Raw genomic sequence first — 55981 nt, forward strand, 5'->3', positions numbered from 1 at the left:
GTCCTCCTCGATGGGTACTGGGACACCAAGCCCGCTCATCCCACCAGGGAGGACGTTCCTTGATCTCAAGCCCCTAATCCTTCGAGGTCTTTCTACGCGTCCGCCTGCCTGCCCACCGGGCCGGAGGCCGGGAACGGCCCGGTGTTGCAGGTAGCCGGTCCGCTGCGGCGGGGACTGCGGTTTGTGCGGTTGGGGCGTTGCTCGCCTCGTACGTCCGCATGGTTTTGGTCGTTGAGCGGAGGGGAGCGTGGTAGAGAGGGGGACGCGATGCGGGTCGGGGTCGCGCTGGGAGTGCTGCTCATGATCGGTGGGTGTGGCCAGGTGGGGGACAAGGTCGACGAGCCGGGGCTGACCGGGGAGTGGAGCACGGCCGGGTGTGCGGTGCCGCGGACGCCGGCCGGGCTGGATGCGGTGATCGACCGGATCGAGGCCACCGGGAAGAGTGAGTTTGCCGCGAGCTTTGCCGGGATCGAGATCGATCAGGCGCGGGTACGGGCGATCGTCTACCGGGTGCCGTCGGCGGCGTTCGACGACTTCGTGCGGAACGCGGCCGAGGACGCGTGCGTGGTGGTCCGGGACGCCGCTCACTCCACCGAGGACCTCGCGGCCTGGCACGACCGGGTGCTGGCCGATCTGCCGTTTTGGACGCATCGCGGGGTGCGGATCGTGAGCATCGGCGCCCGGCACGACGGCACGGGGGTCGAGATCGGCGTGCGCGAGGTCGAGGTGGCGCGGCGCGAACTGCTGGCCCGCTACGGCGACCGGGCGCCGCTGATCTTCGTGCCGTCCGATCCGGTACGGCCGCTGCCCGTTCCGACCAGCCGGATCGCGCCGCCGCCCCGGGGAGCCTGACGAGTCCGGCGGTGCGCCACATGGGTGCGATGTTTGCCCCGGCCGACGGAAGGGGGAAGGATCGCGCCATGGTCTTCGACGCCCGCTCAGCAAGCGGAAGCCGTTCCCGGCGCGACGCCACCCGACCCGCCGCCGGTCGCCGCCCTCGTACCGGTGCGGCCGATGCCGCTTCCGCTTCGTCCGACGAGGAGCCGGTCGAGGCGTCCGAACCCGGGGAGGCGCCCGTGACGCTTCGTCTCGACGGCAAGGTCGCGCTGGTCACCGGGGCGGGCAGCCCCGACGGCATCGGCTATGCGACCGCCCGCCGGCTCCGCGACCTCGGCGCCCGGGTCGCGATCGTCTCCACCACGCGGCGCATCCACGATCGGGCCGCCGAGCTGGGTGTCACCGGCTTCGTCGCGGACCTGACCGACGAGGCCGAGGTGGGCGCCCTCGCCGACGCGATCACCGACCAGCTCGGCGACGTCGAGGTGCTGGTCAACAACGCCGGCCTGGCGAGCCGGGCGAGTCCCGAGGTGCTGCGGCCGGTCGCCCAGCTCACCTACGACGAGTGGAAAGCCGAGATCGACCGCAATTTGAGTACGGCGTTCCTGTGCAGCCGGGCGTTCCAGGGTGCGATGGCCGAGCGCGGCTGGGGCCGGATCGTGAATCTCGCGGCCACCGCCGGCCCGGTGAACGCGCTGCCCACCGAGGCGGCCTACGCGGCGGCCAAGGCCGGTGTGGTGGGGCTGACCAGGGCGCTGGCGATGGAGCTGGTCGCCGACGGCGTGAACGTCAACTGCGTGGCGCCCGGGACGATCTACACGGCCGCGTCCACGGTCACCGAGATCAAGCAGGGCCTGGGTACGCCGATCGGACGGCCGGGCACGCCGGACGAGGTGGCGGCGGCGATCGCGTTCCTCTGCTCGCCGGCGGCGTCCTACATCACCGGCCAGATGTTGGTCGTGGACGGTGGCAACAGCGTGCGGGAGGCCGAGTTCCGCTGAGTCTCAGGGCCGGCCGGCCGGCGGCTGGTCCGGCCGGCCCCTGATCACTACGTGCCTGTGTGCGTCGCGGCGCCACCGACGACGGCGATCACCACGATCAGGTAGATGGCGCAGGCCACCAGGCCGAGGCCGGTGAGGATGTAGCCCAGCACCAGGCCGGCGGTGGCCAGGCCCTCGCCCTGCTCGCCGCTCTGCCGGATCTGCTTCTTGGCGATGTGGCCCATCACGATCGCGGCCGGCGCGAAGACGAACGCGAACACCAGCGCCAGGATCGCGAGGGTGTTGGTGGCGGCCACCGGCGCGTAGCCGAGGGCGCCGTAGCCCGCAGCCCCGTAGCCGGGGGTGCCGTAGCCGGGGGCGCTGTAGCCATAGCCCTGCGGCTGCTGCTGGTAGGCCGCCGGCTGGTCGTAGGGCTGCCCGGTGGTCGGCTGCCCATACGGCTGGCCGCTCGCCGGGGGCTGACCGTAGGGCTGCCCGCTGGACGGCGCGTTCGGGTCGTAGGGCTGACCGTACGGCTGCTGCGGCTGATATGGGTCCGGCGTGCCGCCGGGGGGCGGATAAGTCATCAGGTCCTCCTCGTTCCCCGGCACCGTACCGGCAGCCGGCGAGGCGCGGACACGTCCGGCGCGCACATCCCGGGAAGCGACGCCTATCGGACTCCCGGTCAGGGCAGTTTTGTCAGGCCGCCGACCGCTCGCTCGACGGCGAGGCAGCGGTCCTCGACGTAGTCGATGCCGGCCTCCTCGGCGAGCCGCCGCGCCTCGGCCGACACGATGCCGCTCTGCAGCCACACTGCTGGCGCCTTGATCGCGATCGCCTGCCGCACCACCTCGACCGCGTCACGGGCCGGCCGGAAGATGTCGACCAGGTCGACCGGCTCCCCGATGTCGGCCAGCGTCGGCACCGTCTTGACGCCGAAGACCTCGTCGACGAACGGGTTGACCGGGATGATCCGCCAGCCGTGCCGCAGCATCTGCTGCGGGACGGTATGCGCGGGCTTGAACGGGTCACGCGAAGCCCCGACCACGGCGATGACGTTGGCCTCCGACAGGATCTGCTGTGCACTTCTCATGTCATCGACTGTAGTTATCGACCGTAGTTACCGGCTCCTCTCACAGCAGCGTCAGTTGCTTGGGCTCGGGCTGGTCGCTCCCGCGTGCCGGGCCGACATCGCGGGCCTGGACCGGGTCGGGGCGGTGCAGACCGTGCCGGCGCGCCGCCATCCGCACCCGGGCGCCGATCTCGGCCTGGTAGGTCTCGGGCAGGTAGGAGCCGTCGCCGTAGAGCTCGCGGTAGCGCGGGGCCAGCGCCGGGTGGGTGCGGGTGAGCCAGGCCGCATACCACTCCCGGGCGCCGCGCCGCAGGTGCAGCGGGATCGGGCTGACCCCGGCGGCGCCCGCCGCGGCGATGGCGGCCACCGTCTCGTCGATCGACTCGTCGGTGTCGGTGAGGCCGGGCAGGACCGGCGCCATCAGCACGCTCACCGCGAAGCCGGCGTCGGTCAGCCGGCGCACCACCTCGAGCCGCCGGCGCGGGCTGGGGGTACCCGACTCGACCGAGCGCCAGATCGACTCGTCGACGAAGCCGACCGAGACCGCCAGCCCGACCCGGGTCACCTCGGCGGCCTGCTTGAGCAGGTCGAGGTCGCGCAGGATCAGCGTGCCCTTGGTCAGGATCGAGAACGGGTTGGCGTGGTCGCGCAGCGCGGCCAGGATTTCCGGCATCAAGCGATACCGGCCCTCGGCGCGCTGGTAGACATCCACATTCGTGCCCATCGCGATCGGGGCGCCGGACCAGCGCGGCGCGGCCAGCTCCCGGCGGATCAGCTCGCCCGCGTTGACCTTGACGACGATCTTGGTGTCGAAGTCGTGGCCGGCGTCGAGATCGAGATACGTATGGGTGTGCCGGGCGAAGCAGTTGTGGCTGACCACCCCGTCGGCGATGAAGTCGCTGGTGCCGGTGGTGATGTCGTAGAGCGGGAGGGTGAGCCCGAGATCCTCGATGTCGGCCACCGCGAGCTCGCGGCTGCTGCGCACGCCCACGCCGGAGGCATCGAGCCGGGCGCCGTCGACGCCGGTGAGGTGCCGGAAGCGCAGGGCGGCCCACAGGTCACGGTCGATCTCGACGGTGCCGGCGGCGCCCGGCCGGGTGGTGACCGGCGCCCGGCTCGGCAGGCCGAGCCGGGTGAGCGCGTCGGTGACCCGGCGGAGGAACATCTGGTCGGCGCAGGTGAAGGTGACGGCGAGCCGGTCGGCCCGGCCGGTCGAGCCGAACGCGCCGGCCAGGAAGCCGCGATACCACCCCGGGGTGGGCTGCTCGGGCCAGCGCAGGGCCTCGTGCAGCGGGAGGTCTTCCAGATAGCCGTCGGCGCGGACCCATGCGTCGCCCTCACGGCCGCTGTGGCCACCCATAGCCGCGTCGCCGCGGATCAGGCCGCAGAGGAAGCCGGCCTGATATTCCGGCGTCTCCTTGGGCGGCTCGGCGAAGTGGCCGACGCCGAACATCAGGTCGCCGACCGCTAGCGCGGGCTGGTGTGGCTCGGCCGGGCTGACATGCCGCCAGCCGCGGTCGGTCAGGAAGCGGTGATCGCCGCTGGCGACCAGCCGGGTGCCGTCGGCCAGGGTGACGCGGAAGGCGGGTTTCCGCGTCGTCCAGTGGTCGAGGACGGTGGTCGGCACATACCGCCGGCAGGCGCCGGCGCCCATCGTGCCCATGATGGCGTCGCCCGGGCGCAGCTCGGCGAGGGGGCGGGTGGTGCCGTCAGCCATCAGGATCGGGGTGTCGCCGGCCAGGCAATACGAGCAGGCGTGCGAACAGCCGCGATAGGGATTGACGGTCCACTCGAAGGGGACCCGGGACTGGCCCGGCACCCGGTTGATCAGGCTTTTCGCCCGGATCTCGTAGAACGTCATGCCGGCGAAGCCGGGAGTCTCGAAGGTGCGGACCGTGGCGCCGGGCAGCGCCAGCGGCAGGGGTGGAGCCGCCGGCGCTGCCCTGTCCAGGAGCGAGTCGCCGTCGTGGGGAGCCGACAGGTTGGACCATCGCATGGCGATGATTCGAACACATGTTCGATCTCGTTGTCCACTCGGTTGCGGCGTGTCGCCCGAGATGGCGAAACGGCCCGCGGACCGGGCCGGTCCGCGGGCCTGGGGCTATGCCCGGGTCAGTGGCTGTGCGCCGCGAGCTGCTTGCGGACGTCGTCCATGTCGAGCTTCTCGACCTGCTCGATCAGGTTCTCCAGCGCCGACTCGGGGAGCGCGCCGGGCTGCGAGAAGACGATGACGCCGTCCCGGATCGCCATGATGGTCGGGATCGAGCGGATGTCGAACTTGGCCGCGATCGCCTGCTCGGCCTCGGTGTCGACCTTGCCGAAGGTGATCTCGGTGTGCTTCTCCGAGGAGCGCTCGTAGGTCGGCGCGAAGCGCACACACGGGCCGCACCAGCTTGCCCAGAAGTCGACCAGGACGATGCCGTCCCTGTTGGTGACCTCGTCGAAGTTCTCAGCGGTCAACGCAACCGTCGCCATGATGTCTCCAGTCCGCGGGAAAATTGGCTTGCGTGCCTTGAAACCTCTCGTCCCCCTTCGCCATTCCCGTTCCCGGGCGGCGAACACGTGTCCTGCGGCACGATTTCGGAACGCGGTGTGGGCCTCAGGCCACCCATCGTAACGATAAGTAGGGAGAGCGCTCTCATTTCCGGAGCACGTTGTGACCCCGGTTTTGCAGCGAGAATCACTCCCCGTTTCCGGCGCACCGGCGCTGGCCTGCGTCACCGGCCGTACCAGTGAAAATAGTTAATAAACCTAAATGTGACTTGCCTCACATCTGAAAGACCTTCACATAGATACGGACGGTAAGGCAGACTGGCGGACATCAGAGCGTGGGCGGCGGGTGCCGGGGAGGGCCCCGCCGCTCATTGCGTCTCCACCCGTCTGGGTAGCGTATCCGCACATGATTGCCGGTGAGGACGAGTCGCTGCAGGTGGGCGTCGGGCCCTGGGTGGGAGCGTGGCCATCCGATCCGCGGTACGACCCGGAATTGCTCGCGCAGGGTGACCGCCGCAATGTCGTGGACCGTTACCGGTATTGGCGCCGCGAGGCCGTCGTCGCCGATCTGGACACCCGCCGGCACGACTTCCACGTCGCGATCGAGAACTGGCAGCACGACCTCAACATCGGGACCGTGGTGCGCAACGCCAACGCGTTCCTCGCCGCCGAGGTGCACATCGTCGGGCTGCGCAAGTGGAACCGGCGCGGCGCCATGGTCACCGATCGCTACCAGCACGTCCGGCACCACCCGACCATCGACGAGTTCGTGGCCTGGGCGGCCGGTCTCGATCTCCCGGTGATCGGGATCGACAACCTGCCCGGCTCGCGCCCGATGGAGACCGTCACCCTGCCCCGCCGGTGCGTGCTGCTCTTCGGTCAGGAGGGCCCGGGGCTCTCGGCCACCGCCCGCGCCGCGTGCAGCCAATTGTTCTCGATCGCCCAGTATGGGTCGACCCGGTCGATCAACGCGGGCGTGGCCAGCGGCATCGCGATGCACGCCTGGGTTCGCGCGCACGCCGGACCCCCGCCGGAGTGATTCCCCGGGTTCTGCGGATCCGCTTGACGAGGGCTCCCCCGACCCGCACGGTTATGTGTGTGGGTGTCACGGTGAGTTGCCCCAGGTGCGGTGCGCACGTCCGGAAGCCGGATCTGATGCACAGCGACTGGCGCTGTGACAACTGCGGCGACGTTCCGCCCTTCCATGTGGCCGAGCACATCAGCGCCGAGATCGTCGAGAGCATGCTGCGCCAGCGCACCCCGCGGTCGGAGAAGGTGCCGTTCTGGTGCCCGTGGCCGCTGCCGGCCGGCTGGATGGTGACCGGTGTCGGCTGGGCGGGTGACGACCGGATGGGTGTCCGCGCGAGCGCGCTCTCCTGCAGCGGCCCGGAGCCCCTCGGCGGCGGACCGGCCGATGTGGTCCTGATCGCCGAACTTCCGGGCGTCGGCCTGGGCACCCGTTTTGCCGGAATTCCCGGCATCGACCCCGGCTATTTGATCAGCGAGGCGCTCGCCGAACCCCACGGACATGCCGGCCCGCATGCCAAGATCAAAGCGGCCGGTCACCCCACTCCACTGTGGTGCGTCAAGTCCCCGGAGGATCGAAGCGCTTACGTGAGTGAGGCAAAAGGAATGTGGCTCTATGCGGTAGCGTGGCCGGCAAGCGCGGGCTACTTCCTCGCGGAGCATGTCGTCCTGCACGACCTCTCCGAGGGGGTGCCGCCCGAGCTTGTGTACGGAGCGCCGTCGCCGTACCTGCACGGCCGTGCCTGAAAATTGAGGCCTGACCTGCGGATACGGTATAGGCTTTTCGGTCACATTGTTCACACCGAGCGACGAAGCTGATACCGTCAGTACTGCCGCGGCGCTGACCGTCACCCGCACCCACAGGAGAAGGCCCCGCCATGATCAAGAAGGTTCTCACCTGGCTTGGTGTCGCGTTTTTGATCTTTTTCATCGCCTTCAACCCGAACTCGGCGGCGGATGTCTTCGCCTCCCTCGGAGGGACGATCGCCGATATTGCTCGGGGATTCGGCCAGTTCTTCACGAACCTCGTCGCTTAGCATCTGTACATGGGTGGTCCTACTGAGCCGCACGAGCCTCGAGGCGAGGGTGCCGGGCGCCCTCGGGATGACGACCCGAGCTTCGGCTACGAAGATTCGGCGTACGAGGATCCCGACGCCCCGCGCCGGCGGCGGCCCTATTCGGAGGGTCCCGGGTTCTCGCCCGACGCCGGCTTCAGCCCCGACGCCGGCTACGACGGTGACGTGGGCTACGCGACCGACGCCGGTGAGTATGAGGCGCCGAATTTCACCCCCGAGGAGCTCGCCGGTCTAGGCCCCGAGGGCGGTGGCGGCGGCCCGCGCCGGGTGCTGCCGCTCGAGGACGAGCCGACCACCCTGGTCGCGCGCTATCTCTTCCCGACCGAGCGCTACCGCGGCGAGTGGAAACGGCACTGGATCCACCTCTCCACCCCGCTGCTGATCGGCGCCGGCGCCACCCTGCTGCTCGGCTACCTGGCCGGCTTCCTCACCCGGCAGCACATCGACGGCCTGGTCACGGTCGCGGTGCTGATCTGGCTCGGTGTGGTCGGCTGGGTCGCGTGGCGGGTCTTCGACTGGTATTTCGACCGGTTCATCCTGACCAACAAGCGGGTGATGGTGGTCAACGGCATCGTCACCCGGCGGGTGGCGATGATGCCACTCCTGCGGGTGACCGACATGAAGTACGAGCAGTCCGCGCTGGGCCGCATGCTCAGCTACGGCACGTTCGTGCTCGAGTCGGCCGGGCAGGACCAGGCGCTCCGCGAGGTCAAGCACCTGCCCAACCCGAACGAGCTGTACCTGCGGGTGGTCGAGGAGATGTACGAGCCGCAGGCGGTCGAGGCCCGGCTGGGCAAGGACGGCGACGGCGACGACGCCTGACCGGGCGGTCCGCCTGTGATGCTGGGCCGGCCTGTGACGCCGGGCCGGCCTGTGACGCCGGGCCGGCCTGTGACGCCGGGCCGGCCTGTGACGCCGGGCCGGCCTGTGACGCCGAGCCGGCCTGTGACGCCGGGCCGGCCTGTGACGCCGGGCCGGCCTGTGACGCCGGGCCGGCCTGTGATGAAGGGATCTCGCATCCGTGCGGTCGAGCGTTGTACCCGGTAGGTAGCGTTTTCGGGTGACCAGAATCGACCTGCACTGCCATTCGACCGCCAGCGACGGCACCCTCACCCCCGCGCAACTGGTCACCGCGGGCGGGCAGATAGGTCTCGACGTCATGGCGATCACCGACCACGACACCACCGGCGGGTGGGCCGAGGCCGCGGCGGCGCGGCCGGAGGGCCTGCGCCTGGTGCGCGGGGCCGAGCTGTCCTGCCGCTGGTTCGGCGGCGAACAGTGGCCGATCGCGCTGCACCTGCTGGCGTACCTCTTCGACCCGGCCGAGCCGCGGCTGGCCGCCGACCTGAGCGCCCTGCGCCGCGACCGCGAGCAGCGCGCCGAGAAGATCGTGAACAAGCTGCGGGCCGATGGGGTGCCGATCAGCTGGGACGAGGTGTGGGGCTATGCGGCCGGGGGTTCGGTCGGGCGGCCGCACATCGCGCAGGCGCTGATCCGGGCGGGCCTGGTGCGTACCACCGATGAGGCCTTCGCGTCGCGCTGGCTGGGCTCGCGATACTTCGTACCGAAAGCTGATCTTGATGTTTTCGAAGCCGTTCGATCGGTACGAGCGGCGGGCGGGGTGCCGGTCTTCGCGCACCCCCGAGCGACGGTACGCGGACGGGTCGTGCCCGACCGGCTGATCGCCGATCTCGCCGACGCCGGCCTCTTCGGACTCGAGGCCGACCACGAGGACCACACGCCCGAGGAACGGGCGCACGTGCGGGCGCTTGCCGAGGGGCTCGGGCTGGTCGTCACCGGCTCGTCGGACTTCCACGGCACCCACAAGAAGGTCCAGCTAGGAGCGTTCACCACCGCTCCCGAGGCGTACGAGAAGATCGTCTCGGCGGCGACCGGAGTGCCGGTGCTGGGGTGACGCCGTCTGCACCTACCTTGATCGGGTGAATCTCAAGCTGCTCGGCGAGGTCTACGTGACCTTGCTGGTCATTGTCGACCCGCCCGGCATGGTGCCGGTGTTCCTGGCGCTCACCGGCACGATGCCGGCCCGGGCCCGGATGAAGGCGGGCACCCAGGCGGTGCTGCTCGCCCTCGGGGTCATCGTCGGCTTCGCGGTCGCGGGGCAGACCCTGCTCGACTACCTGCACGTCCAGCTGCCCGCGCTGCGGGCGGCCGGCGGCCTGCTGCTCGTGCTGGTCGCGTTGCAGCTGCTCACCGGCAAGACCGACGAGCCGGCCGAGCAGGGCGGCACCAGCAACGTGGCGCTCGTGCCGATCGGCACGCCGCTGCTGGCCGGGCCGGGCGCGATCGTCACCACCATGCTGTTCGTCCGGCGGGCGCATGGGCCCACCGATTATCTCGTGATCGGGGTCGGCATCCTGCTCGTGATGCTCACCGTCTGGGTGGTTCTGCGGTTCTCCGACGTGATCGTCAAACTGCTCCGCCCGGCCGGCATCGAGGTGCTGACCCGCATCGCCGGCCTGCTGCTGGCCGCGATCGCGGTCCAGCTGATCGCCGACGCGATCAACGAGTTCGTACGGGGGTACACCGCCGCCTGAGTTTTTTGTCGGAGGGTGCTGGCAGGATTACCGCGTGGCCTTCACCAGATCCGCCCGCGCGGTCCCCGAGCAGCTCGGCTTCGACGGCATGCCCGAGCGGCTGTTCGTCTGCACCCCGAGCAAGCTGGGCACGTTCATCGACTGTCCAAGGCGGTATCGGTATTCCTACGTCGACCGTCCGACCCCGCCCAAGGGGCCGCCATGGGCGCACAATTCGCTGGGCGCGAGCGTCCATACCGCGCTGAAGAATTGGTATGCGCTGCCGGCCGGCCGACGCACGCCGGTGGCGCTGGCCGGCCTGCTGCGGCCGACCTGGGTGCGCGAGGGCTATCGCGACGTCGACCAGGAGCGGGCCGCCTATCAGACGGCGCAGGGCTGGCTGGAGTCCTATGCGGCCTCGCTCGACCCGGCTGAGGAGCCGCTCGGCGTCGAGCGGGTGGTGGCGACGAAGACGTCGGTGCTCGCCTTCAACGGGCGCGCCGACCGCATCGACGACCGCGGCGGCGAGGCGGTGATCGTCGACTACAAGACCGGGCGCACCGGGCTCGACGCCGACGACGCGCGGGGGTCGCAGGCGCTCGCGCTGTATGCGTGGGCCGCCCAGCGGGTGTTCCGCCGGCCGTGTCACCGGGTCGAGCTGCACCATCTGCCGACCGGGACGGTGGCGGCGCACGAGCACACCGACGAGTCGCTGGCCCGGCAGGTGCGCCGGGCGGAGGAGACGGCGCGGGACATCATGGTCGCGGAAAAGGCGGTGGCCGGCGGCGCCGACGCGGATGCGGAGTTCCCGACCAATCCGGGCTCGCTGTGCGGGTGGTGCGACTTCCGGAAGGCGTGCCCGGCCGGCCAGGAGCTCCCGGCCAAGGAGTCATGGGCGGCGGTGGAGCATTTGGGCAGCTGACCTCGCCGGGCCGTCAGCCGGCAGCCGCTGAGCCGGCTTGAAGCCCGGTCGCCCGCCGCGGCTTGGGTTGGGGCGGCCCGCTCAGGCTGGGGCGGCCCGCTCAGGCTTGGGCGGCCCGCTCGGGCTCGGGCGGCGGCGGCGCGTGCTCGGGCTCGGGCGGCGGCGCGTGCTCGGGCTCGGGCGGCGGCGCGTGCTCGGGCTCGGGCGGCGGCGCGTGCTCGGGCTCGGGCGGCGGCGCGTGCTCGGGCTAGGCTCGCGCGGCGGCGGCGCGCTCAGGCTCGCGCGGCGGCGGCTCGGGCCAGGGCTGCTTCGCGCATCGGGGCGACGCGCAGGCTTCGGGGGATCGTGGCGAGCACCGAGGAGAGGAGCAGGCGCAGGCCTCGGGCGGACAGGTCGGCGGTCAGGTCGGTGGTGGGCCAGCCGAGGCCGCCGTACATGCGGCGCGCCCAGGGCGGGAGCATCGCGACGGCGGTGGCGGCGATGCCGAAGTAGGCCCAGCGGGTCGGGCCCAGCGTGAGCCCGAGCCGGAAGGCGCGGCTGCCCCAGCTCTGCGGCACCGGGGGCACGGTCAGGAACATCGCCGTCTCGATGCCGTCCCGGGTCAGGCTCAGCCGGGACTGCATCTCCTCGTAGTAGGCGCTCACCTCGGCCGCCGTCGCCGGCACGGTCGCCGGGTCGACGCCCATCAGCTCGGCCGCCTTCAGCTGCTCGGAGTAGTAGCGGTCGACCTCCGCCGGGCTCAGCCGTACGCCGGCGCGGGTCGCCGTGGTGAGGAACGACTCGACCTCGGCCACGTGCACCCAGCGCAGCAGCTCCGGCTCGTCGATGCGGAACCGCTCGCCGGTGCGCGGGTCGACGGCGGTCATCCGCGAGTGCCGGCGGCGCACCCGGCTCGCGGCCCGTTCCGCCTCCTCGGTGGTGCCGTAGATCACGGTGCCGACATACGCCGACGTACGGGTCAGGCGGCCCCACGGGTCGTTGCGGTACCCCGAATTCTGCGTGACACCGGCGACCGCCTTGGGGTGCAGGGCCTGCAGATAGAGCGAGCGCAGCCCGCCGAGCATCAGAATCGGCTCGCTGTGCAGCCGCCAGGTGACGGAGTCCGGCCCGAACAGCCCCAAGTCCCCACTCATGCGGTCAAGGTTGCCACGGAAACGGGGAAACTTGAACTTGTTCAGAAACGGCGACCCGCTCGGGTCTAGAGTGCCGCCTCGGCCAGCCGGCGCGCCTGGCAATCGGGGCAGAGACCCCAGAAGGTGACCTCGGCCTCGTCCAGCACGAAGCCCTGAGCATCATTCGGGCTCAGGCAGGGGCGCTCGCCGACCGCGCAGTCGACATCGGCGATCGCGCCGCAGCCCCGGCAGACGATGTGGTGATGGTTGTCACCGACCCGGGACTCGTAGCGGGCGGGGCTGCCGGCCGGCTCGATCCGGCGGGCCAGCCCGGCCCGGCTGAGCGCGCCCAGCACGTCATAGACGGCCTGCGTGGACACCGAGTCGAGGCGGGTGCGAGCCTTCTGGGCGATGTCTTCGACCTCGAGGTGGCCCCCCTCGGTGAGCACCTCGAGCACGGCGAGGCGCGGCCGGGTGACCCGGAGGCCGTGCGCGCGCAGCAGATCTTCGCCGGTGGACATCCGTCCATGAGAGCACGGCCAAGAGCGAAACCCCAACCCATGATCTTGCCGTACGCCCCATTCTGGTGGGACATCACAAGATCGGCCGATCGGTGAACCGGATCGGACCGCCGGGCGTAGGCGGGTACAGCGGATGTTTGCGCCGTCAGACACTTCTAAGCTGACGGTCCCCACATGATCGAGGAGGCGTCTTGTTCGACCAGATCAACGGCCTGCCCGTGCACGCGCTTGTCGTGCACACGGCGGTCGTCTTCGTCCCGCTCCTGGCCTTGGGCGCCATCGTGTACGCGCTCGTCGGCCCCTGGCGGCCGAGGATCGGCTGGGCCGTCCTGCTCCTCGGGATCATCGCGCCGATCTGCACCTTCGTGGCCAAGGAGTCCGGCGAGAAGCTGTACGACCGGCTCGCACCGAACATGCCGGCGGCCGGCCGGAAGCTGCTCGACGAGCACTCCAACTTCGCCAGCAGCACTTTCCTCTGGACGTTCGGGCTGGGCGTGGTCACCATCGTGACGGTCGTCCTGACCAGCCGCGGCAAGAGCTCCCTGCCCAAGATCGGACAGTGGGTCCTGTCGGCGGCCATGGTCGTGCTGGCCGTGATCGCGGGCTACTACGTCTACCGCACGGGCGACTCGGGCGCGAAGGCCGTGTGGGGCTCGAACTGAGAATCAACGCCGGGCCGGCCGCGGCGGGTCGGCCGGCCCGGTAACTCAGACAAGGGACGGCGTCGTCTGGGCGGCGCCGGGCTGATTGGGCGCGCTGTCGAACGGGCGCATTGCTTGGCAAGCGCGCTGCTCAACGGGCGGTGCCGCTCGACACGACGCTGGCCCGGCGCGGTGTTGCGGGCGGGGCGTGGTGTTGCGGGCGGGGCGTGGTGTTGCGGGCGGGGCGTGGTGTTGCGGGCGGGGCGCGGTGTTGCGGGCGGGGCGCGGTGTTGCGGGCGGGGCACGGTGTTGCGGGCAGGGCTTGGTTATTGCGGCACGGCTAGGTGCTGCGGGCTGGGCGGGCTCAGAAGATCGCGCGGGCGCAGAGCAGGCAGATCAGGATCAGCGCGATCGCGCCGGCGACCAGGCCGACGCCGTACGTGACGGTGCGGGCCGAGCCCTCGGCGTCGTCGAGCGCATCCATATCCTGTGGGGGCAGCGCGCGCGGCGGCGGGGGCTGGGAGATCGTCGGCGGCCGCCAGTCGGGCGGGGGCGGGTCGGTGCGTGGCGGGCCCTGATAGCCGGGGGCTCGGGCGGGCGGCGTGACCGGCGGCGGGGCGGGCGGGGTGAATGCCGGATCGGGGCGCTGCCAGTACGCGTCGTCCGGGACGCCGGTGGGGGAACTCACGTTCACCGACGGTACAGCCGAAGGGGGAAGACGGCCGCAGCGGCGCGGCCTACCCTCGAAGCCGTGGACATCCTGGATGAGCCTGAGCGCGACAACGACGCCGAACGCGAGGTCGACTTCGAGTCCGAGGAGGCGGTGGTGCTGCCCGACCAGACCCGTGACGACACCGAGCGGGGTTGGGGCGAGCGCGGCGACACCAACGACGAGCGGCTCTGGGAGGACCGCCCGCCGCACTGGTGATCGGCTCACCCGCCCGGCACACGGCTGGGCGGGCGAAACCCGCTACACGCGGCCGGAGGAGCCCGGCCGAGGCGCGCGGAGCGAGGCCCGACGGTGGCGCGGCGGAGCGAGGCCCGACGGTGGCGCGGCGGAGCGAGGCCCGACGGTGGCGCGGCGGAGCGAGGCCGGGCCGGATCAGGATGGCGAAGCCGTGAGCGGGCTGGGCCACGGCGCGCTGGGCTTCGGTGGGGGACACGGCCAGCAGTAGACCGCCGGCTGTTGGGTCGCCGGCGCCGGTGACGCGTAGGACCAGGGCGGATGCCGCGACGGCGGTGGAGGCACCGGTCTCGTCGAGGCGTAGCAGGTCGACTCGGTTCCCTGGGTGGACCAGGCTCAGAGCGGTCGGATCGGCCAACCGGACAGGCACGCCGACACTGCCCGGCGGCACTACGCCGGTGGTCGCCGGCGAGGAAGCTGCCGACATGGCGGCCGCGGACGAAAAGGGCGCCACGACAGCGAAGGAAGCTGACGCTGTGCCGGAGGGCGCCCTGGCGCCGCACTTGTTGGTGGGGGACCACGACTTTGTGGGAGACCACGACGTCACGGCGGCGGTAGCCAGCAGTGCCCCGGCCGCTGACAGGCGCAGCAGCGTGCCGCGGGACGGCCGGCGACGGCGCACGGGATCGAGGCGCCGATCGCCGCGGGGGCGGCGTGCGGTCTCGCGAGCCGCGGGTGGGGGCGACCCGAAGTAGGGGTCGTCGGGCCTGCCCATGATCCGGTCCCTCCGTCTGCCGTGACGCCGTGGTCGTGGCGCCGGCGGTGACGTTAGGCCGGTTCGGAGATCGTTCGCTCGCGCCCTGTGGATGACCGCGAGCTGTGGATAACCCGCCGGGACGGCGACGACTGTGCTAGGGCCACAAAGACGCGCTAGGGCCACAAAGGACGCGCTAGGGCCACAAAGACGCCTTAGGGCCACGAAGAACGCGCTAGGGCCACGAAGACGCGCGTCAGGCCGTGGGCCTGACGCGCGCGAGGAGCCGAAGGATCAGGAAGCGGCGGCAGCCGGCGTCGACGACGAAGACGACGAAGACGACGAAGAGGTCGACGACGAAGCGGACGACGAGGTCGAAGAGGTCGACGACGAGGAGTCCGACGACGAAGAGGACGAGGTCGATTCGGACTTCTTGGTGTCCGCGCCGTTCGGCTTTTCCGCGTTCACACCGCCCGAACGGGAGTCGTTGCGGTAGAAGCCGGAGCCCTTGAAGACGATGCCGACCGAGTTGAAGACCTTGCGCAGCTTGCCGTGGCAGTTCGGGCACTCGGTGAGCGCCGCGTCGGAGAACGACTGGACCGCCTCGAGCTGGTGACCGCACTCGGTGCAGGCGTACTGGTAGGTGGGCACGGCTCCTCCGGATCTGGTCGGCTGCTGGCACTCGCCAACTCCGAGTGCCAATGTTGCGTCATCGGAGGTCATTTCGTCCACTCGGCTGCGCGGTTGAGAGTCGAGCGGTTGAGAGTCGAGCGGTTGAGAGTCGAGCGGTTGAGAGTCGAGCGGCTGAGAGTCGAGCGGCTGAGAGTCGAGCGGCTGAGAGTCGAGCGGCTGAGAGTCGAGCGGCTGAGAGTCAAGCGGTAAGAGTCACGCCACCACGAGGCGTGATCACCCCGTGCACCGGGCGGTCGTGCGGCTCGGCCGGCACCGTCTCGAGCAACTCACCCTCGTGCAGCAGCGCGAGCACCAGCGGCGGCGGCCCGGCCGGCAAGCGGGCGAGCGCCCGATCGTAGGAGCCGCCGCCTCGGCCCATCCGGATGCCGGCGGAAGAGGCGGCCAGCGCGGGCACCAGCACCAGGTCGGCGGTGGCCAGCGCGTCGACACCGAGCCGCGGGCCGGTCGGCTCTTGCAGGCCACGCGGGGCGGGCGCCAGTGAGCCGGTGAACAGGGCCCAGTCGAGATCCAGGGACGGGAGCAGGACCGGGAGCAGGACTCGGGCGTGGGCGGCCAGGACCGTGGGCAGGTCGGGGCCGCCGGGCTCGGGGCCGACCGGAACATAGGCGGCGATAACGGACGGGTGCTCACGACGTACGAACGCAAGAATTTGATCTTGAAGCTGGACGGCAAGCGTGGACCGGTCACTGGGAGTGAGCGCCCGGCGTGCGGTAATCAGGTGACTGCGCAGCGCGATCTTGGCTGCTCGTGATCCTTCTTCGTCACCGGTTAAATCGGACATGCAACACCCCCTTTCAAAAAGCGGCAAACGGCGCACACTATGTCAGCATCGCTCCAAAGAGGGCCACTTCCGGGAGGATGCGTGACGCTACGTGGCCGCCTGACCACCGCGTTCCTGGTAGTCGTTCTCGGTCCGGTCCTGCTCGGGTCCATCTTCGTCGCCCTGACCGTCGCCACGGTGAGCAGCAACCGGACGGCCGATCGGCTCGATCATGCCGCGACCACCGTGCGGACTGGAATATCTGCCATCTGCCGCCAGCTGCAGGCCACCGCGGACGCCGTCGCGGTGGTGCCGGCCGGCGAACGATCCGCGGTCGCCGACCAACTCGTCGCCCGCGGGCTGGCCACCGACATCCGGATCGTCCCGGAGCTGCCGATCGCGGCCGGCAACCGATCGAAACCCGCCGTCGACACGGAGAGCTGGCAGGACTGCGCGTCGCCCACCGGCGGTCCGGTGGGCGCGATCGCCGCCACCGCCATGATCGACACGCACGCGATCACCGCGGCGCAGACGGTCGACGCCGCCTTCCTCGAGCGCCTCGGGGCGGCCAGCGGCGCGCGCGTCACCCTCGGCGAGCAAGCCGTGCCGGGTGCACGCGAGCTGAGCGCGGGGCCGGGCGAGCCGCTGCGACTCACGCTCACCGTTCCGCATCATCAACCCACTTTCCTGTACGCCGTTCTGCTCGCCGTCGTGCTGGCCGCCGGGGCTGCCGCCATCGTCGTGGCGCGCTGGCTGGCGCACTCGACCACCCGGCCGCTGGGCGATCTGGCCTGGGCCGCCGATCAGGTGGCCGGCGGCGACCTGGACACCCGGGTGCCGATCGTGCGCCCGGACGAGCTGGGCCGGCTGGCCGCGACCTTCAATCGGATGACCCGAGAGCTCAAGGCGTACGTGCGGGCCCTCACCGCCAGCCGCGACCAGCTCCGCGGGCATCTCGCGATCCTCGGCGAGACACTCTCCAGCACCCACGACGTCGACCGGATCCTGCAGGTGATCCTGCGGACCGCGCTGGCCGCGACCGGCGCCCGGGCCGGGCTGGTGCTGCTGCTCGACCCGGCCGGCGGCCACCTGGTGGCGCACACCGCGATCGGCCTGACCGGCGCCTGGGACCTGCCCGAGGCCGAGCTCGGCACGATGCGGCTGCCGGTCGGCTCGGGCGTGCTCGGCGAGGTGGCGGCGGGCGGCGAGCCCCGGCGCGGGCACGGCACGATCGCCGAGGCCGAGCCGCCCTGCCGCACCTACCTGGCGGTGCCGATCCAGGCACCCTCCGGGCCCGACGATCCGCTGCTGCCGGGCGAGAGCGGGCCGGCCACGCTCGGGGTGCTCGCCCTCTACGACCGGGTCGGCGGGGACGACTTCGACGAGGCCGACCTGCACACCCTGCGCACCTTCGCCGGCCAGGCCGGGGTGGCCGTGCACAACGTGCGGGTGCACGAGGAGGCGCAGCGACTTTCGCTCACCGACCCGCTCACCGGCCTGTGGAATTACCGTTATCTCCGGGAATCGTTGCGCCGGGAGGTGGAGCGGGCGAGCCGCTTCGGCCGGATGCTGGCCGTGCTGGTGCTCGATCTGGACCACTTCAAGGAGGTCAACGACACGTACGGGCACGCGGCCGGGGATGCGGTGCTGGGCGAGTTCGCCCGGCGTATCCGGATCGGGCTGCGCGAGGTGGATGTGGCGTTCCGCCAGGGCGGGGAGGAGTTCGTGGTGCTGCTGCCGGAGACCGACGCGTACGGCGGGATCATCGTCGCCGAGCGGCTCGGGGCGGCGGTGCGCGATCGCCCGGTCTCGATCGAGGAACGCGGCAGCATCCCGGTGACCGTGTCGATCGGGGTGGCGGTCTACCCCGAGCACGGCACGACGGTCCAGGAGGTGCTGCGGGCCGCCGACGACGCGCTGTACGCGGCCAAGAACGCCGGGCGGGACACCTACCGTCTCGCCGATGGAACGAAGCGCCTACCCAAAGTGAATTTTGATCCGGCCGCCGGTCCCAGCGGTGGGCCGCCACCGCCGCGGCAGGCGCGCGGCCGATAGTCTCGCGGAATATCCGGGCACGATCTGAGCGAAGGTGCGGTGAACCTCGATGTCCCAGAACGCGCATGCAACCGGCCGCCGGGCGGTCAAGGCCGTCATTCCCGCGGCCGGCCTGGCCACCCGGTTCCTGCCGGCCACCAAGGCAGTGCCCAAGGAGCTGCTGCCGGTCGTCGACCGGCCGGTCCTGCAATACATCGTCGAGGAGGCGGCCGCCGCCGGGATCACCGACGTGCTGCTGGTGACCGGTCGCGGCAAGACCTCCATGGTGGATCACTTCGACCGCCGGCCCGACGTCGAGCAGCGGCTCGAGGAGAAGGGCGACCTCGAGCGGCTCGCCGCGGTGCGCCGCACCAGCGAGCTGGCCGACATCTACACCTGCCGGCAGGGTGAGCCGCTCGGCCTCGGCCACGCGGTCGGCGTCGCCGCCTCGCACATCGGCGACAACCCGTTCGCGGTGCTGCTCGGCGACGAGTTCGTCGAGGAGGACAAGCCGCTGCTGCCGGACATGCTCGACCTGCAGGCCCGTACCGGCGGCATCGTGCTGGCCTTCATGGAGGTCAAGCCCTCGGAGACTGCCCGGTACGGCATCGCCTCGGTGGCGCCCTCCGACCTCGGCGAGGACATCGTCGAGGTCACCGGTCTGGTCGAGAAGCCGTCGCCGGAGGAGGCGCCGAGCAACCTGGCCGTGCTCGGCCGGTACATCCTGCCCGCGTCGATCTTCGAGGCGATCGACAACACCAAGCCGGGCAGCGGCGGCGAGATCCAGCTGACCGACGCGATGGCCCAGCTGCTGGCGGACGGCGTGCCGGTGCACGGCATCGTCTACCGCGGCTTCCGTTACGACACCGGCATGCCGCTGGGCTACCTTCAAGCCGTGGTGATGTTGGCGAGCCAGCGCGCCGACCTCGGCGAGGAGTTCCGTGAGTGGCTCGCCGAGTTCGTCGCCGGCGGTGCGAAGGGATGACGGCCACGGCCGATGCCGAGGCGGCCGCCAACGAGCTGATGCCTCTCGCCGAGTACCTGGGCAGCGTGCTGCGCAGGCTCCGCGCGCTGCCTCCGCTCGACCTCGACCTCACCCAGGCGCACGGCAACGTGCTGGCCGGGGACGTGCTCGCGCCACACCCGTACCCCGCCTTCGACCAGGCCGCGATCGACGGCTACGCGGCCCGGTGGGAGGATCTCGCGTCGGCCGGCCGGGTCGGCTCGCACCCGTCCTTCGGCAAGTTCGAGGGCGGCCCGCGGCCGGTCCGGCTCAACGTCGTCGGCGACCTCGGCGCGGCCAGCTGGCGGCCGGTGCGGCTCACCCCGGGCACCTGCTTCTCGGTGGCGGCCGGCGCGCCGCTGCCGATCGGCGCCGACGTGGTCGTCCCGGTGCACTGGACCGACCAGGGCATGGCGGCCGTGGAGATCCTGCACGCGCCGAAACGAGGGTCCGGAGTTCGCCGTACGGGCGAGGAGCTGGCCGCCGGTCAGCTCCTCGCCTCGGCCGGCTCCTACGTGACCCCGGCCATGGTGGCCACCTTCGCCGCATCCGGCATCGGGCACGTGATCGTGCGGCCCAGCCCCCGGGTCGTGGTGGTGGCCACCGGCGACGAGCTGGTCGACGTGGGCCGGCCCAGCCAGCCCGGGCAGGTGGTCGACGCGAACTCGCACGCGCTCACCGCGGCCGCGGTCGAGGCGGGCGCGCTGGCGTACCGGATCGGGATCTGCGACGACGACCCGGAAGGCCTGCGCGGCCTGCTGGAGGACCAGACGCTGCGGGCCGACCTGATCATCACCACCGGCGGCACCGGCACCGGGCCCGGCGACATGCTGCGCCGGGTGCTGTCCCGCCGCGACCCCGGCCGGGGCGCGGTCGAGTTCACCGGCGTGACACTCTCCCCGGGCGCGACCCTGGGCTTCGGCACCGTCGGCGGCGAGGAGGTGCCGGTCGTCTGCCTGCCCGGCGAGCCCGGCTCCGCGCTGATCGGCTTCGAGGTGCTGGCCCGCCCGGTCATCCAGCTGCTGGCCGGGGCCGAGCCGGTGTTCCGCCCCAGCGTCAAGGCGCACCTGCTGGAGACGGTCTCGTCGCCCGGCGGGCTGCGCGAGTTCCGCCCGGCGCACGTGGCCGAGCGGCGCGGCGGCGGCTACACGGTGCAGCCGCTCGCCGGTGGGCCGTACACTCTCTCCGGCCTGGCCGAGGCCAACGGACTGCTGGTGCTCGGCGAGCGGGTCACCACGGCGGCCGCCGGCTCGACCGTGGATGTGTTGCTGCTCGACCGGAGGCGATGATGCTGGGGTCCACGCCCGGATGGCCTGCCGTCCTGGCCGACGGCCTCGTGCTGCTGCGCCCCTACAAGCGGGGCGACGCCCGGGCCTGGTCCGAGGTGCGCATCGCCAACCAGAAGTGGCTCGCGCCGTGGGAGTCGTCGCCGCCCGGCCCGTGGTCGGAGATGAACTCGACCCGCGCCTACGGCTACGTCTACCAGGACATGAAGCGCTCGGCCCGGCGCGGCGAGAGCATGCCGTTCGCGGTATGCCTGCGCGAGGACGGCCATGAGCGGCTGGTCGGGCACATCAACCTCGGCAACATCGTGCGGCGGGCGTTCAGTTCGGCGTACGCGGGCTACTGGGTGGACGCCCGGGTGGCCGGCCGCGGGGTGATCCCGACGGCGCTGGCGCTCGCCGTCGACCACGCCTTCGGCCCCGGTGGGCTGCACCGGATCGAGGTCAACATCCGTCCGGAGAACCGCCCGTCCCGCCGCGTGGTGGAGAAGCTCGGCTTCCGCGAGGAGGCCTACCACCAGCGCTACATGCACATCGACGGCGCCTGGCGAGACCACCTTGGATACGCCCTGACCAGCGAGGAGGTGGCCGCCGAGGGCGGTCTGCTGGCCCGCTGGCGACGCGTACGCGCGTGAAAGTTTGATCATCGCAGCGTGACGCGCCCGGCGCGGCGCGCGTATTTCCGCAGCTCGCGCCCGTAGCCTCGGGGAGATTGAGTCTTGCGGTCCGCCATAGTAACCGGTCGAGCGGGCCGCCCGTAGCTGACGGGAGGGGTGAGGGTGCCGACCTCGGTGCTCCTCGCCGTCCTCGCCGCGGCCGGACTGCTCGCCCTCGCGCCCGCGCTCGTGCGCCGGTACGACGCCACCGAGCGGCTCGCCGCGGAGCGGGCGTCGTCGACGGCGCGGGTGCTGCAGCGCCGCCGCCGTCGCCGCACCGTGCCCGGACGCCGACCGATCAACCCCGGACGGGCGGTCACGGTTACGGTCCCGGCTCTTCGCGATTCCCCGCCGCAGCGCCGGCTGCGCCTGGTCACGGCCCGGCCGGCCCGTCGGATCCCGCGCCGGCGGCACACGCCGGCGGTGGTGCGGCGCCGCCGGGTGTTCGCGGCGCTGCTGCTGCTCAACGTCATCGAGCTGATCGGCGTGCTGACGGTCGGGCCGGGGTTCTGGATCGGCTTCGCGGTCACCGGGTCGCTGCTGGCGCTGTACCTGGTGCACCTGCGGAACCGGGCGCTGGCGGATCGCCGGCGCCGGCGGATCGAGGCCCGGGAGGCGGCCTGGCTGGCCGCGCGGCAGGCGGAGGTACGGCGCGAGCAGGCCCGGCGAGCGGCGGCCCGGCGGGAGGCGCAGCGTCGGCTGGCGGCCCAGCGCGAGTCGGTACGGCGGGCGGCGATGGGGCTGGACCGGGACCCGTCGGAGCTGCCGGCGGCGGCGTCGGTCTCGTATCGGCGTGTCGGTGGGCTGCGGGGGCGGGCGTACGAGGCGGGGGGCCGACACCACACGGCGTGAGTCGGGGGTCGGTTCGCGGCTGGCGGCGGTTACCTGTTAGCCTTTCTCCGTTCGGCAGGCAGGGTCTGCCGAGGGGCTGTGGCGCAGACTGGTAGCGCACCTCGTTCGCATCGAGGGGGTCAGGGGTTCAAATCCCCTCAGCTCCACGAGTGTTTGGGTGGCCTCTGTCCGCGGAAAGCGCGGACCGGGGCCACTCGTCATATCTGCTCCGGGGGCCGAGCCCCCGGAAACCCCGCGAGGGTGGTTGCGCTCGCGAAGTGTGGTTGCGCTTGCGTTGTTGGTTGTGGTTGCGCTTGCGTTGTTGGTTGTGGTTGCGCTTGCGTTGTTGGTTGTGGTTGCGCTTGCGTTGTTGGCTCGCATCGTCGGTTGTGTTGGGCGTTGGGTGCGGTCGCTGGCCGGCGGCCCCGTTGTAGCCGGCGTGCGGGGAATTTGGGGGCGTTCGTGGGTTGCGGGCTGGTGGACTTCATACGATCATCCAGTTTCTCTTGACGATCATCCGAGTCTCTGGTCGGACTCTCGACGGGGATCGTTTTGGAGGCCAGGCTGTGAGCGCCCCCACACCCATCGTGCAAGGATGCTCGATGTCTTACGCGAATCCGCCGCAGGATTATCCGTCGTCGCCTGATCGATGGCCCCCGGCCGGTGGTCAACCGCCGGCCTACCCCCAGCAGCAACAGCCGCCCTACGGTGGTCAGGCGCCGTACGGCGGGGCGCAGCCGGGCTGGGCGCCCGAGCCCCGGCCGCTGCCGACCGGGCCGGGCTGGGGGCCACCCGCGCAGCAGCAGGCTCTGCCCACGGGGACGGGCGAGGGCTGGCAGCCGACGCATCACACGGCGCACGGGGAGTCGCGGTATCAGCCGCCGCCGGTGCAGCGGTCCGGGTCGGGCGGCAAGTGGGCGCTCGTCGTCGTGGCCGTCGCGGTGGTCGGTGTCCTGGCGTATTTCTTCTGGCCCTCGTCGGGCAGCGGCTTCGACGTCAAGGTGACCAAGTGTCAGTCGACCGGCAGTGTCGCCACGGTCGGGCTCTCGGTGCACAACAAGGGGTCCGACACGCAGACGGCGACCATCCGGGTCGAGTACCACGACAAGGCCGGCAAGATTGTCGACTCGGACACCGTGCTGGCGCATGACGTCGGCGCCGGCGACACGCAGCCCGTCGAGCAGAGCACGATCCTCGACGCCGACGGCGGGGCGGTGACCTGCCACGTGACCGCGGTCGCCTAGCCGGCGTCGCGGTGCAGGTCGAGGGCGGCGCGGGCGCCGGCAGGATGGTGAGTTACCAGGCGGTCCAGCCGCCGTCGACCACCACGTTGGCGCCGGTGACGTAGCTGCTGCGGGGCGAGGCCAGGTAGAGGACCGAGGTGGCGATCTCCAGGGGATCGCCCACCCGGCCCAGCGGGGTCTGCCGGCCGAGCCGCGCGAGCAGGTCCGGATCGCCGCCACCGCCCGGGAAGGCGCCGGGGGTGACGCAATTGACCCGTACGCCGGCGGGGCCCAGTTCGACCGCGGCGTACCGGGCGAGCTGGATCAGGCCGGCCTTGACCGCGCCGTAGTACGGCGGGTTGCCGCCCTCGGGGGTGGCGTACAGGTGCGGTTTGGGGCTGACCACGCCGTACATGGAAGCCACCGCGATCACCGCAGGGGAGCTGTCGGCGGCCGCGGCGACCAGGAGGTCACGGGTCGCGTCGAGCAGCCGTTGGAAGGCGGCCAGGGCCAGGTCGGCCGCCGCCAGATAGTCGGCCGGCCGGGCCGAGCGCAGCGACCCGCCCCGGCCGACGTGCGCGTTGTGCACCAGCACGTCGAGCCGGCCGCCCTCGCGCCGCAGGGTCTCGCCGAGCGCCGCCACGTCGTCGTCGACGGTCACGTCACAGCGGGCGGCGCGGCAATCCAGCTTCGCCGCGAGCGCGTCCAGCTTGGACTGGTCGCGGCCGACCAGCCACACCGTGGCCCCGGCGCCGGTCAGGGCCTCGGCCATCACCTGACCGAGCCGCCCGGTCGCGCCGGTGACCACCGCGACCTTGCCGCGCAGGCCGAAGAGCTCGTCGGGGGTCATCACCGCGACCACCGGCTCGGGTCGAGCAGCTCCACCGGCATCTCGGGCAGCACACCGAGCACGTGCTCGCGCTCGGCCTCGGTCAGCGGCTCGCGGTCGACCAGCGCCGCGTTCGCCCGCAGCTGCTCCTCCGTCTCCGCGCCCACCACCAGCGACGTCACCCAGGGCAGCGACAGCAGGTAGGCGAGGCAGAGGTCGGCGCGGCCGTCGCGACCGAGGTCGGCGGCGAGCTTGTCCAGGGCGGCGACCACCGTGTCGCGCTCGGCGTCGGGCAGGTTCGGCCAGGTCACCGCGGTGCCGGCGACGAGCAGACCTTGGAGGTACGCGCTGCGCACCGTCACCACCAGATCGGGCCGCCCGCTCAGGTCGACATTCCACCGCCGGTCGAGGATGTTGCACGGCAGCTGGACATAGCCGAGGCCGGGCAGGTCGAGCGCCCGGCGCAGCTCCTCCGGCGACTGCACCGAGACGCCGATCCGCTCCGCCACCCCGCTCGCCAGGCAGCCCTGCAGCTCGGCCCAGCCGTCGGCGGCGTCGGCCGCACGGTGCAGCAGGATCGTCAGCGGGCCGGCCGGGCGCAGGGCCGCGCGGCTGGCGTCGACGCTGGCCCGCACCGGGACGCCGGGCGCGACCTTGGTGATCACCGAGAGGCCGTGCTCGACCGCGCCGATCCGCTGCTCGCTCTCGCCGTACGCGCGGGCCGTGTCGAGATGCGTGACGCCAAGCTCGCGGGCGGTGGCCAGGATCCGGGCGATCGCCGCCGGGCCGGGCACGCCGGTGCGGTTGGCGATGCCGTACGCCCCGCCGAGCTGGGCCGTGCCGAGCACCAGCGCGGACTGGCGGTAGCCGCCGCGCTCATTGATCCTCATCGCTCGCGTTCCGTTCCTTCGGTGTGCACCGAGGTCGACCCGGTACCATCCAACGCCGGGACCGAACGTATCCGCTCGGTTTTCCGGCGGGATCTCGGGGTCGGTGAGGGTATGCATCACGCGAACTACTACTACGGGCACGCCCATGTGCTGGCCCGGTACTGCGCGCTGGCCGAGCCGCTGCACCCGCCGCGGATCCAGGGCTACCTGCAGCACGGGTGGAACATCGGCGACGGTCTCGCCCCCGGCGTGCCGTTCGTCGAGGGCAGCCCGCTGCTGGTCTGGTCCGAGCAGGTGCGCCGCCGAGCCTGGTCGCAGGGGCGGCGCGACGTCGTGGTGGTTGGTTCCCCGTTCGCGTACCTGCTGGAGATGGAGCCCGAGCCGGCCGGTCATGAGCGCGAGGGCACGATCTTCTACCCGTTCCACGGCTGGGAGGGGCAGGAGGTGATGGGCGACCACCGGCGGCTGATCGACGAGATCAAGGCGCACGAGTCCGGCCCGATCACGGTCTGCCTGTACTGGAACGAGCACCGGGTGCGGGCGATCCGCAAGCTGTACGAGAAGGCCGGCTTCCGGGTGATCTGCCACGGCTACCGGGGCTTCTGGTGGCGCGACCACGACCGTGAGTTCCTGGTGCGCCAGCTGGCCGAGCTGCGCCGGCACCGCCGGGTGGTGTCCAATCGGCTGTGCAGCGCGATCTGGTACGGCCTGCTGGCCGGCTGCCAGGGCGCGGTCTACGGCGACCCGATGGTGCTGGAGAACGGCGACATGACCTTCGGCGGCGAGCCGCGGCTGCACCGGCAGTGGCCCGAGGTGTACGGCTACGACCCCGACCAGGCGGCCGGCTACCGGATCGCCCGGGCCGAGCTGGGCGCCGACGAGCTGGCCGGGCCGGAGGAGCTGCGTACGCTGCTCGGCTGGCCGGTCGCCGAGCGTTCGCTGACCGCCGCCTAGCGTCTGCCGCACCGCCGCCCGGCGCATTTGGCGAAACCTGAAAAATGCTACTTTCGGGTGGTATCTCTGAAGCAAGTCTTCGGAGGTGACGGCATGCAAGCTCCCCTGCCCGACAACGAAACCGATCGGCTCGCTGCGCTCTACGCGCTCGACATCCTCGACAGCGCGCCGGAGCAGGATTTCGACGACATCGTGGCGCTCGCCTCGAACGTGTGCGGCACGCCGATGTCCCTGGTCACCCTGGTCGACACCGACCGGCAGTGGTTCAAGGCCCGGGTCGGCACCGACCTCACCGAGACCTCGCGCGACCTCTCCTTCTGCGCGCACGCGATCCTCGGCCGCGACCTGCTGGTCGTCCCCGATGCCACCAAGGACGCCCGCTTCTCGGACAACCCGTCGGTGGACATGGACGGCGGCATCCGGTTCTACGCCGGCGCGCCGCTGATCACCACCGACGGGTACGCGCTCGGCACCCTCTGCGTGATCGACAACAACCCGCGCAGCCTCGACGTCGAGCAGCTGCAGGCGCTGCGCGCGCTGGCCCGGCAGGTCACCACCCAGATGGAGATGCGCCGGCACGCCATCGCGCTGGCCAACACCACCGCCCGCCTGCAGGAGCTGGAGCGGCGCAAGGACGACCTGGCCGGGCTGGTCGGCGGGGAGCTGCGGGCGCCACTACGGCTGATCTCGTCGTACCTCGACAAGCTGGGCAGCACCGGGTTCCACGACGCCGAACTGGCCGAGCTGGTCGGGCGGGCCACCGCCGGGCACATCCGCGGCTTCCTCGACCTGCTGCAGCACCTGACCACGATGGCCGAGGCCGGGTTCGGCAGCGAGAGCCTGCACATGCGGCAGATCGACCTGACCCGGGTCACCCAGCGGGCGGTCGAGTCGGTGCGGCCGATCGCGGCGACCAAGCAGATCTGGATCCTCAACCAGGCCGGCGGGCCGGCGCTGCCGATCATCGCCGATCCGGTACGCCTCGAGCAGGTCCTCACCCACCTGCTGTTCGCGGCGGTGAAGTACACGCCGTCCGGCGGCCGGGTGCGGGTGGGCACCGAGATCGAGTCGGGCCCGACCGTACGGCTGGATGACATGGACCTGCCCGACGGCCTGCGTCCCGACCTGTTCCCGCACCTGTACTACGGCGCGATCGCGAACCCGTCGGAGATCCCCGGCCCGGACCGCGGGCTGGCCGTGGCCAAGAAGATCCTGGACGCGCACCACGCCACCGTGGCGCTCTCCGACCGGCCCGGCGACGGCACCTCGCTGCACGTCGTCTTCCCGTTCGCCCAGCCCACCACGACCGCGCAGATCGCCGACCTGATCGCGGCCTAGCGCCCGCAAGGGCCCGTACCCGTCCGGCTGCAGTTCGGACGGGTACGGACCCCTGGTCACCCGGAGTAGACCGGGCCGGAGCCGCCGGCCGGGGGCGAGCCGGCCGACGGGAGGTCTTCGGGCCGCATCTGGGCCGGCACCGGCGGCGCCGTGGCACGGCCGGCCGCCGGGTGCACCGAGGCGCGGCCCTGGCCGATCGTCGACGGCCAAGTGTCCACTATGGGCGCCACCGTGGTTGGCGACTCCAGGGCGGGCGGGACGGGCGGCGCCGGCAGCTCCGAACGCGGCGTCAGCCCGGCGCGTTGCAGCTTGTGCCAGCGCAACCGGCCGCCGGTCAGCGCGGTGGTCGCCGACTGCATCAGCACCAGGTACATCAGCTGCCGGTAGGCGAACTGCTGCAGCGGCAGCCGCCACAGTGGACGCAGCGACTCCTTGTCGAAGCGGAACGCCACGGCCGCGGTGAACAGCTGCAGGGCGAGCATGCCGCCCCAGCCGATCAGCGTCTTCTCCAGCTCCCAGAACACCAGGCCGTACAGCAGCATGATGTCGACGACCGGGGCGAGCATCGGCAGCAGCACCCCGAACAGGGCCAGGAACGGCAGCCCCACCCGGCCGAACCGGCCGGACGGGCCGCGGTCGAACAGCGACCGGCGGTGCTTCCACATCGCCTGCATCGTCCCGTAGCTCCACCGGTAGCGCTGCCGGTACAGCTGCTCCAGGGTGGCCGGCGCCTCGGTCCACGCCTTGGCGCGCTCCTCGTACACCACCCGCCAGCCGGCCCGGCACAGCGCCATCGTCACGTCGGTGTCCTCGGCCAGCGTCTCGTCGCTGATCCCGCCGACCTCGGCGAGCGCCTTGCGGCGGAACGCGCCGATCGCGCCGGGCACCGTGGGCATGCAGTTGAGCACCTCGTACAGGCGCCGGTCGAGGTTGAAGCCGACCACGTACTCGATGTGCTGCCAGGCGGCGACCATCTTCTGCCGGTTGCCGACCTTGACGTTGCCGGCGACCGCGCCCACCGACGGGTCGGCGAACGCCTGCACCAGCATCCGGATCGAGTCCGGCTCGAAGATCGTGTCGCCGTCGACCGTGACGATCAGCTCGTTCTTCGCCAGCGCGATGCCGGTGTTCAGCGCGTTCGGCTTGCCGCCGTTGGGTACCCGCACGACGCGTACGTTGGGCAGCGCCATCCGCTCGACGATCGCGGCGGTCCCGTCGGTGGAGCCGTCGTCGACCACCACCACCTCGATCCCGCCGGGGTGGTCGCCGCCGGCCAGCGAACGGACCGCCGCCTCGATGCCCTCCTTCTCGTTGTACGCGGGCACGATCACCGAGACCGGGTCGATGACCTCCTCGCCCCAGCTCCAGCCGGGCTTGCGGCGCTGCCGGGCGTGCCGGCCGGCGAGCAGCAGCAACAGCGCGGTACGCCCGATGGTCAGCGCCCCGACCACCAGGAACAGCCCGGCGATGAGCCAGAGCATCCCGTCCGCCGCGCGCACGGTGTAGATCACCGCGGCGCCGCGCCAGATGTCGCTGCGCGGGGCGGGCGGGTTCTCGGCCAGCAGCGGCACCTGCTGGGCGCCCTTGACCTTGTTGCGCTCGGCGATGGTCTGGTTGAGGCCCTCGGTGATCGTGGTGAAGCGGTAGCCCCGGGCCTTCATCATCGGGATGAACCGGCGCAGCGCCGCGACGGTCTGCGAGCGGTCGCCGCCGGCGTCGTGGAACAGGATCACCGCCGGGGTCTCGCCGGGTGGGCTCGCGTTCCGCAGGATCTGGTCGACGCCCGGCCGCTGCCAGTCCTCGCTGTCCATGTCGTTGACCACGATCAGGTAGCCCTGCCGGCCGGCGTCCTGGACCAGCTTCCAGTTCGTGTCGTCGATCGCGTCGGCCTTCGACGAGTACGGGAAGCGGGCGAGGTTGGTGTGTATGCCGGTGGCGCGGGCGATCGCCACCTGGGTCTGGGACAGCTCGAGGGTGCGCCGCCAGGGGGCGATCCGCTGCATGTTCGGGTGGGTGAAGGTGTGCAGGCCGAGCTCGTTGCCGCCGTTGGTGATCGCCCGGGTGAGCTGCGGGTGGCGGGCCACCTCGGAGCCGATCACGAAGAAGGTGCCGTGCGCGTCGTTGTCGGCCAGCACCTTGAGGACCTCCGGGGTCCACGTCGGATCGGGGCCGTCGTCGAAGGTGAGGGCGATGGTGCGGGCCGGCATCCGGCTGCTGCTCTGCTGGCCGCCGGTGGTGTTGATGACCGGGCCGCCGCCGCGGATCGACAGCGGCACGCCGTCCTGGTCGCCGACCTCGGAGTCGAGGTGGTCGCTCTTGAACTCCGAGTTGACGTACGCCTGCACGATCAGCACGCCGACGAAGAGCACCACCAGCAGGGCGGCGAGCGCGACCCGGGGCGGCGGCAGAACTCGCCGGCGTTTGGGCGTGCTCACGCCGAGGCCTTGGTGGATTCGGTGTTGGCGGGCTCGGTCTTGGCGGGCTGGGTCTTGGTGGGCTCGGTGGTGGCCGCGGTGGTGGGCGTCTCCTCGCCGCCGCCCTGGCCGCCGGAAGGGTCCGCCGGCGGCGACGGCGGGGGCGGGACGGTGGCCGGCGTGGTCGGTGGGGTGGTGGCCGGTGTGGTCGGCACGGTCGTCGACTCCACCGGGCGGGTGGTGGTCGGGGTCGCCTTGGGCGTGGCCTTCGTGGTGGCCGGTTTGGGGGTGGTCGGTTTCGGGGTGGCGGCCGGCTTGGCCGTCGGCCGGGCCGCCGCGGAGGTGACCTTGGCCGACTCCAGCCGGGCCGCCGAGGTGGCGCGGTGCGGGAGCGGGTCGGCGACGTACACCGGCCGGGTCGGGCTGGGTGACGGGACCGGGGTGGGGCCGGGCGGGGCGGGCTTCTTGTCGTCGGCGTCGCTGGCCGGCTCCAGCCCCGGCAGCGGCAGCACGGCGCTGGACGGGACCGGCCCGCCGACCAGGCTCACGATGATCAGGCCGCCGTAGAGCATGACCAGGGCGCCGAAGCCGTACGCGATGCGGCGCAGCAGCCGGCTGCGGCGCCCGGTGGTGTCCACGAACACCGGTGCCGGCGGTGCCACCAAGATCGCCTCGGTGACCGGGATGTCGCCGTCGATGAATGGCGGGTTTTCTGGCTCCTGCGAAGTCACTCGGCGAGCTTAAAAAGCGCGCGGACGATGCAGGAGGCACTCACTCCCGGGGATGACGGATGATCGCCAGCGCGAATCAGCCGAAATGATGACCGTGGGCGTTTGACCAGATGGACCCCGGTGTGTGCCACCGAAAAAGTGATCGCGCTGAGCTGCGAGATAATGGCTCGCGCACGAAGGTTACGTCATTCCGCCGAGTTTCTTCGTGTCGCATGAAGGACACTTTTTGTGAGCGCCATTCACCGTCCGCTTCGCCTACCTTATCATCATACAACCGGAATGTCCGATGTGGCGGTAGGCCTTGATCGAAATTTGAAAGTTCGAGAGGCGACCCGTTGTGCCCGCCATCGGAGGTCGTTAAGCTTCTTCTTGCGCGCCCCTATCGCCCGCTTCCCCCGTGGCAGGCGATCGGGGCGCGCCCTTACGTTCCGGGCGGATGGTTCCCGGCTCAGCGCTCGTCGTGCCGATTCCGACGGCGCCGCAAATGCCACAATTTCCCGCTGCCGTGGGCCGGCGGCAGGTGGGTGACCCGACGGCTGGGCCGGCCTGCCTGCGTTGCAGCTAAGCCCGGATGCGGGCCGCACGGGGCCGGGACGGCAGCCAGGCCGCCTTGAAACGCGGGGGCTCGTCTGTGCCCGTACGGTAGCGGAATTTTGATCTTGAAGTTACGCCGGCGCAGCTTGCGGCGGCGCCGGCGTCCAGCTCCTTCAGATCCAGCGGCCGCCCAGCCACATCCGGGAGGACCAGCTGTCGTAGGTGATCAGCTGGGCCACGAAGATCGGGTGGAAGTAGGCGAAGCAGAGCGCCACCAGCACCACATACGCGCCGGCCACGACCGTTCCGATGACCTGACGGTCGGGTCTTGCCTTGCCGGCCACCACGCCGGTGGGTGGGGTCATGATCGCCCCGAGCACGTAGACCACGGCCAGGATCAGGAACGGCAGGGCGGGCAGGACGTAGAACGAGAACATCGTGCGGCCGTCCTTCACCGCGTAGTAGAACCACGGCAGGATGCCGCCCAGCACCGGCACCAGGATCGCCCAGGCTCGCCAGTCGCGGCGCGCGATGCCGAACCAGATCAGCGCGCCCAGCGCGGGCAGGAACGACCACCACAGGATCGGCGTGCCCAGCAGCAGGATCTCCCGGGCGCAGCTGGGCGCGCCGCAGTTGCCGCTGTTTCCCCAGTAGAACGCGACCGGCCGGCCGAGCAGCAGCCACTGCCACGGCCAGGACTGGTAGACGTGCCGCTCGGTCAGCCCGCTGTGGAAGTTGAACGCCTCGACGTGGTAGTGCCACAGGTTGCGCAGGGCCCCGATGACCGGCGGCTCGCTGAGCCCGTTGGCCTGCCGGTAGTGCCGGAAGTAGCCGGTGTTGGTGACGAACCAGCCGGTCCAGGTGGCCAGGTAGGTCAGCAGGGACAGGACCACGGTCAGCACGCCCCAGCCGAGGTCGCCGAAGATGCCCGCGACGATCGGCTGCGGGATGCCCGCCGAGCGCCGCGCCTGCCAGCGCCAGACCAGGATCAGCGCGCCGAAGAAGGGCAGGAAGAACAGCGCGCTCCACTTCACCCCGCAGGCCAGCCCGAACAGCACGCCGGAGACGACCAGCCACCACGGAATGACCCGGGGGATCGCCGGGGTCTTGGTGGGGTCGTAGCCGTTCTCCAGGGCGCGCAGCAGCCGGCGGCGGTAATGATCTCGGTCGAGCACCATCGCGGCGAAGCTGGCCAGCACGAACAGGCCGAGGAAGATGTCGAGCAGGGACGTGCGGGAGAGCACCAGCTGGAAGCCGTCGAGCGACATCAGCAGACCGGCCGTGCCGGCCAGCAGCACCGAGTGGAACAGGCGGTAGGCGACCCGGACCAGGATCAGGATCATCAGGGTGCCGGCGACCGCGGCGGGGACCCGCCAGCCGGTCTCGTTGTTGCCGAAGACCAGCTCGCCGAGCGCGATCAGCCACTTGCCCAGCGGCGGATGCACCACATACGCCGGGCCGTTGGTCTTCTCGTCCCACTCGACGCCGTGGTGGATCATGTCCCACGCGTCGGTCGGGTAATACACCTCGTCGAAGATGTAGCCCTTGGGCTGGCTGATGTTCTGGAACCGCAGGATGCCCGCGATCACCACAATGACCAGCGTGACCAGCCACGAGTGCGGATTGAGCCAGTTGTCGAGGGTGCTCAGGCGGCGGCGGACGACCTCGGGCACGCCGCGCTCACCGGTGGGCTCCGCGGCCGCGGGCGGCTCCGGAGTGAGTTCTGTCTCAGCTGTCGCCGTCGTCACTCCGCGATCCTAGGGCCTCCCGCTGAGAAGGCACGCATGTGATGGACTTTCGCGGTGACAGCGAAAGAGAACACCGGCCGGGTGGTGCTGGCCGGCGCGCCGCTGGGCAACATCGGCGACGCGTCGGCCCGGCTGCGCGAGGTGCTGGCCTCGGCGGACGTGGTCGCGGCCGAGGACACCCGGCGGCTGGCGCGGCTCGCCCGGGACCTGGGCGTGACGGTGGCCGGCCGGGTGGTGTCCTATTTCGAGGGCAACGACGAGCGGCGTACGCCCGAGTTGGTGGCCGCCCTCGAACAGGGCGCGACGGTCGCGGTGGTCACCGACGGGGGCATGCCGAGCGTCTCCGATCCCGGGTACCGCCTGGTGCGGGCCGCGCTGGAGGCCGGTTTCCCGGTGACGGCCGCGCCCGGGCCGAGCGCGGTGACCACGGCGCTCGCGCTCTCCGGGCTGCCCAGCGACCGGTTCGTGTTCGAGGGGTTCCTGCCGCGCACCGGCTCGCATCGTCGTTCGCGCCTGCGGGAGCTGGCCGCCGAGCCGAGGACGCTGGTGTTCTTCGAGGCGCCGCACCGGATCGCGGGTGCTCTGACCGATCTGGCGGCGGCTTTCGGGTCCGATCGTGCGGCCGCGGTCTGCCGCGAGCTGACCAAGACGTATGAGGAGATCCGCCGGGGCACGCTCGCCGACCTGGCCGCCTGGGCGCACGAGGGCGAGCCGCGCGGCGAGATCACCCTAGTGGTGGCGGGCGCGCCGGCCGGCCCGCCGCCGCGCCCGACCGACGACGAGTTGCGCGCGGAGGTCGCCGGGCGGGAGGCCGCCGGCGCCAGCCGCCGGGACGCGATCCAGGCCGTCGCCGACGACTTCGGCCTGAAGAAGCGCGAGGTCTACAGCCTGGTCCACCACACCTAAGACCAAGACCATTCTTGCGTACGCGGTCAGAACGCCGCGATCAGGAACCCCGCCAGTAGTAGGACGGGACCCGCCAGACTGGCCAGCACCGCCCCGCGCCGCGCCCGGCCCGTCTCCAGCCGTCGCGCGCCGGTCACGCCGGCGATCGCGTACCCGCAGAACAGCACCAGCAGGAACCCGAGGATCCAGCGCAGCTGCAGCAGCGGGCTGGTGGTGCCGAGGTACGCGTGCGAGCTGTCCGGGCTGACCATCCGGGCCGGCGAGATCGTGCCCGGCACCCGATGATCCGGCTCGACCCCGAACAGCGTCACCCGGCTGATCGTGAAGCTGTCGTCGGCGGCGGCGAACCGGCCCACGCAGTGCTGGGTGACGCCGGCGCCGGTGCACCTGGTCACGGTCGCGTAGCCGCGGTCGCCGTGCCCCATGGCCAGCCAGAAGGGCTCGGCGCTGACCCAGGCGAAGAACGCGGCGAGCAGGCCGAGCGCGATCAGCGCGGTGAGCGCCGCGATCGGGGTGCGCGGGGCGGCCCGCCGGGTGCCGCGCCGGCCGGCGATGTGCGTGGGCACCTCCGGCCGCAGCGGCTCGGCCAGCTGCTCCGGGTCGGTGTGCCAGAAGGGGGAGTTCTCCAGGCGTTCCAGCCGCGCGTCGGTCTCCGGGTCGCCGGTGGCGCGCGGCAGCGGCTCGTTCGGCTGCACCCGCCGGTGCTGCGCGGGCGGCGCGACCGGGGGCGGCGGCTCCAGGGGAACGGTGGGCCGGTTGCGGGTGCTCGGCTCGGGCAGCACCATCACGTCCGGCTCCCGGACCTCGACGATCTTGTGCTCGTCGGTGGCTTCGACGGCCCAGTCGGGGGCCTCGCCGGTTTCCGCCGCTTTTTCTGCCGCCGCCATCGCCGCCTGGGCGGCCTCCGCCTCGGCGGTGGGTGCCTTCGGGGCGGGTTCGTTCGCGGCGACGGTGGCGGCCGTGCGGCGGGGCCGGTGTCCGGCCGGGGGCCGCATCGGGTCGTAGCGGTGCGCGTCCGGCTGGTCGTGACTGCGCTCGACGACCGGCGGCTCGGCGCTCGGGTCGAGGCGGCGGGTGGTGTCGCGTACGCCCGCGGCATGCGCCTCCGCCTCCGGGCCGGAACGCTTCGGCCCGGCCTTGCCCGGCGGGAGCAGGGTCCCGGTGCCGCCCTGCGTGGCGTCCGCCGGATGCTGCGCGGCGCGGCGGCGGGGGTGCCGTTGCCCGGTCGGCGGATCGGTGGCGGCCCGGTCGGTGGCGGCCCGGTCGGTCTCGCCGCGCCACCAGCCCGGGTCGGGGTCGGAGAACGACCACGGGTTGCCCTCGGTGGAGGGCTTCTCCCCTGGTTGCGGCGTCTCTCCGATCACAGCTCCATTGGACTACGCGGCCGGGCGACGATCACGCACAATCCGCGCGTGTCGCCATAAATGCGTATCTCGCCATGGGCAGAACGAATCCGTTCGCGAGCCACCCGGGCCGCTCATTACTCTTAGGAACCATGAGTCACGTTCTCGCCGCGGTTGCCTGGCCCTATGCCAACGGCCCGCGCCACATCGGTCATGTTTCCGGCTTCGGGGTGCCTTCCGACGTTTTCAGCCGGTACATGCGGATGGCCGGCCACGACGTGCTCATGGTCTCCGGCACCGACGAGCACGGCACGCCGATCCAGGTGCAGGCCGACGCCGACGGGGTGACCCCGCGCGAGCTCGCCGACCGGTACAACCGGGTGATCGTGGAGGACCTGCACGGTCTGGGCCTGTCCTACGACCTGTTCACCCGCACGACGACCCGCAACCACTACGCGGTGGTGCAGGAGCTGTTCACCGTCCTGGAGAGGAACGGGTACATCGTCAGGCGCACCACCCTGGGTGCGATCTCGCCGTCCACCGGGCGCACCCTGCCCGACCGCTACATCGAGGGCACCTGCCCGATCTGCGGCTACGAGAGCGCCCGCGGCGACCAGTGCGACAACTGCGGCAACCAGCTCGACCCGGAACAGCTGATCAACCCTCGCTCCAAGATCAATGGGGAGACCCCGGAGTTCGTCGAGACCGAGCACTTCTTCCTCGACCTCCCGGCGTTCGCCCAGGCGATCGGCCACTGGCTCGACCAGCGGGAGAATTGGCGCCCCAACGTGCTGAAATTCTCCCGCAACCTGCTGGACGACCTGCAGCCCCGGGCGATCACCCGCGACCTGGAGTGGGGCGTGCCGATCCCGCTGGACGGCTGGCGTGACCGCAACGACAAGCGCATCTACGTGTGGTTCGACGCGGTGATCGGCTACCTGTCCGCCTCGATCGAGTGGGCCCGCCGCACCGGCGACCCGGAGGCGTGGCGGCAGTGGTGGTCGGTCGACGGGCTGGGCAAGGACGCACAGTCGTACTACTTCATGGGCAAGGACAACATCGTCTTCCACTCGGTGATCTGGCCGGCGCTGCTGCTGGGTTACTCGGGCGAGGGCGACCGTGGCGGCGAGCCGGGCGAGCTGGGCCGGCTCAACCTGCCCACCGAGGTCGTCTCGAGCGAGTATCTGACGATGGAGGGCAAGAAGTTCTCCTCGTCCCGGCGGATCGTCATCTACGTGCGCGACTTCCTGGAGCGCTACGACGCCGACGCCCTGCGGTACTTCATCGCCGCGGCCGGCCCGGAGTCCACCGACACCGACTTCACCTGGGCCGAGTTCGTCCGCCGCAACAACGACGAGCTGGTCGCCGGCTGGGGGAACCTGGTCAACCGGTCGATCTCGATGGCGGCGAAGAACTTCGGTGCGATCCCGGCGGCCGGCGAGCTGACCCCGGAGGACGAGGCGCTGCTGGCGGTGGCCAAGGCCGGTTTCGGTACGGTCGGCGACCTGATCGGCAAGCACCGGCAGAAGGCGGCGATCGGCGAGGCGATGCGGGTGGTCGCCGAGGCGAACAAATACCTGTCCGACCAGGCCCCGTGGAAGCTGAAGGCCGAGGAGGAGAAGCCCCGCCAAGCCACCGTGCTGCACGTGGCGCTGCAGGTGGTCAGCGACGCGAACACGTTGCTGACCCCGTTCCTGCCGCACTCCGCGCAGAAGGTGTTCGAGCTGCTCGGCGGCGCCGGCGTGCACGCGCCGATGCCGCGCATCGAGGAGGTCGACGACCTCGACGGCGGCCCGTCCTACCCGGTGCTGACCGGCGACTACACGGTCGGCGCGCGGTGGGAGTCGGTGCCGCTGGTGGCCGGCACTCCGCTGGCGGCCCCGAAGCCGGTGTTCCGCAAGCTCGAGCCGTCCGTGGTCGAGGAGGAGCTCGCACGCTTGGAGGGCTGAGCTTGCTGGCGTCGCCTCCGGCGCTGTGCTGGCTGGCGTCGCCTCCGGCGCCGCGGGCGATCGCCCCTTCGAGGCTGATGAGGGGAGGCCGGTTTTCGGTACCGCAAACCCCGCGGTGCCGAAAACCGGCCTCCCCTCATCAGCGGGGCGATCGCGGGCCGTTCCCTGATACGGGGCACCCCGGGAGGCCCTGGAGTCGGGGGGGTGGCGCGGGAATGCGACGGGGCGTGGGGCTGGCGGTCTACAACGCGTAGGGGATGTCGGCTATGTGGTGGTCGTACAGCTCGCCTACCGGGGCCCAGGTCTCGTAGACGCCTCGTTCGTAGCAGCGGGCGCCGGTGGCGTTGAGCGTCTCGGCGTCCGGGCGGACCAGGCGCAGGCGGGCCCAGCTGTCGTCGCGCTGCAGCACCCAGCACGGGGTGTTGCGCCAGAGGGCCTGTTCGGCGCGGCGGCTGAGGGTGCTCACCGGGTACCGGGCGGCGCGGGTGAGCGCGCGGACGCGGAACTCGTCCGGCGGGTCGGCGACCGCCTCGTACTCCTTGTCCTTGATCCGGCCGACCAGCTTGGCCGAGCCGGGTGACGTGCAGGGCACGTACTCCCGGTCGGGGCTGACGCCGGGCAGATTGTCCAGCAGCGGGCGCCAGCGCGGGCCGGCCAGGCGCAGCCAGCCGTGCTGCTCCGGCTGGTACGTGTAGAGCAGGATCTCCTCGCCGCCCTCGACGTACGCGACGATCTGCGCGTTCGCCGGGATCGGGAGGTCCGCGAAGCCGGCGGTGATGTATTCCGGGATGAGGTCTTCGGTGCTCGGGCTGAAGCCGGTGCCGAGCACCATCGCGCCGACCCGGGAGTGCGCGGGCAGCAGCGCCAGGCCGGGCTGGGCGGGGCCGGCCGGGACCTCGTAGTCGAGCGGGTCGACGGCCCGCCAGCGCAGCGCGTAGGCGACCTCCGCACTGTCCGCGGCGCCGTCGGTGGCGAGCAGGGTGAGCTCCCGTGGGTCGTGCAGGTGGGCCAGGTCGCAGGCGCGATAGCAGAACCCGTACGGGAGCCAGCCGCCCAGATGCCCGGCGACCTGGGCGGGGGAGAGCACCTTGATCATCCTGGTGCCCCGGCGGATCGCCGCGGTCGCGCGGATGCGCCGCAACATCACATCGTCGCGGTAGGCCGCCGACTGGCTCATCCGCTGGACCTGGGCCCAGCCGAGATCGCGACGCAGGGGCGCCGAGAGGGGCGGCTCCAGAGGATCGGCGCCGACCGTGCTGTCCTCGCCGGTCAAGGTCACGCGCGCAAGCTAAGCGACGGCAGTGGATTCCAAGTGAACAAACGGTTGCGTCCAGGCGTAAGTGCACAATGTCTCACATGCCATCGACACCGTCCCGCGCCCGGCGCGACAAGCAAGCGCGGCGGCGCGGGGAGTTCCCCGCCCCGCCCGAGCCGTTGTCCGTTCCGGTCTTCGACAGCCACACCCACCTGGATCTCACGATTCAGGAGGCCGGGATGCCCGGCGACGGCTCCGGCGACCCGGTGGACGCATTGATTGACGCGGCCGCCAAGACCGGTATCGATCGGCTGGTGCAGGTGGGTGTGGACGTTCTGTCGTCGCGCTGGGGGGCCGAGCTGGCGGCCCGGAACGAGGCGATTCTGGCGGCGGTTGCAATTCACCCGAACGAGGCGCCTCTCCGGTCCGATCTCGACGAAGCGCTGCGCGAGATCGAGGCCCTGGCCGGGCAGCCGCGGGTGCGCGGCGTCGGCGAGACCGGGCTGGACACGTTCCGGACCGGCGAGGGCGGCCGGCCCGCCCAGGAGGAGAGCTTCCGGGCGCACATCGCGATCGCCAAGCGGCACGGCAAGGCGCTGGTCATCCACGACCGGGACGCGCACCAGGACGTGCTGCGGGTGCTCGACGAGGAGGGCGCGCCGGAGACGGTGGTCATGCACTGCTTCTCCGGTGACCGAGAGTTCGCCGCCCAGTGCGTACGGCGCAGGTACCACCTCAGTTTCGCCGGGACGGTGACCTTCGCCAGCGCGGGTGAGCTGCGGGCGGCCGCCCAGATCACGCCGGCCGAGCTGATCATGGTGGAGACCGACGCGCCGTACCTGACGCCGATGCCGTACCGGGGGCGGCCGAACGCGTCCTTCCTGATCCCGCTGACCGTGCGGGCGCTCGCCGAGACCCGCGGGGACGACGTAAACGAGCTGTGCGCCGCGATCTCGGCGAACGGTGAGCGGGTCTTCGGGCCCTGGCGTTAGTCGTCGACGACCCAGGCGGCGACGCCGAGGAGCTCACCGAGGGTGTGCACCGTCTCGGCGAACGTCCTGGGGGCGCTGTTCAGCGGGCCGCGGGCGGCGAACCGGACCGCCCAGCCGTGGCCCTGGGCGACGTTGAAGATGCGGTGCACCACCCGGCTGCCGCGCGGGTCGGGCTCGACCGAGGTGACCCCGCGGTACCACCACTCGCCCTGCAGAGTCACCGAGCGGCGGGCGCGGTCGACCGAGACGGTGATCCGGCTGCCGTCCTGGACCATCTCGAAGTCGTCGCCGGGGCCGGCCTCGGCGACCTCGCCGCGGATCGCGATCGGCGAGCGGCCGCCCGGGCGTACGTCAAGAAGGATCTTCGCCACCTCGTCCGGCGCGGCCTCGATCACCGCTTGCAGTTCGAGCAACTCGCCCATTCCTGCTTTCTACCCCGTCGCGTCCAGGGCCGGCTGCCCCGGCCGTAGGCTCTGACCTCATGGCTGACGCACTGCTCGGCCCGGCGGAGATCCGGGAGCTCGCGGCCCGCCTCGGCGTGTCCCCGACCAAGAAGCTCGGCCAGAACTTCCTGCACGACCCGAACACGATCCGCCGCATCGTGGCCGCCGCCGGCCTGCGCCCCGACGACGTGGCGCTGGAGGTCGGGCCGGGGCTCGGCTCGCTCACGCTCGGCCTGGTCGGCGCGGTCCGGCACGTACACGCCGTGGAGATCGACCCGCGCCTCGCGGCGGCGCTCCCTTCGACGGTCACGGCGGCGAACCTGACCGTGCACCAGGCCGACGCGATGCGGGTGGGCGCGGCGGACTTCGACCCGGCGCCGACGATGCTGGTGGCGAACCTGCCGTACAACGTCGCGGTGCCGGTGGTGCTGCACCTGCTGGCCGAGCTGCCGACCCTGCGCGGCGGGCTGGTGATGGTGCAGAAGGAGGTCGCCGACCGGCTCACTGCCGGGCCGGGCTCCAAGGTGTACGGGGTGCCGTCGGTGAAGCTCGCCTGGTACGCGGACGCCCGGCCGGCCGGGAAGGTGCCGCCGGCGGTGTTCTGGCCGGTGCCCAACGTGGATTCCGGACTGGTGGCGTTCACCCGGCGTACGCCACCGAGGGAGGACATCGACCGCGCTGACGTCTTCGCGGTCGTCGACGCGGCGTTCGCCCAGCGGCGCAAGACGTTGCGGGCGGCACTGGCCGGATGGGCCGGCGGACCGGCAGCAGCGGAGAAGGTGCTGGTGGCGGCGGGGATAGCGGCGCAGGCCCGGGGGGAATCGCTGACCGTCGCCCAGTTCGCCGAGATAGCCGCCGCGGCAAAACTGTCCGGCGTCGGCGGTAAGCTCAGCGCGTCCGGCAGACAGCCCGAGGAGGTGGACTCATGACCGCGGAGCCGACCGGTCATGTCATGTGGTCGCCAAACCCGCTCAGGCAGCGTCTGGCGAACTACTTCCTCGAAGACGTTCTCAATCTCCCCGATGACGCTCCACGCGTCGAGCTTCGCGATGGAGTCATGATCGTGGTTCCCTCCCCGACGATCGGCCACCAGAACATCGGCAACCTGCTGTGGCTTTGGTTCCGACAGCACGCGCCCGAGCAATTCCGGCCCGTGACCGCGGTCGGGGTCGCCGTCGGGCTCAAGGACAGCCTCGAGCCCGACGTGCTCCTGGTGGACGCCTTGGTCGAGGATACGAATCATTACGTGATGCCCGACGAGGTGGCGATCGCGGTCGAGGTCGTATCTCCGGGCACCAAGCGCCGAGACCGGTTGGAGAAACCCGCCGAGTACGCGGCAGCCGGCGTCCGGCATTTCTGGCGAATCGAGCAAGGGCCTATCCGTGTCCACGCATATGACCTCGTCGACGGGCGCTACGAGCTGGCCGCCCAGGCGGAAACGGAGCTTGTGCTGAGCGCGCCGTTTGACATTCGCCTTTCGATCCGGGACATCACTCCGTGACGGAGGCGTGGGGGCCGGACGACGATGAGCCGCGTCGGCACAGTGGGCCGGTGCGGGTGCGGGTGCCCGCGAAAATCAACCTGCATCTCGGGGTGGGGCCGCTGCGGCCGGACGGGTTTCACGAGCTGAACACGATCTATCACGCGATCAGCCTGTTCGATGAGCTCACCGCGCGGCAGGGCGACACGCTCGCGCTGACCATGGAGGGCGAGGGCGCCGGGTCGCTCGCGCTCGACGAGAGCAACCTGATCATTAGGGCGGCGCGGGCCCTGGCGGCGCGGACCAGGGTGCCGGCGCACGCCCGGCTGCACCTGCGCAAGTCGATCCCGCTCGCCGCCGGGCTGGCCGGGGGTAGTGCCGACGCGGCCGCCACCCTGATCGCCTGCGACCTGCTGTGGGGGACCGGGATGTCCCGCGACGAGTTGGCCGAGGTGGGCGCCGCGCTCGGCTCGGACGTGCCGTTCCTGCTGCACGGCGGCACCGCGCTGGGCACCGGGCACGGCGAGGCGGTCAGCCCGATCCTGGCCCGGCCCACCACCTGGCACTGGGTGGTCGCACTGGCCGACGGCGGCCTGTCCACCCCCGAGGTGTACGCGAAGCTCGACGCCCTCCGCGACAGCCCGTTCCCGCCCAAGGCGCTGGCCGGGGCCGACGAGCTGATGGCCGCGCTGCGCCAGCGTGACCCGGCGGTGCTCGGCGCGGCCCTCGGCAACGACCTGCAGCCGGCCGCCCTGGCGCTGCGGCCCGAGCTGTCCGCCGTGCTGGCGGCGGGCCGCGACGCCGGCGCCCTGGCCGCCCTGGTCTCCGGCTCGGGGCCGACCTGCGTGTTCCTGGCCGCCGACGCCGCGCACGCCGAGCGGCTGGCCGCCGCCGTCGACGCCGCCGGGGTCTGCCGCGAGGCACTGACCGCCCGCGGCCCGATGCCCGGAGCCCGGGTCACCTGACCCGCGTGCCGCGACCAGGCGCTGTGTCCGCGTGCCGTCTCCGGTGCCGTGATTGGGCGATGCGACGGGCGCTGTGGTCGCGTGCCATGACCGGGCGGTGCGACGGGCGCTGTCTCCGGGCGCCGTGGCTGGGCGCTGCGTGTGGCGGCGCGGGTAACGTAGGTCGCATCGTGGCCAACATCATCAACCTGGACCGGGTCAACAAGGGGTACGGCGCCGCCGGTCAGCTGCTTACCGACGTGTCGATCGGGCTGGACGACGACGCTCGGGTCGGCATCGTCGGGCTCAATGGGGCCGGTAAGTCCACCCTGCTGCGGCTGCTCGCCAAGGCCGAGGAACCCGACTCCGGGCGCGTCACCCACCGCCGTGACCTGCGTGTCGCCACCCTGCCGCAGACGCTCGACCTGGCCGCCGAGGCGACCGTGCGGGACGTCGTGCTCGGCACCGGGTGGCTCGCCCAGGGCATGGGCGCCGAGCACGAGTGGGCCGGCGACGCGGGCGTGCGCGCCATCCTCGACGGGCTCGGCATGGGCCACCTCGGGCTGGAGACGCCGGTCGGGCCGATGTCCGGGGGTGAGCGCCGCCGGGTCGCGCTGGCCGCCCTGCTCGTGCGGGACAGCGACCTGCTGATCCTCGACGAGCCCACCAACCACCTGGACGTGGCCGGCGTCGACTGGCTGGCCCGCTACCTGCTGACCCGCCGCGGGGCGCTGTGCGTGGTCACCCACGACCGCTGGTTCCTCGACGCCGTCTGCACCGCGACCTGGGAGGTCGTCGACGAGCAGGTGTACGCGTACGAGGGCGGCTACGCGGCCTGGATCCTGTCCCGCGCCGAGCGGCAGCGGGTCGCCGCCGCGGTCGAGGCCCGCCGGCAGAACCTGCTGCGCAAGGAGATCGCCTGGCTGCGCCGCGGGCCGCCCGCTCGTACCTCCAAGCCGCAGTTCCGGATCGACGCGGCCAACGCGCTGATCGCCGACGTGCCCCCGGTCCGCGACACGGTCAGCCTCCAGCGGCTGGCCGTCACCCGGCTCGGCAAGCAGGTCTACGACCTGGAGAACGTGACGCTCACCGCGGGCAGCAAGCCGATCCTGAACGGGCTCACCTGGCAGGTCGGGCCGGGCGACCGGATCGCCGTGCTGGGCGCCAACGGGGCCGGCAAGACCACGCTGCTGCGGCTGCTGGCCGGCCTCAGCACCCCGTCGGGTGGGCGGCTGGTCACCGGCTCGACGGTGCGGGCCGCGTTCCTCTCCCAGGAGCTCAGGGAACTGCCCGGCGACCTGCGCCTGCTCGAGGCCGTGGAGGAGGTCGCCAAGCGGGTCAGGCTCGGCGACCGGGAGCTGTCGGCGGGGCAGCTGGCGGAGGTGTTCGGCTTCACCGACAAGCGGATCTGGACGCCGGTGAGCGACCTGTCCGGCGGCGAGCGGCGCCGGCTGCAGCTGCTGCGCCTGCTGGCCACCGAGCCGAACGTGCTGCTGCTCGACGAGCCCACCAACGACCTGGACACCGACACGCTGGCCGCGCTGGAGGACCTGCTCGACTCCTGGCCGGGCACGATGATCGTGGCGAGTCACGACCGGTACCTGGTCGAGCGGGTCACCGACACCGCGTACGGGATGTTCGGCGACGGGCGTCTGGTGCATCTGCCGGGCGGCGTGGACGAGTATCTGACGCGGGCGGCGGCCCGCCTGGCCCCAGGCGTACGGGAAACGCAGTCGCAAGCGGAAGCGACGCCGAGCGCGACCGGCCTCTCCGCGGGTGAGGTACGCCAGGCTCGCAAGGATCTTGCCCGGCTGGAGCGGCAACTGGCCAAGCTCGAGGAGCGGATCCTCAAGATCAATGAGGCGCTGGCCGAGCACGGCAGCGACTACTCCAAGATCGTCGAGCTGGAAGCGCAGCTCAAGGCGGTCCAGGAGGAGCGCGGCCAGGTCGAGGAGGCCTGGCTCGAACTGGCCGAGCAGGTGCCCGAAAACTGAACCGGGGGGTGTGCCTGCGCCGCTTCCGCGCGATACGCGAGAATCGGCGTGGACGAACACCTGAGCTTGGAGACGGACACCATGGCGCACAACCCCGTCAACCACCCGCTGCGGCCGCTGTACCGCGTCGTCGGCTTCCTGGCCGGCGCCTACCTGGTCGTTTTCGGGATCGTCGGCCTGATCCAGACCTCCGGCGAGGCGTTCACCGGCGCCAACGGCAAGACCGTCCTCGGCCAGGGCGCCAACCTGCTCCTGTCGATCATCATGCTGGCCGTCGGCGCGATCGTCGTGATCGCCACCCTCATCGGCCGCAACGCCGACACCGCCGTGGACAAGTACTTCGGCTGGGGCCTGCTCGTCCTCGGCAGCTTCGGGCTCGCGTTCAGCCGCACCGACGCCAACATCTTCGGGCAGGACATCAACACGGTGATCGTCACGTACATCGTGGGCCTGGCGCTGATCACCACCAGCCTCTACAGCAAGGTCGCGCCCGCCGCCCAGGCCGGCGCGCCGCGCCAGGTCCGGGAGGGCCGCCCGGCCTGACGGCTACCGCGTCTTCCGGGTCAGCAGCGAGGGCTTCGGCTCCAGATGGGACAGGCCGTTCCACGCCAGGTTCACCAGGTGGGCGGCCACCATCTCCTTCTTCGGCTTGCGCGCCTCCCGCCACCACTGGCCGACCAGCGCCACCATCCCGACCAGCGCCTGCGAGTACAGCTCGGCGAACTTCGGATCCAGGCCGCGGCGCTTGAACTCGTCGCCCAGGATGTGCTCCACCTGGTGCGCCACATCGTTCATGACGCTGGAGAAATTCCCCGCCGGGGACAGCACCGGCGACTCGCGGACCAGCACCCGGAAACCATGCGGCTCGTCCTCGATGTAGTCCAGCAGGGCCAGCGCCGCCTGCTCCAGCAGCTCGCGCGGGTGGCCCGCGGTCAGCGCCGCGGCGATCCGGTCGAGCAGGGAGCGGACCTCGCGGTCGACGACGACCGCATACAGCCCCTCCTTGCCGCCGAAGTGCTCATACACCACCGGCTTCGACACCTTCGCGCGGGCCGCGACCTCCTCGACGCTGGTCGCGTCGAAGCCTCGCTCCGCGAACAACTGCCGCCCGATCGCGATCAGTTGCTCGCGCCGCTGCGCGGCCGACATGCGGACCCGGGGAGGGGTCGCCGCCGGCCGCTGCCGCCGCACACGAGGCTGCTCGTCGCTGCTGTCGCCTGCTGAGTCGGTCACCTGGACATCCTGCCAGGTGTGCCCTTTGTCCATCTCCCCCGTGGGCGCCGTCACGCTTTGATCATCTTTGCGGCCAGTCGTTCCCGGTTCGGCCACTTCACCGCCCACGCCGCGCCCGCCTTCTCAAAAAGCCAGATCAGCCGGGCCGAGATGTCGATCTGACCACGCAGCACGCCGTGCCGGGCGCACGTCGGATCCGCGTGGTGCAGGTTGTGCCAGCTTTCCCCGAACGAGACGATCGCGAGCGGCCAGAAGTTCGACGCCTTGTCCCCGTTGCGCACCTCGAACGGGCGCTCGCCGTACACGTGACAGACCGAGTTGATCGACCACGTGACGTGGTGCAGCAGGCCGATCCGCACGATGCCGGCCCAGAAGAACGCGGTCAGCGCGCCCTGCCAGGACCAGGTGATCAGGCCACCGGCCAGCGCCGGGCCCAGGGTGGAGAAGATCACGATCGCCGGGAACGCCCTGTCCACCCGGTCGATGTCCCGGTCGGCCAGCAGATCCGGGGCGAACCGCTCCCGGTTCGACAGTTCGCGGCTGAACATCCACCCCATGTGCGCGAACCAGAGGCCCTTGGTGAGCGCCCAGTAACCCGTGCCGTACCGCCACGGCGAATGCGGGTCACCCTCCTGGTCGCTGAACATGTGGTGCCGCCGGTGGTCGGCCACCCACTGGATGATGTTCCCCTCGATCGCCAGCGAGCCCGCCAGCGCCAGGGCGATCCGCAGCCAGCGCTTCGCCTTGAACGAGCCGTGCGTGAAGTACCGGTGGAAACCGACCGTGATGCCCAGTCCGGAGACCACGTAGAAGACGGCGCCGATGGCGATGTCGGTCCAGGACAGCCAGCCACCCCAGGCGACCGGGACGGCGACCAGCACCGCCAGGAACGGGACGATCACGAACGCGTACAGGGCGATGAGGATGCCCCGCGGCTGCGGACCGTCGGTGAGCGGCTTGGGGCTGGCCTTGGGTGCGGCCTCGGCGATGGAAGTCATGGCACCTCACTGATCTTGGGGACGGCGCTGTTTCGGGGGAGATCAATTAGTTACGCCTACGTCACCGTAACTTACGCCACCGTAGCCGGAGGAGGTCGTGAGTCCAAGAGGATCGGCGAGCGAATTTGGCACACCTACGGTCTTACAGTTCAGCGTCAGACCGTCCTAATGTAGTGACATGAATACGAACGGGGACCCGAGACGAGAAGAGGCCCGACGGCTGCGCGTCGACCCGGGTATGTCGCTCTCCGAGCTGATGCGGCATTTCGGGGTCGGCAGCGCGACGCTGACCGACTGGCTGCGTGGGGTCGAGCCGCCCGCATGGACACGCCGCCCCAACGCCAAGGACCACCTGCGTCGCGAGGCGGTCGAGCTGCGCAAACTGGGCTGGTCGATCCCCGATCTCGCCGCCCGGATCGGCGTGGCCAAGTCGACAGCCTGGCTGTGGGTTCGGCACATCCCGCTCGACCCCGACGCCGAGCGCGTCCGGCAGAAGCAGGAGCACGCCGCGCTCATGAATGCCGGCCGTTGGGACGCGGTGCGCGCCGAGCGCGACCGGCGCGAGGCGGAGGAGCGGGCGCGAGCGGCGGCCGACGTTGGCGAGATCACCGAGCGCGACGTCTTCATCGGCGGGGCACTGGTTTACATGTGCGAGGGGGCGAAGTCGAAGCCGTGGCGGCGACTCGATCGGCTGAAGTTCATCAACAACGATCCCCGCTTGCATCGGCTCTTCCTCCGGTTTCTGGCCGCGCATGGCCGGTCGCCCGAGTCGCTCCGCTATCGGGTGCACATCCACGAGACGGCCGACGCGGATGCGGCCGGCGACTGGTGGGCCGAGCGGCTCGGCCTGCCCCGTGAGCAGTTCTTCCGGCCGACCATCAAGCGGCACAACCCGGCGACCAAGCGGGTCAACACGGGCGCCGACTACCACGGGTGTCTGTGTATCGAGGTGCCGCGGTCCCGCGAGTTGTACTGGCGCGTGGAGGGTGTGATGGAAGCACTCGATGCGCTGGGATAGTAAGTTCTGTGAGGCGAGGGCGACGCGCTAGTGTGGCGATCGAACCAATCGGCTGTGGTGTAATTGGCAACACAGAGGACTTTGACTCCTCTATTTCAGGTTCGAGTCCTGACAGCCGAGCCATTGTGTGGTAGCGGCGGCCCGCTCGGCCCGTGGTTGAAGTGACGCCGCGTCCTACAGCGAACAATGGAGTTACCGCGTGAGCCAGGCCCCTCGTCGTACTGTTGTCGTTCTTGCTGCTGGGGAGGGTAAGCGGATGAAGTCCGCTACTCCCAAGGTGCTGCACTCGCTGCTCGGGCGCACGCTGCTCGGGCACGTGCTGGTGGCGGCCGGTGCGGCGGAGGCCGAGCAGACGGTGGTCGTGGTGGGGCACCAGGCCGAGCAGGTGCGCGAGCACCTGGCCGAGGTGGCGCCGGCGGCGGTGCCGGTGTTGCAGGCGGTGCAGAACGGGACCGGGCACGCGGTGCGGATCGCGCTGGAGGCGGTGCCGGAGGCGGCCGGGACGGTCGTGGTGCTCAACGGGGACGTGCCGTTGTTGCGGCCGGAGACGGTGGCGAGTCTGATCGCGGCGCACGAGTCGGCCGCGCGGGCGGCCACCGTGCTGGCGGCGGCCGTTGACGACCCGTCGGGGCTGGGGCGGATCGTGCGGGACGCGAGCGGTGGGCTGGCGCGGATCGTGGAGGAGCGGGACGCGTCGGCCGAGGAGCGGGAGATCCGGGAGATCAACGCCGGGATCTACGTGTTCGAGGCGGCGGCGTTGCGGGCGGCGCTCGGGAAGCTGTCCACCGACAACGAGCAGGGCGAGGAGTACCTCACCGACGTGTTCGGGCTGCTGGTCGAGGTGGGCAGCCCGGTGGGCGTGTTCGTGGCGCCGGATGTCGAGGAGACGCTGGGTGCCAACGACCGGGCGCAGTTGGCCGAGCTGCGGGCGCTTCTGCGGGATCGGGTGAACACCGCGTGGATGCGGTCGGGCGTGTCGATCCTGGATCCGGCGACGGCCTGGATCGATGTCACGGTGACGCTGGAGCCGGATGCGGTGATCGACCAGAACACCCAGCTGAAGGGTGCTTCGGCGGTGGCGGCGGGCGCGGTGATCGGGCCGGACACGACGCTGGTCGACACGTCGGTGGGCGCGGGTGCGACGGTGCTGCGGGCGCACGCGGTGGGGGCGGAGATCGGGCCGGAGGCGGTGGTGGGTCCGTTCTCGTACCTGCGGCCGGGGACCAGGCTGGGCCGGAAGTCGAAGATCGGCGGGTTCGTCGAGGCGAAGAATTCCGAGCTGGGTGAGGGTGCGAAGGTGCCGCATCTGTCGTACGTGGGTGATGCCACCGTGGGCGCGGGGGCGAATGTGGGTGCGGGGACGATCGTGGCGAACTACGACGGGGTGCGGAAGAGCCGGACGGTCGTCGGCGAGGCCGCGTTCGTCGGGTCGGACACCGTGTTGATCGCGCCGGTCGAGGTTGGGCCGGGGGCGTATGTGGCGGCGGGTTCGGTGATCGCGAAGGACGTGCCGGCCGGGAACCTGGGGGTGACCCGGGCGCAGCAGCGGAACGTGGAGGGCTGGACGGCGCGGCGCCGGCCGGGCTCGAAGTCGGCGGCCGCCGCGGAGGTGGCCGAGCGGGCCGCCGCGGGCGCCGGCGAGGTGTCCGAGGCGGAATGACGGCGGCGGCCGGCCGCGAAGGTCTCGCGCCCGGGCGTGTCGTAGGGAAAGCTGAGGTTACGGGTGGGGTGAGGCATCCCACCCGGTGGGCTCGGGGGCATGGCGTGCGGGTGGCCTCGGGGGATACTTCAGGTGACTACACCCCCTCGATCCAACGGGAGCAGCGATCCGATGGGCAGCATCGTCGCGGAGAACCGTAAGAGCCTGATGCTTTTCTCCGGCCGGGGTTTCCCGGAGTTGGCGGAGGAGATCGGCCAGGTGCTGGGCGTGGCGCCGACGCCGTCGGACTCGTACGAGTTCGCGAACGGCGAGATCTTCGTGCGTTTCAAGGATTCGGTACGCGGGTCGGACGCGTTCGTCGTGCAGTCGATGACCGAGGGCGTGAACCGGTGGGTCATGGAGACGCTCATCATGATCGACGCGTTGAAGCGTGGGTCGGCGAAGCGGATCACCGTGGTACTGCCGTTCTACCCGTACTCGCGGCAGGACAAGAAGCACCGCGGCCGGGAGCCGATCTCGGCCCGGCTGGTGGCCGACCTGTTGAAGACGGCGGGGGCCAACCGGATCCTGACCGTCGACCTGCACACCGCGCAGATCCAGGGCTTCTTCGACGGGCCGGTGGATCACCTGTTCGCGATGGACATCCTGGCCGAGCATGTGAGCCAGAAGTTCGCGGGCCGGCCGATGACGGTGGTGGCGCCGGATTCGGGCCGGGTGCGGGTGGCGGAGCGGTGGACGGACCGGCTGGGCGGCTGCCCGCTGGCGTTCATCCACAAGACCCGGGACCCGCTGAAGCCGAACCAGGTGGTGGCGAACCGGGTGGTGGGCGAGGTCGAGGGCCGGGTGTGCCTGATCGTCGACGACATGATCGACACCGGCGGGACGATCACGAAGGCGGCGGACATCCTGTTCGACGAGGGCGCCGCGGACGTGATCGTGGCCTCGACGCACGCGCTGCTCTCCGACCCGGCGACCGAGCGCCTGAAGAACAGCCGCATCTCGGAGCTGGTGGTGACGAACACGCTCCCGCTGCCCCCGGAGAAGCGACTCGACAAGATCACGGTGCTGTCGATCGCCCCGCTGCTGGCCCGCGCCATCCGCGAGGTCTTCGACGACGGCTCGGTAACCACCCTGTTCGGCGGCCTCAGCTGAGCGAGGCGTAACCCCGCTGAGATCCTGCTGTTTGACGTGGGTAAGATAGAGCGGTTGCCACGGCGAGGGTGCCCCGCGGTCTGCTGAGGTTCGCAGCCGCTCGGAGGCACCGTGATCGACGCGGTGCTCCGGGCCTGTGCCCAGCGCGCCTTCCCTTGCCCGGCAGCGCCGACGAACGGCCCGCAAGCCGATCGCCACTGCCGGACCCACGCAGCCCGCCGACTTACGCCGCAGCCCGATCGAAGAGTTTCAGGAGTTTCCCCGTGTCCGAGGTAAAGATCAGCGCCGAGCCCCGCACCGAGTTCGGCAAGGGTGGTGCCCGCCGCACGCGCCGGGCCGGTTTGGTGCCCGCCGTGCTTTACGGCCACGGCGAGAAGCCGCAGCACATCGCGCTGCCGGCCCGTGAGTTCGCGGCTGCCATCCGGCACGGCGGGCTCAACCAGGTCTTCACGATCGACATCAACGGCGCGTCGGGCACCACGCTCGCGCTGCCCAAGGCGATTCAGCGCGACCCGGTCAAGGACACGTACGAGCACGTGGATCTTCTGATCGTGAAGCGTGGCGAGAAGGTTCAGGTCGACGTCCCGGTGACGCTGGTCGGCGAGGCCGCCCGCAACACGCTCGTGGTGAACGAGTCGACGACGCTGGCGATCGTGGCCGAGGCGATGCACCTGCCATCCGGCTTCGAGGTCTCGATCGAGGGCCTCGAGGCGGGCAGCCAGGTGACCGCCGCCAGCGTGACCCTGCCGCGCGGCGTGGAGCTGGCCGTCGACCCCGACTTCGTGCTGGCGATCGTGTCGCAGGCGCAGACCGCCGAGCAGCTCGAGGGCACCGAGGCCGGCGCCGAGGGCGAGGGCGACGAGGCCGCCGAGGCTGCGTCCGAGGAGTAGTTCCGCCGCGGCGGTACATGGCAGTGGTCAGGGAAAGCGTCCCGGGTGGGCGCTTTCCCTGACGTGTATCCGGAGGGGCAGCAGTGAGCGACGAGTCGCCGTGGCTGGTGGTCGGCCTGGGCAATCCGGGCAAGGAGTACGCCGGCAACCGGCACAACGTGGGCTTCATGGTGGCCGACCTGCTCGCGTCCCGGGTGGGCGCCAAGTTCGGCCGGGCGAAGCGTGCCCAGGCCGAGATGGCCGAGGGCCGGTTGGGCTTCGGTGGGCCGAAGTTGGTGCTGGTGAAGCCGCTGACGTACATGAACCTGTCGGGCGCCCCGGTGGTGTCGCTGGCCCAGTTCTTCAAGGTGCCCGTGTCGAACGTGATTGCCGTGCATGATGAGCTGGACGTGCCGTTCGGGCAGGTACGTGCCAAACGGGGCGGCGGTGAGGGCGGTCACAACGGGTTGCGCTCGATGTCCAAGTCGCTGGCGAGCAAGGAGTATGCACGTGTCCGGTTCGGGATCGGACGGCCGCCGGGCCGGCAGGATCCGGCGGACTACGTGCTGTCCGACTTCTCCGGCGCGGAGCGCAAGGAGCTGGAGTTTCTCGTCGACCGGGCGGCGGACGTCGTAGCGGCGATCGTGCTCGAGGGCGTCGAGTGGGCGCAGAACAAATACCACGGCGGTTGATCCGGCGGGGCCGGAACGGATAGATCGTTTGAGGGGTTTTGTCCGTCCCGTGATCCCGTGACGCTGGCCGCCGTCCGCGCGTTGGTCACACGTACGCACCTGTCGGGTGCTTACGGCCGGCGTGGCGGGGGGAGGTTCCGGGGTGCAGCAGGAGGCGGCCGAGGATTCGGTGCTGACCGAGCCGACCGTGCTGCTGCCGGAGATCCGCCCGGCGAAGCGCCGGCCGAGGCCGAGCCGGCCGGCGGGTCGCTCGCCGTGGACCGGCAAGATCCCGGCGCCGGTGGTCCCGCTGAGCCCGGCGTCGCCGTCGAATCTGCCGCCGCCGAATCCGAAGCCGGACAACGGGCCGCCCCGGGCGGTGCTGGGCGCGCCGGACCGGGAGCGGAACCGGGCGGTCGACCGGCACTGGTCGGAGCGGCGGAACCGGACGGCGGCCGAGCGCCCGGCGGCCCGCCCGTTCGTGCGGGTGCGTGGCCGGCACGCGGCGATGTCCCGGCGGCAGCGCTGGGAGCGGCGGTACGTGCGGGCGCTGGTGCTCTGCGACCTGCTGGCCGGCAGCGCGGCCGGCGGGGTGACCTTCGGCCTGCGGTTCGGCGACGAGGTGACCGCGTACAACCGGGGTTATCTGATTCTCACCGGGTTGCTGCCCGTGGTGCTGCTGGCCGTGCTCGCGGTCTCCCGGGCGTACGAGCGCCGGTTCCTGTTCGTCGGCACCGACGAGTACCAGCGGGTGCTGCGCGGGGGCGTCGGGTTGATCGCGGGCGCGGCGCTCACCTCGTACGCCCTCGATCTAGATCTTGCTCGGGGTTATGTTCTCGCCGCCCTGCCGACCGCGATCGTGACCTCGGTGGTGCTGCGGTTCGCGCTGCGCAAGCGGCTGCATTTCGCCCGGTCGAGGGGTGAGAGCCTGCGCCGGGTGCTGCTGGTCGGGCACGAGCTGTCGGTGATCGGGATGACCCGGCAGCTGCGCCGGGAGCGCTATCACGGGCTGGAGGTGGTGGGCGCCTGCCTGCCGCCGGCGCACGACGGCGTCGGGGTCGGGGTGCTGCCGGTCTACGGCACGTTCGACGACGTCGCGAACGCGGTCGACCTGGCCGACGCGGACACCGTGGTGGTGCTCAGCTGCCCGGAGCTGGACGGGGTGCAGCTGCGCCGGCTGGCCTGGCGGCTGGAGCGGGACGAGGTCGACCTGATCGTGGCGAGCGCGCTGGTCGATGTCGCGGGCGGCCGGACCACCATCCGGCCGGTCGACGGGCTGCCCATGCTGCACGTCGAGCACCCTCGGCTGCACGGCGGATCGCGCCTGGTCAAGGAGGCCTTCGACCGGGTGGGGGCGCTGGCGCTGCTGGCCGTCTTCGGGCCGCTGCTGCTGACCGTCGCACTGTGTGTGCGGTTGACCTCCCGCGGGCCGGTACTCTTTCGTCAGGTGCGGGTCGGCCGGGACGGCAGCCCGTTCCGCATCTTCAAGTTCCGGAGTATGTACGTGGATGCCGAGGCCCGGCTCGCCGAGCTGCGGCATCTCAACGAGCACGACGGTGTGCTCTTCAAGATCCGCGACGATCCGCGGGTGACCCCGGTCGGCCGGTGGTTGCGCCGGTTCTCGCTGGACGAGCTCCCCCAGCTGCTGAACGTGGTGCTCGGCCAGATGTCGCTGGTCGGACCGCGACCGCCGCTGCCGTCGGAGGTGGCCGCGTACGCCGACGACGTGCGGCGCCGGCTCGCCGTGAAACCCGGCATGACGGGCCTATGGCAGGTTTCCGGGCGATCCGACCTTCCGTGGGAGGAAGCCGTCCGGCTGGACCTTCGCTATGTGGAGAACTGGTCCCTCAGTTTGGACCTGGTGATCCTGTTACGGACGATGACGGCCGTGGTTCGCTCGTCGGGAGCGTACTGAGACAAAGGGAGCACCCCGGATGACCAGCGAGCGGACCGAGACCTCGGCGCGCATCGTGAGCCAACGCGACGAGGCCGGCACCCCGCCGGTGATCGACGCGGCCTTCGCCCGCTGGCTGGCCGATCGCGCCGGCCAGGTCCTGCTGCAGGTGCGGGACGAGATCGGGTACGCCGACGCCAAGGTGCTCAAGACCGCCGGCGACAAGGCCGCGCACGACCTGCTGCGCGCCGAGCTCGCCCGCTGGCGACCGGCCGACGCGGTGCTCTCCGAGGAGGACGACCACGCCCGCGTCGCGTGGGAGGACGGCGAGCCGGCCACCCGGCCCGAGCGCCTCGGGTCGAGCCGGGTCTGGATCGTCGACCCGCTGGACGGCACCCGCGAGTTCTCCGAGGAGGGCCGCACCGACTGGGCCGTGCACGTGGCGCTCTGGACCGCCGACTCGTCGAACCCCAGCCACCTGACCGCGGGCGCCGTGGCGATGCCGGCCCAGCACCGGACGATCGCCACCGACCACCCGCCGGCGTACCCGCCGATGCCGCCGGGCGACGCCCGCCCGATCCGGATCGCGGCCAGCCGCACCCGACCGCCGGCCTTCGTCACGGCGCTCGCCGGGGAGCTCGGCGCCGAGCTGGTGCCGATGGGATCGGCCGGTGTGAAGATCGCCGCAGTGATCGGCGGGGAGGCCGACGCGTACGTGCACGCGGGCGGTCAGTACGAGTGGGACTCGGCCGCTCCGGTCGCTGTGGCGCTGGCCACCGGCCTGCACGCTAGCCGAATCGACGGTTCTGCGCTGAAATACAACGAGGCCGACCCTAAGTTGCCGGACCTCGTGGTGTGCCGTAAGGATCTCGCTCCTCGGTTGCTCGCAGCGTTGCAGCGTCACCTCCCGTCACAATGAGAAATCCCGGAAAGGTCGGGTCACCGATGAGTCAGGCAGGGCACTACCGCGTTTCGCATCTGGACGCTCTCGAGGCCGAGAGCATCTTCGTCATGCGCGAGGTGATGGCCGAGTTCGAGCGCCCGGTCCTGCTCTTCTCCGGCGGCAAGGACTCGATCGTGATGCTCCGGCTGGCCGAGAAGGCGTTCGCCCCGGCCCGCATCCCGTTCCCGGTGATGCACGTCGACACCGGGCACAACTTCCCCGAGGTGCTCGAGTTCCGGGACAGCCGGGTGGCCACGCTCGGGCTCAACCTGGTGGTCGCCAGCGTGCAGGAGGCGATCGACACCGGCCTGGTGCGCGAGCTGCCGGACGGTACCCGTAACCGGATCCAGACCCCGGTGCTGCTCGCCGCGGTGGAGAAATACCGCTTCGACGCGCTGTTCGGCGGCGCCCGGCGGGACGAGGAGAAGGCCCGCGCCAAGGAGCGGATGTTCAGCTTCCGCGACGAGTTCGGCCAGTGGGACCCGAAGAACCAGCGGCCCGAGCTGTGGGCGCTGTACAACGGCCGGCACCACCCGGGCGAATCGATCCGGGTCTTCCCGCTCTCCAACTGGACCGAGCTGGACGTGTGGCACTACATCGCCCGCGAGCGGATCCCGCTGCCTAGCATCTACTACGCGCACGACCGGGAGGTCGTCGAGCGCGACGGCATGTTCTACGCGGTCAACGAGTTCATCCGGCTGCGCGACGGCGAAGTCAGCTCGATCAGAACCGTGCGCTACCGGACGGTCGGCGACGCGTCGCAGACCGCGGCCGTGCTGTCCGAGGCCGACACCGTGGAGAAGGTCATCGACGAGGTCGCCGCCACCCGGATCACCGAGCGCGGCGCCACCCGGGGCGACGACAAGGTCAGCGAGGCCGCGATGGAAGACCGCAAGCGAGAGGGCTACTTCTAAATGAGCCAGGCAGTCCTGGAGACGTCGACGCGGATGGACCTCCTCCGCTTCGCCACCGCGGGCAGTGTCGACGACGGCAAATCGACGCTGATCGGCCGCCTGCTCTTCGACACCAAGACGATCTTCGCGGATCAGCTGGAAGCGGTCGAGGCGGTCAGCGCCGCGCGCGGCGACGAGTACACCAACCTCGCGCTGCTCACCGACGGCCTGCGCGCCGAGCGCGAGCAGGGCATCACGATCGACGTCGCGTACCGGTACTTCGCCACCCCGCGGCGCAAGTTCATCATCGCCGACACCCCCGGGCACATTCAGTACACCCGGAACATGGTCACCGGCGCCTCCACCGCCGACCTGGCGCTGATCCTGGTCGACGCCCGCAAAGGCCTGGTCGAGCAGTCCCGCCGGCACGCGTTCCTGACCAGCCTGCTGCGCGTGCCGCACCTGGTGCTCTGCGTCAACAAGATGGACCTGGTCGGCTGGGACAAGGCGGTCTACGACAAGATCGCCGACGAGTTCACCTCGTTCGCGGC

The 55981-nt window shown here is 71.3% G+C and carries 55 protein-coding genes, 2 tRNA genes and 1 pseudogene (1 of these 58 cut by a window edge); 38 read left to right on the top strand and 20 right to left on the bottom strand.

The genetic code is table 11. The annotated features are described in order from the left end of the window. Positions 1–267: 267 nt before the first annotated feature. Positions 268–852, top strand: coding sequence for a hypothetical protein (locus tag IH26_RS0140690; RefSeq protein WP_030441628.1), 585 nt, complete (start codon positions 268–270; stop codon positions 850–852). A gap of 68 nt (positions 853–920) precedes the next feature. After that, positions 921–1838 carry an SDR family NAD(P)-dependent oxidoreductase gene (locus tag IH26_RS0140695; protein ID WP_030441629.1) on the top strand — a complete coding sequence of 306 codons (918 nt, stop codon included), beginning with the start codon at positions 921–923 and terminating at the stop codon, positions 1836–1838. Positions 1839–1885: 47 nt separating this feature from the next. Here IH26_RS0140695 and IH26_RS0140700 read toward each other — a convergent pair whose 3' ends face one another. The 4 genes from IH26_RS0140700 to trxA all read right to left on the bottom strand — a co-directional run bounded on the left by IH26_RS0140700 (position 1886) and on the right by trxA (position 5364). Then, complete coding sequence (locus IH26_RS0140700; RefSeq protein WP_030441630.1) at positions 1886–2404, bottom strand: DUF4190 domain-containing protein; 519 nt, start codon at positions 2402–2404, stop codon at positions 1886–1888. Positions 2405–2502: 98 nt separating this feature from the next. Then, on the bottom strand, positions 2503–2910 hold the full coding sequence (locus IH26_RS0140705; protein WP_030441631.1) for a CoA-binding protein: 408 nt from the start codon (positions 2908–2910) through the stop codon (positions 2503–2505). 40 nt (positions 2911–2950) lie between these two features. Further along, on the bottom strand, positions 2951–4885 hold the full coding sequence (locus IH26_RS0140710; protein WP_030441632.1) for an intein-containing Rv2578c family radical SAM protein: 1935 nt from the start codon (positions 4883–4885) through the stop codon (positions 2951–2953). Positions 4886–5001: 116 nt separating this feature from the next. Further along, positions 5002–5364 (bottom strand): thioredoxin, encoded by a 363-nt coding sequence (gene trxA / locus IH26_RS0140715; RefSeq protein WP_030441633.1) that lies wholly within the window; start codon positions 5362–5364, stop codon positions 5002–5004. A 424-nt stretch (positions 5365–5788) separates the two neighbouring features. Between trxA and IH26_RS0140720 the strand changes: the two genes are divergently transcribed. From IH26_RS0140720 to IH26_RS0140750, 7 genes are all read left to right on the top strand, one after another. Further along, complete coding sequence (locus tag IH26_RS0140720; RefSeq protein ID WP_030441634.1) at positions 5789–6421, top strand: TrmH family RNA methyltransferase; 633 nt, start codon at positions 5789–5791, stop codon at positions 6419–6421. Between the two features lie 53 nt (positions 6422–6474). Then, positions 6475–7155, top strand: a complete 681-nt coding sequence (locus IH26_RS0140725; RefSeq protein WP_342668346.1) for a DUF6758 family protein — start codon at positions 6475–6477, stop codon at positions 7153–7155. A gap of 131 nt (positions 7156–7286) precedes the next feature. After that, positions 7287–7445: a hypothetical protein gene (locus IH26_RS61650; RefSeq protein WP_169789893.1), complete on the top strand. Its 159-nt coding sequence runs from the start codon at positions 7287–7289 to the stop codon at positions 7443–7445. A 9-nt stretch (positions 7446–7454) separates the two neighbouring features. Beyond that, the gene (locus IH26_RS0140735) at positions 7455–8306 is read left to right on the top strand and encodes a PH domain-containing protein (RefSeq protein ID WP_030441636.1); all 852 of its coding nucleotides are present in this window, start codon (positions 7455–7457) and stop codon (positions 8304–8306) included. 238 nt (positions 8307–8544) lie between these two features. Then, the gene (locus IH26_RS0140740) at positions 8545–9399 is read left to right on the top strand and encodes a PHP domain-containing protein (RefSeq protein ID WP_030441637.1); all 855 of its coding nucleotides are present in this window, start codon (positions 8545–8547) and stop codon (positions 9397–9399) included. 25 nt (positions 9400–9424) lie between these two features. After that, a complete protein-coding gene (locus tag IH26_RS0140745) occupies positions 9425–10039 on the top strand; it encodes a MarC family protein (protein WP_030441638.1) in 615 nt (204 codons plus the stop codon). A gap of 88 nt (positions 10040–10127) precedes the next feature. Then, positions 10128–10940, top strand: coding sequence for a RecB family exonuclease (locus IH26_RS0140750; protein WP_245665911.1), 813 nt, complete (start codon positions 10128–10130; stop codon positions 10938–10940). Positions 10941–11212: 272 nt separating this feature from the next. On the opposite strand, the gene IH26_RS0140755 is transcribed toward IH26_RS0140750, so the two are convergent. Then, the gene (locus IH26_RS0140755; protein WP_030441640.1) at positions 11213–12073 is read right to left on the bottom strand and encodes an oxygenase MpaB family protein; all 861 of its coding nucleotides are present in this window, start codon (positions 12071–12073) and stop codon (positions 11213–11215) included. Between the two features lie 65 nt (positions 12074–12138). After that, the gene (locus tag IH26_RS0140760) at positions 12139–12573 is read right to left on the bottom strand and encodes a Fur family transcriptional regulator (protein WP_030441641.1); all 435 of its coding nucleotides are present in this window, start codon (positions 12571–12573) and stop codon (positions 12139–12141) included. A gap of 191 nt (positions 12574–12764) precedes the next feature. On the opposite strand from IH26_RS0140760, the gene IH26_RS0140765 reads away from it, so the two are divergent. Next, the gene (locus tag IH26_RS0140765) at positions 12765–13235 is read left to right on the top strand and encodes a DUF2231 domain-containing protein (protein ID WP_030441642.1); all 471 of its coding nucleotides are present in this window, start codon (positions 12765–12767) and stop codon (positions 13233–13235) included. A gap of 343 nt (positions 13236–13578) precedes the next feature. Here IH26_RS0140765 and IH26_RS0140770 read toward each other — a convergent pair whose 3' ends face one another. After that, on the bottom strand, positions 13579–13902 hold the full coding sequence (locus IH26_RS0140770; protein ID WP_030441643.1) for a hypothetical protein: 324 nt from the start codon (positions 13900–13902) through the stop codon (positions 13579–13581). A 63-nt stretch (positions 13903–13965) separates the two neighbouring features. Between IH26_RS0140770 and IH26_RS61660 the strand changes: the two genes are divergently transcribed. After that, a complete protein-coding gene (locus tag IH26_RS61660) occupies positions 13966–14142 on the top strand; it encodes a hypothetical protein (protein WP_169789894.1) in 177 nt (58 codons plus the stop codon). Between the two features lie 1024 nt (positions 14143–15166). Here IH26_RS61660 and IH26_RS0140780 read toward each other — a convergent pair. The 3 genes and pseudogenes from IH26_RS0140780 to IH26_RS0140785 all read right to left on the bottom strand — a co-directional run bounded on the left by IH26_RS0140780 (position 15167) and on the right by IH26_RS0140785 (position 16346). Next, positions 15167–15523, bottom strand: a complete 357-nt coding sequence (locus tag IH26_RS0140780; protein WP_030441644.1) for an FmdB family zinc ribbon protein — start codon at positions 15521–15523, stop codon at positions 15167–15169. A gap of 58 nt (positions 15524–15581) precedes the next feature. Beyond that, positions 15582–15722 (bottom strand): annotated as a pseudogene (locus tag IH26_RS64790) (hypothetical protein); the annotation flags it as partial. A 21-nt stretch (positions 15723–15743) separates the two neighbouring features. Further along, a complete protein-coding gene (locus tag IH26_RS0140785; protein WP_030441645.1) occupies positions 15744–16346 on the bottom strand; it encodes a 5-formyltetrahydrofolate cyclo-ligase in 603 nt (200 codons plus the stop codon). Positions 16347–16427: 81 nt separating this feature from the next. On the opposite strand from IH26_RS0140785, the gene IH26_RS0140790 reads away from it, so the two are divergent. The 7 genes from IH26_RS0140790 (at position 16428) to IH26_RS60445 (ending at position 23376) form a co-directional block, all read left to right on the top strand. Continuing rightward, positions 16428–18380 carry a diguanylate cyclase gene (locus IH26_RS0140790; RefSeq protein WP_030441646.1) on the top strand — a complete coding sequence of 651 codons (1953 nt, stop codon included), beginning with the start codon at positions 16428–16430 and terminating at the stop codon, positions 18378–18380. A gap of 49 nt (positions 18381–18429) precedes the next feature. Continuing rightward, positions 18430–19344, top strand: a complete 915-nt coding sequence (locus IH26_RS0140795) for a UTP--glucose-1-phosphate uridylyltransferase (protein ID WP_030441647.1) — start codon at positions 18430–18432, stop codon at positions 19342–19344. Next, complete coding sequence (locus IH26_RS0140800; RefSeq protein WP_030441648.1) at positions 19341–20651, top strand: molybdopterin molybdotransferase MoeA; 1311 nt, start codon at positions 19341–19343, stop codon at positions 20649–20651. The genes IH26_RS0140795 and IH26_RS0140800 overlap by 4 nt, the downstream gene beginning before the upstream one ends. Continuing rightward, on the top strand, positions 20648–21280 hold the full coding sequence (locus IH26_RS0140805; protein ID WP_030441649.1) for a GNAT family N-acetyltransferase: 633 nt from the start codon (positions 20648–20650) through the stop codon (positions 21278–21280). The genes IH26_RS0140800 and IH26_RS0140805 overlap by 4 nt, the downstream gene beginning before the upstream one ends. A 144-nt stretch (positions 21281–21424) precedes the next feature. Next, the gene (gene sepX, locus IH26_RS0140810; protein WP_030441650.1) at positions 21425–22153 is read left to right on the top strand and encodes a divisome protein SepX/GlpR; all 729 of its coding nucleotides are present in this window, start codon (positions 21425–21427) and stop codon (positions 22151–22153) included. Between the two features lie 72 nt (positions 22154–22225). Continuing rightward, positions 22226–22299: transfer RNA gene (locus IH26_RS0140815), tRNA-Ala, on the top strand. 435 nt (positions 22300–22734) lie between these two features. Beyond that, on the top strand, positions 22735–23376 hold the full coding sequence (locus tag IH26_RS60445) for a hypothetical protein (RefSeq protein WP_157437625.1): 642 nt from the start codon (positions 22735–22737) through the stop codon (positions 23374–23376). Between the two features lie 52 nt (positions 23377–23428). On the opposite strand, the gene IH26_RS0140825 is transcribed toward IH26_RS60445, so the two are convergent. Together IH26_RS0140825 and IH26_RS0140830 are read right to left on the bottom strand one after the other, a co-directional pair. Next, positions 23429–24205 carry an SDR family NAD(P)-dependent oxidoreductase gene (locus IH26_RS0140825; protein ID WP_157437626.1) on the bottom strand — a complete coding sequence of 259 codons (777 nt, stop codon included), beginning with the start codon at positions 24203–24205 and terminating at the stop codon, positions 23429–23431. Next, positions 24205–25074 carry an aldo/keto reductase gene (locus tag IH26_RS0140830; protein WP_030441653.1) on the bottom strand — a complete coding sequence of 290 codons (870 nt, stop codon included), beginning with the start codon at positions 25072–25074 and terminating at the stop codon, positions 24205–24207. The genes IH26_RS0140825 and IH26_RS0140830 overlap by 1 nt, the downstream gene beginning before the upstream one ends. A 111-nt stretch (positions 25075–25185) precedes the next feature. On the opposite strand from IH26_RS0140830, the gene IH26_RS0140835 reads away from it, so the two are divergent. Further along, entirely contained in the window at positions 25186–26028 is an 843-nt protein-coding gene (locus IH26_RS0140835; RefSeq protein WP_030441654.1) for a hypothetical protein, read from the top strand. 93 nt (positions 26029–26121) lie between these two features. Then, a complete protein-coding gene (locus IH26_RS0140840; protein WP_030441655.1) occupies positions 26122–27366 on the top strand; it encodes a GAF domain-containing sensor histidine kinase in 1245 nt (414 codons plus the stop codon). A 56-nt stretch (positions 27367–27422) separates the two neighbouring features. On the opposite strand, the gene IH26_RS0140845 is transcribed toward IH26_RS0140840, so the two are convergent. The 3 genes from IH26_RS0140845 to IH26_RS0140855 form a co-directional block, all read right to left on the bottom strand. Next, positions 27423–29801, bottom strand: a complete 2379-nt coding sequence (locus tag IH26_RS0140845; RefSeq protein WP_030441656.1) for a bifunctional polysaccharide deacetylase/glycosyltransferase family 2 protein — start codon at positions 29799–29801, stop codon at positions 27423–27425. Further along, positions 29798–30511 carry a hypothetical protein gene (locus IH26_RS64100; protein ID WP_030441657.1) on the bottom strand — a complete coding sequence of 238 codons (714 nt, stop codon included), beginning with the start codon at positions 30509–30511 and terminating at the stop codon, positions 29798–29800. Before IH26_RS64100 ends, IH26_RS0140845 begins: the two co-directional genes overlap by 4 nt. 707 nt (positions 30512–31218) lie before the next feature. Further along, positions 31219–32793 carry a dolichyl-phosphate-mannose--protein mannosyltransferase gene (locus IH26_RS0140855; protein ID WP_030441658.1) on the bottom strand — a complete coding sequence of 525 codons (1575 nt, stop codon included), beginning with the start codon at positions 32791–32793 and terminating at the stop codon, positions 31219–31221. A gap of 54 nt (positions 32794–32847) precedes the next feature. Here IH26_RS0140855 and rsmI point away from each other — a divergent pair, with 54 nt between their 5' ends. Then, a complete protein-coding gene (gene rsmI / locus IH26_RS0140860) occupies positions 32848–33699 on the top strand; it encodes a 16S rRNA (cytidine(1402)-2'-O)-methyltransferase (protein ID WP_030441659.1) in 852 nt (283 codons plus the stop codon). A gap of 26 nt (positions 33700–33725) precedes the next feature. On the opposite strand, the gene IH26_RS60450 is transcribed toward rsmI, so the two are convergent. Next, on the bottom strand, positions 33726–35063 hold the full coding sequence (locus IH26_RS60450) for a hypothetical protein (protein ID WP_157437627.1): 1338 nt from the start codon (positions 35061–35063) through the stop codon (positions 33726–33728). Positions 35064–35194: 131 nt separating this feature from the next. Between IH26_RS60450 and metG the strand changes: the two genes are divergently transcribed. Then, positions 35195–36991 (top strand): methionine--tRNA ligase, encoded by a 1797-nt coding sequence (gene metG, locus IH26_RS0140870; RefSeq protein ID WP_030441661.1) that lies wholly within the window; start codon positions 35195–35197, stop codon positions 36989–36991. Positions 36992–37232: 241 nt separating this feature from the next. Here the strand turns inward: metG and IH26_RS0140875 are convergent, their stop codons facing one another. Next, positions 37233–38270 carry a hypothetical protein gene (locus IH26_RS0140875; protein ID WP_030441662.1) on the bottom strand — a complete coding sequence of 346 codons (1038 nt, stop codon included), beginning with the start codon at positions 38268–38270 and terminating at the stop codon, positions 37233–37235. 68 nt (positions 38271–38338) lie between these two features. Between IH26_RS0140875 and IH26_RS0140880 the strand changes: the two genes are divergently transcribed. Beyond that, positions 38339–39238, top strand: coding sequence for a TatD family hydrolase (locus IH26_RS0140880; RefSeq protein ID WP_030441663.1), 900 nt, complete (start codon positions 38339–38341; stop codon positions 39236–39238). Here the strand turns inward: IH26_RS0140880 and IH26_RS0140885 are convergent. Further along, positions 39235–39660, bottom strand: a complete 426-nt coding sequence (locus IH26_RS0140885; RefSeq protein WP_030441664.1) for a hypothetical protein — start codon at positions 39658–39660, stop codon at positions 39235–39237. The genes IH26_RS0140880 and IH26_RS0140885 overlap by 4 nt on opposite strands. Positions 39661–39719: 59 nt before the next feature. On the opposite strand from IH26_RS0140885, the gene rsmA reads away from it, so the two are divergent. From rsmA to IH26_RS0140910, 5 genes are all read left to right on the top strand, one after another. Beyond that, positions 39720–40610 carry a 16S rRNA (adenine(1518)-N(6)/adenine(1519)-N(6))-dimethyltransferase RsmA gene (rsmA, locus tag IH26_RS0140890; protein ID WP_034217037.1) on the top strand — a complete coding sequence of 297 codons (891 nt, stop codon included), beginning with the start codon at positions 39720–39722 and terminating at the stop codon, positions 40608–40610. Further along, positions 40607–41182, top strand: coding sequence for a Uma2 family endonuclease (locus IH26_RS0140895; protein WP_030441666.1), 576 nt, complete (start codon positions 40607–40609; stop codon positions 41180–41182). The genes rsmA and IH26_RS0140895 overlap by 4 nt, the downstream gene beginning before the upstream one ends. After that, positions 41179–42126 (top strand): 4-(cytidine 5'-diphospho)-2-C-methyl-D-erythritol kinase, encoded by a 948-nt coding sequence (locus tag IH26_RS0140900; protein ID WP_030441667.1) that lies wholly within the window; start codon positions 41179–41181, stop codon positions 42124–42126. Before IH26_RS0140895 ends, IH26_RS0140900 begins: the two co-directional genes overlap by 4 nt. Before the next feature lie 170 nt (positions 42127–42296). After that, a complete protein-coding gene (locus IH26_RS0140905; protein ID WP_030441668.1) occupies positions 42297–44099 on the top strand; it encodes an ABC-F family ATP-binding cassette domain-containing protein in 1803 nt (600 codons plus the stop codon). 48 nt (positions 44100–44147) lie between these two features. After that, positions 44148–44642 (top strand): DUF4383 domain-containing protein, encoded by a 495-nt coding sequence (locus IH26_RS0140910; protein ID WP_245665909.1) that lies wholly within the window; start codon positions 44148–44150, stop codon positions 44640–44642. 3 nt (positions 44643–44645) lie between these two features. On the opposite strand, the gene IH26_RS0140915 is transcribed toward IH26_RS0140910, so the two are convergent. Both IH26_RS0140915 and IH26_RS0140920 read right to left on the bottom strand, forming a co-directional pair. Then, positions 44646–45332 (bottom strand): TetR/AcrR family transcriptional regulator, encoded by a 687-nt coding sequence (locus IH26_RS0140915; RefSeq protein WP_084599527.1) that lies wholly within the window; start codon positions 45330–45332, stop codon positions 44646–44648. A 50-nt stretch (positions 45333–45382) separates the two neighbouring features. Continuing rightward, positions 45383–46330 carry an acyl-CoA desaturase gene (locus IH26_RS0140920; RefSeq protein ID WP_030441671.1) on the bottom strand — a complete coding sequence of 316 codons (948 nt, stop codon included), beginning with the start codon at positions 46328–46330 and terminating at the stop codon, positions 45383–45385. Positions 46331–46508: 178 nt separating this feature from the next. On the opposite strand from IH26_RS0140920, the gene IH26_RS0140925 reads away from it, so the two are divergent. From IH26_RS0140925 to IH26_RS0140970, 10 genes are all read left to right on the top strand, one after another. Beyond that, complete coding sequence (locus tag IH26_RS0140925) at positions 46509–47348, top strand: hypothetical protein (RefSeq protein ID WP_030441672.1); 840 nt, start codon at positions 46509–46511, stop codon at positions 47346–47348. A gap of 48 nt (positions 47349–47396) precedes the next feature. Continuing rightward, positions 47397–47471, top strand: a tRNA-Gln gene (locus IH26_RS0140930). A gap of 76 nt (positions 47472–47547) precedes the next feature. Further along, a complete protein-coding gene (gene glmU, locus IH26_RS0140935) occupies positions 47548–49008 on the top strand; it encodes a bifunctional UDP-N-acetylglucosamine diphosphorylase/glucosamine-1-phosphate N-acetyltransferase GlmU (RefSeq protein ID WP_034217039.1) in 1461 nt (486 codons plus the stop codon). 171 nt (positions 49009–49179) lie between these two features. After that, positions 49180–50160 carry a ribose-phosphate diphosphokinase gene (locus tag IH26_RS0140940; protein ID WP_030441674.1) on the top strand — a complete coding sequence of 327 codons (981 nt, stop codon included), beginning with the start codon at positions 49180–49182 and terminating at the stop codon, positions 50158–50160. A gap of 263 nt (positions 50161–50423) precedes the next feature. Beyond that, entirely contained in the window at positions 50424–51050 is a 627-nt protein-coding gene (locus IH26_RS0140945; protein ID WP_030441675.1) for a 50S ribosomal protein L25/general stress protein Ctc, read from the top strand. 83 nt (positions 51051–51133) lie between these two features. Further along, the gene (gene pth, locus IH26_RS0140950) at positions 51134–51721 is read left to right on the top strand and encodes an aminoacyl-tRNA hydrolase (protein ID WP_030441676.1); all 588 of its coding nucleotides are present in this window, start codon (positions 51134–51136) and stop codon (positions 51719–51721) included. A gap of 142 nt (positions 51722–51863) precedes the next feature. Beyond that, entirely contained in the window at positions 51864–53615 is a 1752-nt protein-coding gene (locus IH26_RS0140955) for a sugar transferase (RefSeq protein WP_030441677.1), read from the top strand. Positions 53616–53634: 19 nt separating this feature from the next. After that, complete coding sequence (locus tag IH26_RS0140960) at positions 53635–54513, top strand: 3'(2'),5'-bisphosphate nucleotidase CysQ (RefSeq protein ID WP_051809410.1); 879 nt, start codon at positions 53635–53637, stop codon at positions 54511–54513. A gap of 26 nt (positions 54514–54539) precedes the next feature. After that, the gene (cysD, locus tag IH26_RS0140965) at positions 54540–55451 is read left to right on the top strand and encodes a sulfate adenylyltransferase subunit CysD (protein ID WP_030441679.1); all 912 of its coding nucleotides are present in this window, start codon (positions 54540–54542) and stop codon (positions 55449–55451) included. After that, positions 55452–55981, top strand: partial view of a sulfate adenylyltransferase subunit 1 gene (locus IH26_RS0140970; protein ID WP_030441680.1) — the 5' end (the start) only. 757 nt of this gene lie beyond the right edge of the window; only the first 530 of its 1287 coding nucleotides appear in the window; its start codon is at positions 55452–55454; the stop codon falls past the right edge of the window.

The organism is Actinoplanes subtropicus, assembly GCF_000721705.1.
Taxonomy (GTDB): Bacteria; Actinomycetota; Actinomycetes; order Mycobacteriales; family Micromonosporaceae; genus Actinoplanes; species Actinoplanes subtropicus.

What these genes read in the sequence shown, in the direction of transcription:
- IH26_RS0140690 (WP_030441628.1), top strand. Translation starts at nt 268, where the DNA reads ATGCGGGTCGGGGTCGCGCTGGGAGTGCTGCTCATGATCGGTGGGTGT.
- IH26_RS0140695 (WP_030441629.1), top strand. Translation starts at nt 921, where the DNA reads ATGGTCTTCGACGCCCGCTCAGCAAGCGGAAGCCGTTCCCGGCGCGAC.
- IH26_RS0140700 (WP_030441630.1), bottom strand. Translation starts at nt 2,404, where the DNA reads ATGACTTATCCGCCCCCCGGCGGCACGCCGGACCCATATCAGCCGCAG.
- IH26_RS0140705 (WP_030441631.1), bottom strand. Translation starts at nt 2,910, where the DNA reads ATGAGAAGTGCACAGCAGATCCTGTCGGAGGCCAACGTCATCGCCGTG.
- IH26_RS0140710 (WP_030441632.1), bottom strand. Translation starts at nt 4,885, where the DNA reads ATGCGATGGTCCAACCTGTCGGCTCCCCACGACGGCGACTCGCTCCTG.
- trxA (WP_030441633.1), bottom strand. Translation starts at nt 5,364, where the DNA reads ATGGCGACGGTTGCGTTGACCGCTGAGAACTTCGACGAGGTCACCAAC.
- IH26_RS0140720 (WP_030441634.1), top strand. Translation starts at nt 5,789, where the DNA reads ATGATTGCCGGTGAGGACGAGTCGCTGCAGGTGGGCGTCGGGCCCTGG.
- IH26_RS0140725 (WP_342668346.1), top strand. Translation starts at nt 6,475, where the DNA reads ATGTGTGTGGGTGTCACGGTGAGTTGCCCCAGGTGCGGTGCGCACGTC.
- IH26_RS61650 (WP_169789893.1), top strand. Translation starts at nt 7,287, where the DNA reads ATGATCAAGAAGGTTCTCACCTGGCTTGGTGTCGCGTTTTTGATCTTT.
- IH26_RS0140735 (WP_030441636.1), top strand. Translation starts at nt 7,455, where the DNA reads ATGGGTGGTCCTACTGAGCCGCACGAGCCTCGAGGCGAGGGTGCCGGG.
- IH26_RS0140750 (WP_245665911.1), top strand. Translation starts at nt 10,128, where the DNA reads ATGCCCGAGCGGCTGTTCGTCTGCACCCCGAGCAAGCTGGGCACGTTC.
- IH26_RS0140755 (WP_030441640.1), bottom strand. Translation starts at nt 12,073, where the DNA reads ATGAGTGGGGACTTGGGGCTGTTCGGGCCGGACTCCGTCACCTGGCGG.
- IH26_RS0140760 (WP_030441641.1), bottom strand. Translation starts at nt 12,573, where the DNA reads ATGTCCACCGGCGAAGATCTGCTGCGCGCGCACGGCCTCCGGGTCACC.
- IH26_RS0140785 (WP_030441645.1), bottom strand. Translation starts at nt 16,346, where the DNA reads ATGTCCGATTTAACCGGTGACGAAGAAGGATCACGAGCAGCCAAGATC.
- IH26_RS0140795 (WP_030441647.1), top strand. Translation starts at nt 18,430, where the DNA reads ATGTCCCAGAACGCGCATGCAACCGGCCGCCGGGCGGTCAAGGCCGTC.
- IH26_RS0140800 (WP_030441648.1), top strand. Translation starts at nt 19,341, where the DNA reads ATGACGGCCACGGCCGATGCCGAGGCGGCCGCCAACGAGCTGATGCCT.
- IH26_RS0140805 (WP_030441649.1), top strand. Translation starts at nt 20,648, where the DNA reads ATGATGCTGGGGTCCACGCCCGGATGGCCTGCCGTCCTGGCCGACGGC.
- IH26_RS60445 (WP_157437625.1), top strand. Translation starts at nt 22,735, where the DNA reads ATGTCTTACGCGAATCCGCCGCAGGATTATCCGTCGTCGCCTGATCGA.
- IH26_RS0140825 (WP_157437626.1), bottom strand. Translation starts at nt 24,205, where the DNA reads ATGACCCCCGACGAGCTCTTCGGCCTGCGCGGCAAGGTCGCGGTGGTC.
- IH26_RS0140830 (WP_030441653.1), bottom strand. Translation starts at nt 25,074, where the DNA reads ATGAGGATCAATGAGCGCGGCGGCTACCGCCAGTCCGCGCTGGTGCTC.
- IH26_RS0140835 (WP_030441654.1), top strand. Translation starts at nt 25,186, where the DNA reads ATGCATCACGCGAACTACTACTACGGGCACGCCCATGTGCTGGCCCGG.
- IH26_RS0140840 (WP_030441655.1), top strand. Translation starts at nt 26,122, where the DNA reads ATGCAAGCTCCCCTGCCCGACAACGAAACCGATCGGCTCGCTGCGCTC.
- metG (WP_030441661.1), top strand. Translation starts at nt 35,195, where the DNA reads ATGAGTCACGTTCTCGCCGCGGTTGCCTGGCCCTATGCCAACGGCCCG.
- IH26_RS0140880 (WP_030441663.1), top strand. Translation starts at nt 38,339, where the DNA reads ATGTCTCACATGCCATCGACACCGTCCCGCGCCCGGCGCGACAAGCAA.
- IH26_RS0140885 (WP_030441664.1), bottom strand. Translation starts at nt 39,660, where the DNA reads ATGGGCGAGTTGCTCGAACTGCAAGCGGTGATCGAGGCCGCGCCGGAC.
- rsmA (WP_034217037.1), top strand. Translation starts at nt 39,720, where the DNA reads ATGGCTGACGCACTGCTCGGCCCGGCGGAGATCCGGGAGCTCGCGGCC.
- IH26_RS0140895 (WP_030441666.1), top strand. Translation starts at nt 40,607, where the DNA reads ATGACCGCGGAGCCGACCGGTCATGTCATGTGGTCGCCAAACCCGCTC.
- IH26_RS0140920 (WP_030441671.1), bottom strand. Translation starts at nt 46,330, where the DNA reads ATGACTTCCATCGCCGAGGCCGCACCCAAGGCCAGCCCCAAGCCGCTC.
- IH26_RS0140925 (WP_030441672.1), top strand. Translation starts at nt 46,509, where the DNA reads ATGAATACGAACGGGGACCCGAGACGAGAAGAGGCCCGACGGCTGCGC.
- IH26_RS0140940 (WP_030441674.1), top strand. Translation starts at nt 49,180, where the DNA reads ATGGGCAGCATCGTCGCGGAGAACCGTAAGAGCCTGATGCTTTTCTCC.
- IH26_RS0140960 (WP_051809410.1), top strand. Translation starts at nt 53,635, where the DNA reads ATGACCAGCGAGCGGACCGAGACCTCGGCGCGCATCGTGAGCCAACGC.
- cysD (WP_030441679.1), top strand. Translation starts at nt 54,540, where the DNA reads ATGAGTCAGGCAGGGCACTACCGCGTTTCGCATCTGGACGCTCTCGAG.